The following is a 48,214-nucleotide window of genomic DNA, read 5'->3' on the forward strand; positions in this document are numbered from 1 at the left end:
GAGTCCCGTCCACTCCGCCACTTATACTAAGCCCTAGTCGAAAGACTAGGGCTTTTTTACATCTTCAAATATCACCTGAAAATCCTCCGGACTCTTTCGCGTCTCTTACGTACGATTTTAACCACTTATTATTTTTTGATGTCATGATTATTACTGCATCCTATAAGTAAATTAAGCCGGGAAAACATATTTTTCTTCGTAAATTTAATCTGCTTCATATTATTCTAAAATAATGAATATCGATCTTCGTCACCTGAGTTATGATACGAAAACATGTTAGGTATCCTATTCTGTAAAATTTGAGTGATAATATGAAGCTAAAAACGCAGACTTATTTATTGTCGGCAATTATCTTAAGTGCGATGATTGTAGTGACGGTAACAGGCTTGTGGGCGCTACGATTAGCGAGTGACAATGATAATAAAGCTCGTGTAACCGAGTTATTTACTAGTGCTTATTCAACGGTTGTTCAGCTTGAAATTCTGGCTGATGAGGGGGTTATAAGCGTTGATGACGCCAAGATGATTGCGACAAGAGTACTGAGAAACAATATCTATAAAGATAATGAATATGTTTATGTAGCGGATGAACACATGAAATTTATTGCGGCTCCTCTTGACCCACAATTACATGGAACTAGTTTCCACGATTTTACTGACAGTAGTGGGAATAGTGTCGGCAATATCATCATGACTGCCTTAGGGGGGCGTCAGGGCCATCTGGTTGAATATGAGTGGTCTCAGAAGCTTCCTGATGGCAGTGTTGAAAGTAAACTCTCTATTGCCGAGCGGACACCTAAGTGGCAATGGGTTGTCGGTACTGGAATTGGTTTCAATGAGGTCAATCAGCGCTTCTGGTCAACGGCACAGTGGCAATTAGGGTTATGTGCTTTCATATTGCTGGGGATATTTTCAATTCTTTGGATCTCTTTGCGAAGAATTATGTCGATTCTCGGCGGAGAGCCATCAGACGTATTACGTTCTGTGCAAAGTGTGGCGTCTGGAAGCATAGAAACGACGTTCTCCCAACAAGCAGTAAAGGGCAGTATTTATCACTCGATTCAGCAAATGAATTTCTCTTTGGCTGCGCTGTTATCGAGTATTGAAAAAGTGACGTATTCGATACGAAATCAGCTGACTGAAACTGATAAGCGTGCGTCTTCTATTGCAAATCTTACTCAGACTCAGCAGCAAAGCACTGAAATGATCGCAACAGCAATGACGGAGATGGCTTCATCAGCGAGTCATGTAGCTTTATCAGCCACTGATACAGCGTTGAGTACGGATGAAGCAGACAGGCAAAGCCAGCACGTAAACCAACTTATATCTTCAGCAGTATCTAATATTGAGGGATTGGCTTATCAACTCGAAGGGGCGAATACTGCGGTCTCAGATCTTGATCGTGACGTTCACAATATTGCACGCGTATTGGATGTAATCGGTGATATTGCAGAACAAACAAATCTGCTGGCTCTCAATGCGGCTATTGAGGCCGCTCGAGCAGGTGAGCAAGGACGAGGGTTTGCTGTTGTTGCTGATGAGGTGAGAAACTTAGCTGGACGCACTCAGACCAGTACGAAAGAGATTCAAGACATGATTGCTAACTTACAATCGGGTTCAATAAATGCAATCCAAAGTATTCAAAGTTGTACTGAAGCCAGTAAAGCAACGGTAGTTGAGTCCCAAGCGGCATCATTAGCACTTAAAGAGGTCGTTGTGAGTCTAGAGAAGATTACCGAAATGAGTCATCAAATTGCTACGGCAGCCGCTGAGCAGACGGAAGTGAGTGATGATATTTCTCATCGTATTAATTTTATTGAGCAAAGTGGAGGTGAACTCGGTGCCGTAGTCGAGCAGACTTGTCGTGCGACGCGCTCATTAGGGGAGCTTTCTGAAGAGCTTAATGAAAAAATGAAGCAATTTAATGTCAAACGTGCCTAATAATATTTCATCAATTACCAAAATAAGTGACTAATCGTCACTAAAAAACGGAAGTTTTATCGAACCTAACCATATAATGCTAAGGCCCTGTGCGCCCACAGGGCTTAATTTTAGGCGCTAAATGAGCAAAAACAGAACGCTAAGTATAGAAAATCAACAAACGATATTTTTTTTGCAATTTAGTGTTGACGTAAAGACCGAAAAGCCGTTTAATACACCTCGTTGCCCGGATAGCTCAGTCGGTAGAGCAGAGGATTGAAAATCCTCGTGTCGGTGGTTCGATTCCGCCTCCGGGCACCACGATTTAAATGTTGGTGCTTTATTTAAAGCGACAACAAGTAAAGAAAAGTGCGCCGACTTAGCTCAGTAGGTAGAGCAACTGACTTGTAATCAGTAGGTCACCAGTTCGACTCCGGTAGTCGGCACCATTCTTTACAAGGTAATATAGTAATTCCCCTTTAGTTCAGTTGGTAGAACGGCGGACTGTTAATCCGTATGTCGCAAGTTCAAGTCTTGCAAGGGGAGCCACTTTTAAAAAATAAGCATTGCTTGTTTTTATGTGCCGACTTAGCTCAGTAGGTAGAGCAACTGACTTGTAATCAGTAGGTCACCAGTTCGACTCCGGTAGTCGGCACCACTCTTTACTCGAGTATAACTAGTAATTCCCCTTTAGTTCAGTTGGTAGAACGGCGGACTGTTAATCCGTATGTCGCAAGTTCAAGTCTTGCAAGGGGAGCCACTTCTAAAAAGGCCTCATCGAAAGATGAGGCCTTTTTGCATTTCAAATAAATTGTTTTATGTTTGCTTTAACTCATGTCGATTTTTATGTCGGATAATGCGTTTGTCGATTCATAATTTTGATTGTTTAGCTTCAGCATTAAACGAAGGTTATTTGCAGAATCAGCATTGTGGATGGCATCTTCATAATTGATCTTGTCATTCGAAACGAGTTCAAATAGTGCCTGGTCGAAGGTTTGCATCCCTATCTCCCTTGATTTGGACATGGCGGCTTTTATTTCACCGAGTTCCCCCTTCCGTATCAGTTCCGAGATTCTGGGGCTATTGAGTAAAACCTCAAAAACGCCATGTCTGCCTCGACCGTTTTTATCTCGAATTAATTGCTGACCAAGGATACCTTTTAAATTTGAAGAAAGATCGAATAGGAGTTGCTCCCTTTGGTCTTTTGGTACTAGATGAATAATACGTTCAATGGCTTGGCTGGCATTATTCGCGTGCAGTGTTGCCATACAAAGGTGGCCTGTTTCAGCGAAGGCCACTGCATACTCCATGGCTTCTCTGGTACGAATCTCACCAATGAGTATCATGTCTGGGGCTTGTCGAAGTGAATTCTTTAGTGCAGCGCCATAACTTTCGGTATCGAGACCAACTTCGCGTTGAGTGATAATACATTTTTGATGTTCATGAACGAATTCAATAGGGTCTTCAACGGTGAGGATATGACCCGTTCTGTGCTGGTTTCGGTATCCCGTCATAGCAGCCATTGTTGTTGACTTGCCTGAGCCTGTGGCACCAACAATGAGTACGAGCCCGCGTTTTGCGATAGAAAGCGTCTGCAACGCATCAGGAAGCGCCAAGTCTTCAAAGCTAGGTATATTGGTTTCGATTCTTCTTATTACAGCACCAGGGAGCTCTCTTTGGAAAAATGCACTGACTCGAAAGCGTCCACTTGGCAAAATAATGGCGAAGTTTGCTTCTTTGGTTCGAGAGTAATCATTGTACTTGTCATTACTCATCATTGAATTAATCAACAATGACACGTCTTGTTCACTCAAGGGGTCACTCGTTGCTTTTAACTCGCCATCGACTCGATAGAGAACAGGCGCTCCGACCGTGATATAAAGATCGGATGCTTTAAATGCCCACATCTCATCGAGGATAATATTGATACTTTTCATGCTAATAGCTGTCCTATTGAAACATGGAGCCGTGCTGAGGTACTTTTTTATTCACTTCTTCCAACTGAACCACGCCTTGGGATAGTAATTGCTTGGAATGTTGTTCCATTGTTTGCATGCCATGTGCCGCACCTGTTTGTATCATGGAATACATTTGCGCGACTTTATCCTCTCTGATCAGGTTTCTAATCGCGGGTGTCATAATCATCATTTCATGACAAGCTACACGTCCCCCCTCTGTTCGCTTTAATAGTTGCTGGGCGATAACCGCCCGCAGTGACTCTGATAACATAGAGCGCACCATGTCTTTATCGCCAGCAGGAAAGACGTCAATGATTCGGTCTATACTTTTTGCTGCAGAGCTTGTGTGTAACGTACCAAAGACTAGATGCCCAGTTTCAGCCGCTGTGAGCGCAAGGCTAATCGTTTCTTGATCACGAAGTTCTCCAACTAAAATAATGTCAGGATCCTCACGAAGTGCTGAGCGAAGTGCATTCTGGAAACTATGCGTATCCCTATGAACTTCTCGTTGGCTAACTAAACATTTTTTATTGTTATGAACAAACTCTATGGGGTCTTCTATCGTCAAGATATGTTTGTTTTGATGTTGGTTTATATAATTAACGATTGCAGCAAGTGTTGTCGATTTGCCTGAGCCTGTCGGGCCGGTAATAAGAACGAGTCCTCGATCTAAATTGGCAATATCTGTAAATATATCTGGCGCTTCAAGTTGATCCAAAGAAGGCACCTTCATTGGTATGGAGCGAAATACGGCGGAACACCCGCGTGACTGTTTGAAAGCGTTGATTCGGAAGCGACCGAGATTAGGGAGCTCAAATGAGAAATCGATCTCGAGTCGAGATTCATACTCATTTCTTTGCTTGTCATTCATGATATCAAAGATTAACTTGTGTACTTCTGAGTGGCTGAGAGCAGGAATCCCCAGCTTTCTTACTTCGCCATCAATGCGTACCATAGGTGACACGCCAGCAGAAAGGTGTAGATCTGACGCGTTATGCTTTACACTGAAGTCTAGTAACTCGGTGATATCCATTCAATTTCCTTATGATTTGTAAGCTATGACAAGTATTCAACAAAATATAAAACGAATAACCTCTGAAATTACCCAAGTAGAGCAAGAATGCGGGAGACCGCAAGGAGACGTGCAATTGCTTGCGGTAAGCAAAACAAAACCTGTGAGTGCTATTCTCGATGCTGCATCTTTTGGACAAAAACAGTTCGGCGAAAACTATGTACAGGAAGGTGTATCTAAGGTGACCTTTTTTAAGGAGTCTCACCCAGAATTAGATCTTGAATGGCATTTTATTGGTCCGATTCAGTCCAATAAGACGCGTCTTGTCGCCGAACACTTTGATTGGGTCCACACCATTGATCGAGCTAAAACTGCACAGCGCTTAAACGATCAAAGGCCACAAGAGAAGTGTCCACTTCAAGTATTGATTCAGGTTAATATTAGTGAGGAAGACACGAAATCTGGCATTCAAAGTGAACAAGTGTTTGAGTTGGCTAAATTAATCGCATCGTTACCTAATCTGACTTTGCGAGGTGTCATGTCCATTCCTGCCAATGTTGCGGGCTATGATGCTCAACTTCGTGCTTTTACTGCTTTGCGAGACATCAATAAACAGCTCGCGATTCAATATCCAGGCATTGATACACTTTCAATGGGGATGAGTGGTGATATGAAAGCAGCGATAGAGGCTGGAAGTACCATGGTTCGTATCGGAACTGCCATTTTTGGTGCGCGAGATTACGGAACTCAGTAACTAATTTTAGAGGTTGCGTATAGCGCCCTCGGTTTTGGGAAGTGTTTAATGGAACAAAGAAAAATTGCTTTTATTGGCGCAGGGAATATGACTCGGTCAATTATTGCTGGACTTGTCGCCAGTGGCTACGAGCCTAATGATATTGTTGCGACAAACCCTAGCGAAGGGAAGCGTGTAGCGTTAACCAATGATTACGGTGTTAACACAACGGATAATAACATTGAAGCGGCAGCTTGGGCTGATGTTGTGGTTCTTGCGGTAAAACCTCAATTGATGACAACCGTTGCGAGTGGTTTAGCGGGCGTTGACCTGAGTGATAAGTTACTTGTATCGATAGCAGCCGGTATCTCAGTTCAGAGACTCGATGAGATGTTCAATACTGAGCTTAATCTTGTTCGTGTGATGCCAAACACCCCTTCGCTAATTGGTGAGGGAATGAGTGGCCTTTATGCTGAAGATAAAGTATTGGTTAAAGATAAGCAGTTTGCTACCGAGTTGATGGAAGCGGTTGGCAAGGTGTGTTGGGTATCGAGTGAGTCGGGCATTAATGATGTCATCGCGGCGGCAGGCAGCGCTCCAGCGTATTTCTTTTTATTTATGGAAGCAATGCAACAAGAAGCCGTGCGAAATGGAATGGATGAGGCCACAGCAAGGTTATTGGTTCAGCAAACGGCGTATGGTGCTGCAAAAATGGTATGTTGTAATCCAGAGGTTGACCTTGCTACATTAAGGCAGCAAGTGACGTCGAAGGGTGGAACTACTGCTGAAGCAATACGTACGTTTGAAGAGCAAGGTCTTCGCGATACGGTTTCTCAAGCCATGCAAGCCGCTATTTCTAGAGCGGAAGCAATGGAAAAACAGTTTTAATTTACCTATAAAATCGTAAAGGTTATTTATGAACGCAATGAGTTTTTTGGTGTCGACATTGTTCGATCTCTACATCATGGTTGTACTGCTGCGCATTTGGCTTCAGGCTTCGCGTGCGGATTTCTATAATCCATTCTCCCAGTTTATTATTAAAGCTACACAACCGGTGGTTGCACCTCTTCGCCGTGTGATTCCATCGATTGGTAGCCTAGATATGGCCACCTTACTATTTGCTTATGTACTGTGTGTTGGTAAATACGTGGCGTTAGTATTGATTGCAGCAGGCGCTAATTTTAGTTTTAGCCCTGACTTTTTCTTCTTAGGGTTACTGTCCTTATTGAAAGCCGCGGGAGGTTTACTTTTCTGGGTGCTATTGATCCGTGCAATTCTTAGCTGGGTCAGCCAAGGAAGAAGCCCGATTGAATTTGTATTCCACCAACTAACAGAGCCAATGCTTGCTCCAATCCGTCGTATTTTACCTGCTATGGGTGGTTTCGACTTGAGCGTATTAGTGCTGTTTATTGTTTTACAATTTGCCAATTTCTTGATGGGCGATTTTGTAGGGCCACTTTGGTATAAACTGTAGTGACTGCAGTCGCTTGGGATGGTGACGACCTGTTATTACATGTCTACATTCAACCTAAAGCCAGTCGTGATAAGCTCATCGGCCAACATGGTGATGAGTTCAAAATTGCGATTACTGCACCACCAGTCGATGGTAAAGCCAACGCGCATCTGATTAAGTACCTAGCAAAGCAGTGTAAGGTTGCTAAAGGGCTTGTGCAGATCGAAAAGGGTGAATTAGGACGGCATAAGCAGATCAGAATTATCTCACCGACGCTAATGCCAAATGAATTTCAAGCCCTCTTATGAGGGCTTTTTTATAGGGAAATTGTGATGAAAAATACGATATGGTTACTGTTTTTAATGATGGTTACAGGCGTCAGCCACGCAGGACAATTCAAGACTATCAAAGATGCAGAGGTGCATTATGTGGTGTTTAACTCAACGTTTATGACACCTCAAATTGCCCGTAGTTATGGTTTAAAGCGCAATGAATCCATTGCGACGGTTAATATCAGTGTATTAGACCGTTCGAGTGTCGGAAAACCAGCCATGCCAGCGGGCATTAAGGGCAATGCAAAGAATTTAATTGGGCAAATAAAAACACTCGACTTTAAAGAAATAAAAGAGGGAGATGCTATATACTACCTCGCCCAATTTTCAATAACGAATGAAGAGCGTTATCAGTTCACTATCGATGTAGATGCCGGAATGAAAGGTCGCGGCCCGATCTCATTCACTCAACAGCTTTACACTGAAAAGTAGTGATGTACACAGCGGATGAGCAATATGAGAGCAACGATATGAGTAAAAAAATAGTATTGGCGACAGGCAATCAAGGCAAAGTAAAAGAAATGGCAGATCTGCTGTCTGACTTTGGTTTTGATGTGCATGCACAAAGCGAATTTAATGTGTCAGAGGTCGCCGAAACTGGTACGACATTTATTGAAAACGCCATCATTAAAGCTCGACATGCCGCGAAAGAAACAGGTTTAGCTGCCATTGCGGATGATTCAGGGCTAGAGGTGGATTACCTTAATGGCGCCCCCGGTATTTATTCGGCTCGCTATTCAGGGGAAGGCGCAACAGACGCAACTAACATTGATAAGGTACTTGCCTTACTTGCTGATGTGCCGGAAGCTCAGCGCACGGCTCGATTCCACTGTGTGCTTGTCTTAATGCGTCATGCTGATGATCCCACCCCCATTGTTTGCCATGGTCAGTGGGAAGGACGAATTTTACCGGAACGAGCGGGAAGTCAAGGTTTTGGTTATGACCCTATCTTTTTTGTACCGGAAGATAACTGTGCATCAGCGGAGCTTGCCCCAGCGCGTAAGAAGCAGCTGTCACATCGTGGAAAAGCACTGAAAGAATTGTTCTCCATGATTCAGTCTAAAGGCCTATAAGCATGTTAATCCCACCACCACTTAGTCTTTATATTCATATTCCTTGGTGCGTACAAAAATGCCCGTATTGTGATTTCAATTCTCATGCATTAAAGGGAGGAATACCGCAACACGAGTATATTACGGCGCTGATCGAAGACTTAGATGCTGATATAGCCAAATATCAGCTAGAAACGGATACACGTCCGTTGCACTCTATTTTTATTGGTGGTGGTACGCCAAGCTTGATCGAACCTCAATATATAGCCACGTTGTTACAGCAGATTCAGCATCGTGTGCGATTCAGTGATGATATCGAAATTACGATGGAGGCAAACCCAGGTACGATTGAAGCGGCGCGTTTTGCTGAATATCGTCTTGCTGGTGTTACCCGGATATCGGTGGGCGTTCAGAGTTTTCAGCAAGAAAAATTAACACGCCTAGGGCGTATTCATGGTGCGAAAGAAGCGATCACTGCGGCCAAGCTTGCCCATGAGATTGGGCTTAATAGTTTTAACCTTGATCTTATGCATGGGTTACCGGATCAAACCGTCGATGATGCATTGCAAGATTTACAACAAGCGATTGATCTAGCGCCGCCGCATTTGTCTTGGTATCAGCTGACCATCGAACCTAATACCTTGTTTTATTCCAAGCCTCCGGTTCTACCTGATGATGATGCACTATGGGATATCTTTGAAAAAGGGCACCAGATGTTGGCCGCTGAAGGGTATGAGCAGTATGAGATTTCTGGATACAGTAAGCGAGGCTTCCAATGCCAACATAACCTAAACTATTGGCGTTTTGGTGACTATCTAGGGATTGGGTGTGGTGCGCACGGCAAACTCAGTTTTTCAGATGGTAAGATTATTCGGACAACCAAAGTAAAACACCCTAAAGGTTATTTAAACTTGTTGAAGCCTTACCTCGACTTGGAATCGAGTGTCGAAGAAAGTGACAGGCCATTTGAATTCTTTATGAATCGCTTTCGATTATTAGAGTCTTGTCCCAAGCATGAGTTTACGGAAAGAACGGGGCTTGATCTGAGTGCGATTCAAAAACCAATTAAAGAAGCACTTGAGCGTAAGTTTATTCTTGATGAAGGGGATAGCTGGCGACTGACTGAAAAAGGAAAGTTGTTTTTAAATGATTTACTGGAAATTTTTGAAATCTAGCGGTCGTATCGTCTAATGCATCAATTAAGTCAGCGGTATCGCTGACTTAATTGTTTTCGTATTGACTGGTGCATTTATACCGCAGGGCATGGAGTCATCAATTAGAAAATTGAGCGTCCAATCCGTGTTGATAGCATTTCTAACACTCGAGTGCCCACCAATGAGTTACCCGATGAATCCAACTCAGGCGACCAAACGGCTATGGTCATTTCCCCAGGTACGACAGCCACGATACCGCCGCCAACCCCCGACTTACCAGGCATTCCTACCCTGTAAGCAAACTCACCAGCACCGTCATACAAACCACACGTTGCCAGTAATGCATTGAGTTGTTTTGTTTGCGTTGGAGTCACAATGTGCTTTTTAGTGTGTACGGATTGACCCTTGTTGGCTAGGTAGCTAAAGGTTTTCGCTAAATCGACGCAGCTCATTTTCAATGCGCACGCATGAAAATAGTTGTTCAGAACAGGAATCACTTCGTTTTCAAAGTTACCAAATGAGCGCATTAGGTAGGCAATCGCTGCATTGCGGTCGCTGTGCATCATCTCAGACGCCGCTACGACCTTGTCGTAGACGATGTGATTATCTCCCGATAGCAACCTTACAAATTCCAGCATACGTTGCTTAGGCGCAGACAGGCGGCTTTGTAGCAAATCTGCTACGACAATTGCGCCGGCATTGATAAACGGATTGCGGGGAATGCCATGTTCCATCTCAAGTTGAATCAGCGAGTTAAAAGCTTGTCCTGATGGTTCTTTACCTACTCGCTGCCAAATTTCTTCAGGCTTATACAGCATCATCGCAAGCGTCAGGCTCAAGGCTTTCGAAATCGATTGTACTGAGAAGGCTTCTTCGGCATCGCCAGCCTTGATGATTTCGCCGTCATTCGTGCAGATGGCAATACCAATCTTGTCATTTGGTACTCGAGCGAGGGCAGGGATGTAATCGGCAACCTTGCCCTGGCCAATCAATGGTCGGACTTCGCTAACGATCTGAGACAATATTTGCAAGGTTGGTTTCATACGCACCTATGGGATAAACACTAGAGCCAAAAAAGCCAACATAATGTTGGCTTTCGAAATCGTTGAGAACTTACTTGGTACGGCGGTACTTGATGTCCCAAACTCCGTGACCTAAACGGTGCCCACGAGCCTCAAATTTGGTGAGGGGTCTGTCTTCTGGTCTCGGTATGAAATCACCATCTGTCGCTATATTGGCATAACCAGGTGCTTGATTCATGATTTCAATCATGTGTTCACCGTAGTTTTCCCAATCAGTTGCCATATGGAAGATACCCTCTTCGAGCTTCAACTTCTGACGCACCATTTCCGCAAAATCGAGTTGTACGATACGACGCTTATGGTGACGTTTTTTATGCCAAGGGTCAGGGAAGAACAGCTGCAGCGTAGTCAAACTGCTGTCTGGAATCATGTTTGCAAATACTTCAACGGCATCGTGACACATCACGCGTAAGTTTGTGACTTCTGCATCTCTTGCAGACGAAAGGCACGCGCCCACACCCGGACTGTGTACTTCGATACCAAAAAAGTTTTTCTCTGGGGCATTTTTTGCCATCTCAACGAGTGAGGCACCCATACCAAATCCAATCTCTAATACTACGGGATTGTCATTGCCAAAAACTTGATTCCAATCGAGAAAAGTGTCTTGGTAATCAATACCCATCGTTGGCCAGCATGCTTCCATCGCGGCTTCTTGCCCTTTAGTTAGGCGTCCTTCGCGACGAACAAAACTACGTATCTTGCGTACTAGCTTGCCATCTTCGGTGTATTCATTTGTTGTCACTTCACTCATTGGTCTGCCTGTTCAATCAATAATCAGAGCGGGAATTATCCAAAGAATTTGCCAAGGTGCAAGCGTTATTATTCATGAAATTCCCAGTGTTTTACTTCTTTCGATAAGTGTGGTGCAATTTCGCCCAAATTATAAGTAAAAAGAGAAGAAATGTGACGCCTTTTGCAAGCTCAATTCTAACCTGGTATGAAAAGTACGGGCGTAAAACATTACCATGGCAACAAAACAAAACCGCTTATAAGGTTTGGTTGTCGGAGATTATGCTGCAACAAACCCAAGTAACGACGGTTATTCCATACTTTGAACGCTTCTTAGATCACTTCCCGACAGTGGGTGATCTTGCCCAGGCCTCACAAGATGAGGTTCTGCATCTTTGGACTGGCCTTGGGTATTACGCGAGAGCACGCAATTTACACAAAGCGGCTCAAATCGTGATGAGTGAACATGGTGGGGAGTTTCCTCAAACATTAGAGGCGATGAATGCCCTGCCTGGTGTTGGTCGGTCGACGGCTGCAGCGATATTGTCATCGGTATATAAAATGCCTCATGCAATTTTGGACGGTAACGTAAAGCGAACGTTGGCACGAAGTTTTGCGATAGAAGGTTGGCCTGGTCAAAAGAAAGTGGAAAACAAGCTTTGGGAGATTGCAGACACACATACGCCAACTACTGATACGGATAAATACAATCAAGCCATGATGGATATGGGGGCGCTCGTGTGCACACGTAGCCGCCCAAAATGTACGTTATGCCCAATCTCAACATTATGCGTGGCGAATAAACAAGACAAGCAACTGGACTACCCCGGAAAAAAACCTAAAAAAATTAAACCCGAAAAAGAAACATGGTTTGTTATTCTGAAGCACAACGATGAAGTGTGGTTGGCTCAACGCCCACAAACAGGGATTTGGGGTGGGCTCTTTTGCTTCCCAGAAAGTCCTGTGGCGAATATTACAGAGACATTGGATCATTTAAAGATCAACGAAGAATGGATTCAGTCTTTAGAAACGGATATTGCATTTCGACATACATTTAGCCATTACCACCTAGATATTACCCCGATCATCGTGACGCTTAATCAGCTTCCAACAATGATAATGGAACAGTCTCAAGGTCTTTGGTATAACATGTCTAATCCAGAGAAGGTTGGCTTGGCTGCACCTGTAAAACAGCTAATTCTTGCCTTACAACGAATTTAATAAGGATAACAATATGAGCCGTATGGTTTTTTGTGCCCGACTACAAAAAGAAGCCGAAGGGTTAGACTTTCAACTTTACCCTGGCGAACTCGGAAAGCGTATCTTTGACAATGTGTCGAAAGAAGCGTGGGCGCAGTGGCAATCAAAGCAGACTATGTTGATCAATGAAAAAAAACTCAACATGATGGATCCGGAACATCGTAAGCTACTTGAAACAGAGATGGTCAACTTCCTGTTCGAAGGAAAAGACGTTGTTATTGATGGGTATACGCCCCCGTCTGAGTAAGAAACCAAGGACGCTCAAAAACACCACCTAATGTGGTGTTTTTATTACCTAATATGAAAAAATTGATTTACTTTTTTATTCCTATCTTGCTGGTGGGTTGCAGTCGTGAATTTATTGAAAAAATTTACGATGTGAATTACGAGCCAACCAACCGTTTTGCGAAAAATCTTGCCGAGCTTCCCGGACAGTATTTGAAAGATACCAAAGCGATGGATGCGCTGATTGGCAGCTTTAATGGCAATATTGAAAAGCGCTGGGGCAGCAGTGAAATCAAAGTGGCGGGTAAAAGCAACTACGTTAAATATATTGATAATTACTTGAGCCGAGCTGAGGTAGATTTTAGTAAAGGTATTATCACGATTGAGACTGTCTCTCCGACGGAGCCAGAAAAGCACCTTAAAAACGCAATAGTGACAACACTGCTCACCCCTGATGACCCTGCAAGTGTCGACTTATTTTCTTCTCGTAGCATCAAGCTAGAGGGGCAACCTTTTCTCTACAATCAAGTCGTAGATCAAGAACAAAAACCAATGCAGTGGTCGTGGCGTGCGAGTCGTTTTGCTGATTACCTTATTGCTAATAAGGTCAAAACAAAGAATGTCGATTACAAGAAGGCGTATTACGTTGAGATCCCAATGGTCAAAGATCATGCCGCTAAGCGGAGCTATCAATATGCCGATATTGTTCGGCGAGCCTCGCGTAAGTACGACATTCCAGAGGATTTAATCTATGCCATTATTAAAACAGAAAGTAGTTTTAACCCCTACGCAGTGAGCTGGGCCAATGCGTATGGCTTGATGCAGGTTGTTCCAAAGACCGCTGGGCGAGATGTATTTAACCTCGTTAAAAATAAATCAGGAGAACCGTCGCCAGAATATCTTTTTAACCCAGAACAGAACATTGATACAGGGACCGCGTACTTCTATATTCTAAAAAATCGTTATTTGAAAGCCGTTCGTCATCCTACTTCATTAGAGTACAGCATGATTTCGGCGTATAACGGAGGCACTGGTGGCGTATTAAACACATTCAGTAAAGATAGAAAAAGAGCCATGAATGATCTGAACTCACTACAACCTAACCAGGTTTATTGGGCATTAACAAAAAAACACCCAAATTCAGAATCACGACGTTACCTAGAAAAAGTAACGAAATATAAGAAAGATTTTAACGCGGGTAAAAAGTAATGATTACTTTTGCCGAAAAAAGCAGCGGTCGAGCGGTTTTTTAAAGTTTTTTTAAAAAACCTGTTGACGGGAGAACGGAAAATACGTTTAATAGCGCCCCGTTGCCCGGATAGCTCAGTCGGTAGAGCAGAGGATTGAAAATCCTCGTGTCGGTGGTTCGATTCCGCCTCCGGGCACCACAATTTGATTTGTTGGTGTCGATAGTTTTTTAGAAAGACATTTTTTAAAAAAGATTAGAAACACGAACAGAAGCATAAAGAATTTAGTGTGCCGACTTAGCTCAGTAGGTAGAGCAACTGACTTGTAATCAGTAGGTCACCAGTTCGACTCCGGTAGTCGGCACCATTCTTTTGCCTCGATAGCTCAGTCGGTAGAGCAGAGGATTGAAAATCCTCGTGTCGGTGGTTCGATTCCGCCTCGAGGCACCATTATTTGGTGCTTAACAAATAATGGTCTTAGGACCTGATGTTGACACAGATAATTCCCCTTTAGTTCAGTTGGTAGAACGGCGGACTGTTAATCCGTATGTCGCAAGTTCAAGTCTTGCAAGGGGAGCCACATTAGAAAAAGGCCTCATCGAAAGATGAGGCCTTTTTTGCATTTCAGCTTTGCACATATCATCTCCATTAGGCTATCACCCTTTGTTCCTCTCCCATTTGTATTCCTTTATCGTTTGCAGCGCATGCTGCGTGCTTAATTGGCTATTGCCTTTGTACAACTCACCGATTGTGCGGAACAGCCTTGTCATTCGCTACAGGTAGTTATTACTGAAAATACAAAGGCGCCATCCTCACTCAGTGTGGATGACGCCTTCAAGCATAAAAAGCGAATTATCAGCTTTTGGATTACTCTATTTTTTGACTGACAATACGTTACTTCGTTGAGTCTGAAGAGGTCGCAGATTCAGTTTCAGCTAGGTCCTCATTACGCATTTCTCTTTCCGCTCGCTTAGCTTTCTCAATCATTGGGGTAATGCTTGAGCCTTGGATAAGGATTGAGAAAACCACAACGGAATAGGTCATCACGAGGATGATTTCTTTGACGTCGATAAGTTTGTCTTCAATAACCCACACACCAGCAGGGATAGACAGTGCCATAGCAAGCGCTAAGCCGCCTCGTAAGCCTCCCCAAGTTAATATCCTCACCGACCATGGGTTATAACGACGAAAGCGCTTAAATCCGACGTAGGAGAGCGCCACGCTGAGGTAGCGAGAGCCTAAGACGAGTGGTATGGAAAATGCCATCAATATCCAATCTTCTTGATGGAATTGGAACAACAGCATCGACATCCCAATTAATAGGAATAGTACACCGTTTAGAAACTCATCAACCAGCTCCCAGAAGTGGTCGAGGTGCTTTTCTGATTCTTTGGAAAAGCCAATATATCGTGTCCAGTTCCCGATCATGATGCCCGATACCACCATTGAAAGCGGTCCAGAAACGTGTAAAACGTCAGCAAAGGCATAGCCTGCCGTTGGAATACCGATCGTGAGGAGTAGCTCCATTGAGTGGTCATCAGTGGCGCTAATTAAGTAATGGAATATTAAACCCAACACAAAACCGTAGAGGATCCCTCCAATAGCCTCTTGAAGAAACAACATGGTGACGCTGGATACGCTGGGCGCTTCTGACCCAAAAGCAATGGTGTATAGCGTGACAAAAATAACAAGGCCAAAACCGTCATTAAAGAGTGATTCGCCTTCTACTTGAGTTGAAATTCGCTCTGGTGCGTCCAGCTTTTTTACAATGGCCAAAACAGCGATGGGATCGGTCGGTGAAATCAGTGCACCAAACAGTAAGCAATAGATTAAATCGAACTGTATACCGATAAGATTGCAAAAACCGTACAGTACGGCGCCGATAAAAAATGTCGAAAATAATGTGGCCCCAAGCGCCAGTACGGTAATTTCCCATTTTTGATCTTTAAGGTGAGGCAGTTTGATATCGAGTCCGCCTGCGAACAGCAAGAATCCTAAGATCCCCTTCAACAAAAAGTCCTCAAAGTCGATGCTACTGACCATATCTGACGCTGCCTCTGACAAATCAAACCAGCCGTTTTGACCGCCGATGAGAATGAGCAAAGAAAGGATCATGGATCCTGCGGTTATCGCAATGGTGGTTTGCATCTTGCCTATTTTACTATTGATGAACGCAATCAACATGGCAGCGGCAGACAAAAAACAAAGAGTCTGATAAACGGACATTGAGGCTCCTTAATTGTAATAAATTGTGAATAGGATTCTGTTCTTGTCGTGAGTGAAGATCAATCACTAATTATAAAAACATGTTCTTTAGTTATAGAACGACTTTCTATTGCCCGTCTTTTGTTTTTGTTCAGCTGCGTATAAATGAAGTAACGAAATAGTTGCTACCGCGATCGGACTTGGTTAGTTTGGTGGTAAATAAAGCAGTCAAAAAGTAGTTTTAGACGTCTAGATTTCTAAAACTACTATGATAGGATGGCAACATCAGCAAGGAACGAGGCAGTATTGTGGTAAGCAGCATTAGACAACTGATTGAGAATCAATTGAAAAAACGAATCCTACTTATTGATGGTGGGATGGGGACGATGATTCAAGGCTATAAACTGGAAGAGGCCGATTATCGAGGTGAGCGCTTTGCTGATTGGGCATCAGATCTGAAGGGCAACAATGATCTGTTAGTTTTATCCCAACCCTCTCTTATCAAAGAGATCCATAGCGCTTACCTAGAAGCCGGTGCGGATATCCTCGAGACCAATACGTTTAATGCCACCACAATTGCGATGGCCGACTACGACATGGAATCGTTGAGCGATGAAATCAATTTTGAAGCGGCGAAGCTTGCGCGTGAAGTCGCCGATGAATGGACAGCAAAAACGCCAGATAAGCCTCGTTTTGTAGCAGGTGTACTGGGGCCAACCAACCGTACTTGTTCCTTATCTCCCGATGTGAATGATCCCGGTTACCGTAATGTTTCTTTTGATGAGCTTGTGATTGCTTACTCAGAGTCAACAAGAGCATTGATTAAGGGTGGATCCGATCTTATTTTGATCGAGACCATTTTTGATACTCTCAATGCGAAAGCATGTTCGTTTGCCGTTGAATCTGTTTTTGAAGAGATGGGCGTGGACTTGCCCGTTATGATCTCGGGCACCATTACCGATGCCTCTGGCCGTACCTTATCAGGCCAAACAACCGAAGCTTTTTATAACGCAATGCGTCACGTGAAGCCGATTGCGTTTGGTCTTAACTGTGCGTTAGGGCCAGATGAATTAAGGCAATACGTTGGAGAGTTGTCGCGTATATCAGAGACCTACGTTTCAGCCCACCCGAATGCAGGCTTGCCGAATGCATTTGGCGAATACGACTTGTCGCCAGAAGATATGGCTGAACATATTGGTGAATGGGCACAAAGCGGCTTTCTAAACCTTGTTGGCGGTTGTTGTGGGACCACACCAGAACATATTCGTCAGATGGCACAGGCCGTTGAAGGTGTGACCCCACGTCCTTTACCTGAGCTTCCTGTGGCCTGTCGATTATCAGGGCTTGAGCCTCTTACTATTGATAAAGAGAGTTTGTTTATCAACGTTGGTGAGCGCACCAACGTAACAGGGTCGGCACGCTTTAAACGTCTCATTAAAGAAGAGCTTTATGATGAAGCACTAGAAGTGGCTCGTCAGCAGGTTGAGAATGGTGCGCAAATCATCGACATCAACATGGATGAAGGCATGCTCGATGCCGAGGCCTGTATGGTGCGATTCCTGAATCTTTGTGCTTCTGAGCCTGAAATATCAAAAGTGCCAATTATGGTCGATTCCTCCAAATGGGAGGTGATCGAAGCAGGCTTGAAGTGCATTCAAGGTAAAGGCATCGTCAACTCGATCTCGTTAAAAGAAGGCAAAGAAAAGTTTGTCGCACAAGCCAAATTAATCCGCCGCTATGGTGCTGCGGTTATCGTTATGGCGTTTGATGAGGTTGGGCAAGCTGACACGCGTGAACGAAAAATTGAAATCTGTACGCAGGCTTACCGCGTGCTGGTGGATGAAGTAGGCTTCCCACCAGAAGATATTATTTTTGACCCGAATATCTTTGCCGTCGCCACCGGTATTGATGAGCATAACAACTACGCGGTGGACTTTATTGAAGCCGTCGCTGATATAAAACGTGACTTACCATATGCCATGATCTCTGGTGGTGTTTCTAACGTGTCATTCTCGTTCCGTGGTAATAACTACGTACGTGAAGCCATTCATGCTGTGTTCTTGTATCACTGTTTTAAAAACGGTATGGACATGGGCATTGTTAATGCTGGGCAACTGGAGATTTATGACAACGTACCAGATAAGCTGCGTGAAGCGGTTGAAGACGTAGTCTTAAACCGCCGAGATGATGGTACAGAGCGTCTGTTAGACATTGCGACAGAGTATGCCAACAAAGGTGTGGGTAAAGAAGAAGACGCCAGCGCATTAGAATGGCGAACATGGCCGGTTGAAAAACGCTTGGAGCACGCGCTCGTTAAGGGTATTACCGAATTTATTGTTGCTGATACCGAAGAAGCTCGATTGAACGCTGAAAAACCACTCCACGTCATTGAAGGCCCTTTGATGGATGGTATGAACGTGGTGGGCGATCTATTTGGTGAAGGTAAGATGTTCTTGCCGCAGGTAGTGAAATCTGCGCGAGTCATGAAACAAGCGGTGGCCCATTTAGAGCCGTTTATCGATGCATTGAAAGAGGTAGGCTCCAACAACGGTAAGATCTTGCTTGCCACTGTTAAAGGTGATGTACACGATATCGGTAAAAACATTGTAGGCGTTGTGCTGCAATGTAATAACTACGAGATTATAGACCTTGGCGTCATGGTGTCCTGTGAACAAATCCTCAAGGTCGCGAAGGAAGAAAACGTGGATATTATCGGTCTGTCAGGCCTGATCACCCCTTCACTGGATGAAATGGTGCATGTTGCCAAAGAAATGGAGCGACAAGGCTTTGATTTGCCATTGCTGATTGGTGGAGCGACGACATCAAAGGCTCATACAGCCGTAAAAATTGAGCAGAACTACAGCCAACCGGTTGTTTATGTAAACAACGCCTCAAGAGCGGTGGGCGTTTGTACGTCACTGTTGTCTGATGAGCTTAAGCCGGCGTTTGTCAGCAAATTAGATATTGATTATGAGCGGGTGCGTGACCAGCACAGCCGCAAAAAGCCTCGTACTCAGCCTGTGACTCTGGAACAAGCAAGAGAAAACAAAGTAGCGATTGACTGGGATGCCTACACACCGCCAGCACCGTTGAAACCGGGGATTCATATCTTCGATGATTTCGATGTCGCAACGTTGCGTGAATATATCGACTGGACGCCATTCTTTATGACTTGGACATTGATGGGTAAGTACCCGAAAATATTTGAGCACGAAGAAGTGGGCGAAGAGGCAAAACGACTCTATAAAGATGCGAATGACCTGCTCGATCGCGTTGAAAAAGAAGGGTTACTCAAAGCGAAAGGGATCTGTGGTTTGTTTCCTGCGGCTAGTGTGGACGATGATATTGAAGTGTATACCGATGAGTCTCGTACTGAGGTGAAGCAGTTGCTATGTAACCTTAGACAGCAAACCAAAAAGCCTAAGGGTTACAACTACTGCATTTCGGACTATATTGCCCCGAAAAGCAGCGGCAAACAGGACTGGATCGGGGCATTTGCGGTTACGGGTGGAATTGGTGAACGCGAACTCGCGGATGAATACAAAGCGAACGGTGATGATTACAACGCCATTATGATTCAAGCGGTGGCCGATCGATTAGCGGAAGCCTTTGCTGAATATCTACATGTTCGTGTTCGAAAAGATATTTGGGGTTATTCGCCAGATGAGGCCTTAGACAATGAAGACCTTATTCGTGAAAAGTATCAAGGTATTCGACCAGCACCGGGCTACCCTGCTTGTCCTGAACATACAGAGAAAGGACCGCTTTGGGATTTACTGAATGTCGAAGAAGCGATAAATATGTCTCTAACCACGAGTTATGCTATGTGGCCTGGGGCATCAGTATCAGGATGGTATTTCTCTCACCCTGACTCCCGTTATTTTGCGGTTGCTCAAATTCAAGAAGATCAGCTACTCAGTTATGCTGACCGAAAAGGTTGGGATCGACTCGAAGCCGAGAAGTGGTTAGGGCCAAATATTAACTAGTTGAAGCTTATCATTTTGGTAAGTTAAGAAATGACAACAATAAAAAACGGCACCGATGATAGGTGCCGTTTTTATTGCTGCTTTCTGCAGGCGTTATCCGCAGTGAAGGGGCTTTCCTTAGGAAACTTTTTTCGGAAAGACTTTGACCATCTTTATACGATTTTCTTCAAGTTCCACAATCTCCATCAGATGCTCTGCGACTTCGACGCTGAGGTGACTCTCTGGGATATCTTCAAGATACTCCAGCATCAGGCCGTTGAGAGTACGAGGACCATCAGTAGGAAGTGTCCATTTTAACCCCTTGTTGATATCTCTAATGTTGGCACTGCCTTCAATTAAAAAGCTTCCATCACCTTGTGGTGAGATTTCTTCTGCCAGTGTTGGTGCGATGGAGGTTGTAAACTCACCAACAATCTCTTCTAGAATATCCTCTAACGTTACCAAGCCATTGATGTCACCATACTCATCAACGATAAGACCGATCCGTTGCTTATTACGTTGAAACTTGAGCATTTGCACATTGAGTGGGGTTCCTTCGGGAATGAAGTAGACTTCATCAGCACTGCGCAGCAGTGTTTCTTTGGTAAACTCGTTCTTTTCTAACATCAAACGGTAGGATTCGCGCAGCCTGATCATGCCTACGACCTCATCGATTTGATCGCGATAAAGTACAATTCGGCCATGGGGTGAGTGGGTTAACTGGCGCACGATTGACTTCCAATCATCATTAATATTTATGCCAGTAATTTCATTGCGTGGAATCATAATGTCGTTAACGGTGACATGCTCAAGATCTAAGATCGATATCAACATATCTTGGTGACGTCGAGGAATCAGTGATCCAGCTTCGTTCACCACTGTACGTAATTCTTCAGAGCTTAAGTGGTCTTCATCGTTGTGGCTAGCATTGACACCGAGCAAACGAATAAAGCCATTGGTAATGAAATTGACCAAGATGACGAGTGGTGAAAGAACCTTCATCAAAATCGTCAACAAGATACTGCTCATGAATGACACTCGCTCAGGGTACAAAGAAGCGAGTGTTTTCGGTGTCACCTCGGCGAATACCAAAATAACCAGGGTTAACGCACCCGTTGCAATGGCAACACCGACATCGCCATACAAACGCAGGCCGATGACGGTAGCAATAGCGGAGGCGAGAATATTAACGAGGTTGTTACCGATAAGAATCAAGCCAATGAGGCGATCGGGACGGTTGAGAAGTTTCTCGACGCGTTTCGCGCCTTTATGCCCAGTTTTAGAAAGATGTTTGAGTCGATAGCGATTCAAAGACATCATCCCTGTCTCTGAACCCGAGAAGTAGCCGGAAATTACAATGAGACCCGCGAGAATGGCAAATAAAATACCGGTCGAGATGTCGTCCAAAACGTATCAGTTCCTTTAATAAATAATTGGTCAATTAATGGTCGAACTAGCGCTCGATGTCAATGCTCGTTTAAGATAACAGTGAGCCGAGTGCTAGATTGGGCTAGTTTAGAATGATTTCTTTAACGAAACGGCTACCAAAGTACGCGAGTGTTAGCAACATGGCACCAGCAATCGCGAACCACGTCACTTTTTTTCCTCGCCATCCTTTTTGGTAATGCCCCCACAAAAGAACGGTATAGATACACCAAGCCATGAGAGATAGTATGGCTTTGTGCGCTTTTCCTTGGGCGAACATGTCTTGAACAAAGATAAACCCTGTAAGTAATGTCACAGTGAGTAGCCCTGTTCCAATCAAAATGATCTTGAAAAGTTGCCTTTCCACCATCATTAATGGGGGAAGGTTAGGGTTGATGCCCAATGCCTTTTTATTTTTTAGCTTATGATCGAGCCACGCAAGTTGGATAGCATACAGCGCTCCAATGGAGAGGGTTGAGTATGAAAATAACGCTAAAGAAACATGGATTAATAGCTTAGGGTTATGCTCTAAATGAGTAATGAAAGCGGTGGGTACGAATGCTGCAATACTTAAATTGATAGCCGCAAAACTATAGACAACAGGTAACAAAAACCAGATGCGAGTCTTCATCATGGCAACGCTCATAAACAGCGAAATAATAAAGCCAATCAGTGACGCGACATTGAGGATACTTAAGTTTTGCCCTGAACCACTGAAGATGAGATCACTAAGCAGCCACGCATGACAAAGCAAGGCGAGTGAGGCACTGGTAAGAACAGTTTTCGTCCGGATCCCGACCTGATGAACAAGGCCTGGGATGATGGTAGCGATGGCGAGCACATAAAAAATGGCCGCGGAAGTTGCGATTAAACTGTCCATTTTGCCTAAATATCTATGGTTTAGAGCTTGAATTATACCTTGCATCGACTCAATGAGCTACGTCATATGTAAAAAGTATTGATTAGTATTTGATCTTGTTAAGTATGACTCTGATCGCTGGCTAAGGTATACTCACCATAATTGATCGCAATTTTTAAGCGAAGAGAAAAAAATGTTTGAGAATTTAACGGATCGTCTATCCAAAACGCTGAAGAACATCAGCGGTAAAGGTCGTTTGACCGAAGAGAATATTAAGGACACGCTACGCGAAGTCCGCATGGCACTTCTGGAAGCCGATGTTGCTTTACCAGTTATTCGCGAATTTGTGAAAGGTGTTAAAGAGCGTGCTGTTGGTGTTGAAGTTTCTAAATCACTGACGCCAGGTCAAGAATTCATCAAGATAGTTCAAGCAGAGCTTGAATCTGTTATGGGTGAATCTAACGAAGCGTTAGATCTCGCTGCACAGCCACCTGCCGTTATCTTGATGGCAGGCTTACAAGGTGCTGGTAAAACGACCAGTGTCGGTAAGCTTTCTAAAATGCTCCACGAGCGCGAAAAGAAGAAAGTTTTAGTCGTCTCTGCCGATGTCTACCGTCCAGCTGCGATTAAACAGCTAGAAACACTCGCGAGCGATGTTGGTGTGGACTTCTTCCCATCTTCCGCTGACCAAAAGCCGATTGATATTGCTAACAATGCAATTGAGCACGCGAAGAAGAAATTTTACGACGTATTGATTGTCGATACCGCGGGTCGTTTAGCCGTCGACCACGAGATGATGGAAGAGATTCGTGATCTTCACTCTGCCATCAATCCTGTAGAGACTTTATTCGTTGTTGATGCCATGACGGGTCAAGATGCGGCGAACACCGCGAAGGCATTTGGTGACATGCTGCCGTTAACCGGTGTCGTTCTGACTAAAGTCGACGGTGATGCGCGTGGTGGTGCTGCATTATCTGTGCGTCACATTACGGGAAAACCGATAAAATTCTTGGGTGTTGGTGAGAAAACCGACGCGTTAGAACCGTTTCACCCTGACCGTGTTGCGTCTCGTATTTTGGGCATGGGCGATGTGCTGTCTCTTATTGAAGATTTACAGCGCAATGTTGATACCGATAAAGCCGAAAAAATGGCGAAGAAATTCAAGGAAAAGAAAGGGTTTGACCTTGAAGATTTCCGTGAACAGCTTGGCCAGATGCAAAACATGGGTGGCATGATGGGAATGATGGACAAGCTGCCAGGTATGTCTAATGTTCCCGATAATGTGAAAGATAAAGTTGATGACAAGATGTTTAAGCAAATGGAAGCTATCATCAACTCTATGACCATGAAAGAGCGTCAGCGTCCAGAGCTTATCAAAGGCTCACGTAAAAAACGTATAGCAGCGGGTTCTGGTACTCAAGTCCAAGATGTGAATCGTCTACTGAAGCAGTTTACCCAAATGCAAAAAATGATGAAGAAAATGCAAAAAGGTGGCATGCGCGGCATGATGCGTAACATGCAAGGCATGATGGGTGGCGGCGGCGGTGGTGGCGGTTTTAATCCGTTCGGCCGTTAATTGGCATTTGGCTACCGCGTTTATGAAATGTTTGCTTGTTCGAGCAAGAAAATAACATAAGCATACCGAGTACAAATATAGGGTTACACGCCGTTTGGTGTTGTAACCCGTTTTTTATGCAAGGCAACGCGTTATTGCTTGAGTGTCGTTGAGCAAATCTGATGGCAGTAACGGCGTCTAATATTGTTCTTTTGTTTATTTTTTAATCAGTGCTGCTATGAGGTTTCACTACGTAGTGATGTTAGTTTTCAAACTGTTAACTCAATCACACCTCTCGTCGTCACTTTATGCTGGTGAAAAAATAGCTAAATATCTTGCATTGAATCCGAATAAGAGTAAAATTCCGGGGCTTTATTTGGCACGAGACCTCAGGTTTTTCATAAGAGAAACACTTCTGAGGTCATTTTTATTATTGAGAAAGCAAAGAGGACGATATGGTAACCATTCGTTTGGCACGTCACGGCGCGAAGAAGCGTCCATTCTATCAAATCGTAGTTGCGGATAGCCGCAATGCTGCAACTGGTCGTTTCATTGAGAAAGTAGGTTTCTTTAACCCAACTGCTCAAGGTCAAGAAGAAGGCCTACGTCTAGATCTAGAGCGCGTTAACCACTGGGTTAGCGAAGGCGCTACAGTTTCTGACCGCGTAGCTAAGCTAGTTAAAGACGCTCAAAAAGCGGCTTAATTATTAGCTCAGTAAGCAGTATGTCGATGAAAGGTAAAGACACGATGAGTAACCAAAGCGAAAGAATTGTTGTAGGTAAATTCGGTTCTACTTATGGCATTCGTGGATGGCTTAAAGTTTTTTCCTATACAGACGATCCTGAAAACCTTTTTGATTACAGCCCTTGGTATATTAACCAAAAGGGCAAATGGGTTGAGGTTAAGGTTGAAAGTTGGAAGCGTCATAACAAAGCTATGGTGTGTAAACTAGAAGGTTTAGAGGTTCGAGAAGAAGCTCACCTACTGACTAACTTTGAAATTGCAATCGACCCAGCGGTGCTGCCTGAGCTGTCAGAAGATGAATTCTACTGGCGTGAATTGTTTGGAATGAAAATGTTTACCACAAAAGGTTACGACTTAGGTGAAGTAATCGATATGTTGGAAACTGGTTCAAACGATGTTTTGGTAGTGAAAGCAAATCTTAAAGATGCTTTCGGGCAAAAGGAACGGTTGGTACCGTACCTTGAAGAGCAAGTGATCAAAAATGTTGATCGCGAAGCTCGACGGATCGAAGTTGACTGGGATCCTGGATTCTAATCCAGTAGCTGGTAACCAATAGAGCGAGAGAACAGATGTGGGTTGGCATAATTAGCCTGTTTCCAGACATGTTCCGCAGCGTTACTGACTACGGAGTAACAGGTCAAGCGGTTAAAAAAGGTCTGCTGTCTATTGAGACATGGAATCCTCGTGATTTCACTCAAGACAAACATCGCACTGTCGATGACAGACCTTACGGTGGTGGTCCTGGTATGTTAATGATGGTTCAGCCTTTGCGCGATGCCATTCAAACAGCCAAAGCTGCGTCACCGGGTAAGACGAAAGTGATCTATCTTTCTCCCCAAGGTCGAAAACTCGATCAGCAAGGGGTAGAGGAATTAGCGAAGAACGACAACCTTGTGTTGATATGTGGTCGCTATGAAGGGGTAGATGAGCGCATCATCCAAACTGAAGTTGACGAAGAATGGTCAATTGGAGATTTTGTGATGACGGGTGGGGAAATCCCAGCCATGACGCTAATTGATTCAGTGTCTCGGTTTATACCTGGGGTACTTGGAGATTTCGCGTCAGCAGAAGAAGATTCTTTTGCAAATGGCTTGCTGGATTGTCCGCATTATACGCGCCCTGAAGTGTTGGATGGACTAGAAATACCGAGTGTATTGAAGTCTGGAAATCACAAAGACATTCGTCGCTGGCGACTACAACAGTCGTTGGGCCGTACTTGGCTAAGAAGACCGGAGCTCCTGGAAAACCTAGCTCTGACTGACGAACAGGAACAATTACTGGCCGAATTTATTAAAGCGTATCGCTTAGATAAAAAGTAAGCAGTAACCTATTTATTTTAGTATCAGTTTATTCTAGGAATTTAAGAACATGAGTAACATCATCAAGGCTCTTGAAGAAGAGCAAATGAAATCAGGCCTACCTAAATTTGCACCAGGTGACACTGTTGTAGTTCAGGTTAAAGTAAAAGAAGGTGACCGTGAGCGTCTACAGGCATACGAAGGCGTTGTAATCGCTATTCGTAACCGTGGTCTTCACTCTGCATTCACAGTTCGTAAAATCTCGAACGGTGAAGGTGTTGAGCGTACGTTCCAAACTCACTCTCCAATGGTTGATAGCATCGAAGTTAAACGCCGTGGTGCAGTACGTCGTGCCAAGTTGTACTACCTACGTGAGCGTTCTGGTAAGTCAGCTCGTATCAAAGAGAAACTTGCTAAGAAGTAATGCTATTAAACTAGCGTTCTCAAATAGAAGCGGAGCCCCTAGGGCTCCGCTTTTTTTTATCTAAATATCGTTGATATAATATGTGTTGTGTAACGTCTGTAGATGCATAAGGCTAGCAACATAGGTGCGTTTTGCTGGTACCTTAAGTTAGCAGGATCGTTGCCAAGCCGAGAAAGACAGATAGACCGATAACATCAGTGATGGTGGTTAATGCCATTCCGCCAGCGAGTGCGGGGTCGATATTCATTTTCTTTAAGAATATCGGGATGGTAACACCAGCGATCCCGGCGACCAGCAAGTTGGTTAGCATGGCGGCAGAAATTATACCCCCTAACATCCAGTTGCCCTTCCAGGCGACGACGATGCCTCCGATGATCAGTGCCCAAAGAATACCATTCAAAAAGCCGATAGCGGCTTCTTTTAAGAGCAGCTCTCGCTTGTTACTGTCACCAATATGACCAAGTGCCAACCCACGGATGACCAAGGCCACCGTTTGATTTCCGGCGACGCCACCCATCGATGGGACAATCGTCATCAGCACGGCAATAGCGGCCATTTGCTCTAAGGTGGCTTCAAACATATTAGATACAGAAGCCGCAGCAAGTGCCGCTAGGACGTTGGCACCAAGCCATACGCTTCGACGCCTTGCTGATTTGACGACAGGTGCGAATGTATCTTCATCATCATCCATCCCTGCCATGCTCATCATTGAGTGCTCAGCGTCTTCTCGGATGATATCGACCACATCGTCGATAGTAATACGACCAACAAGGTGGTGGTCACTATCTACTACTGGTGCTGAGACCCAGTCTCGACGTTCAAACAAGGAGGCAACGTCAGAATCACTGGTTTCCACATGGATAGCCTCGTCTGCGTCATCCATGACATCGATAACCTTTACGTCAGGTTGAGTGGTCAAGATGGTGCTGAGAGATAAGTGTCCTATTAGCATGCTCTCTTCATCGATGACATAGAGGGCGTCAGTGGCTTCAGGAAGCTCACCACGCATGCGTAGATAACGAAGAACAACGTCTACATCGACATCACCACGGATCGTGATGACGTCGGTATTCATAATACCGCCGGCGCTGTCTTCTGGATAAGATAGGGCGGTTTCAACCCGCTGCCTATCGGCACTATCCATCTGAGAAAGAACTTCTCGTGAGACGTCATCAGGTAAGCTTCGCAAGACATAGGCAACATCGTCCGTGTCCATGCCTTCAGTGGCTTCTGCCAGCTTCTCTGGAGCCATCTTCGAGACGAGATTATCTTTGACGTCTTCATTTAATTCATCAAGAATTTCGCCATAATCTTCAGGATCGGTGAGTTGCCAAAGGACGTCGCGACTTTTACGAGGTGAGGCCTCGAGAAGGTGGGCAATGTCTTCAGGCTCCATATCCTGAAGCTGTCTGCGTACGTAAACAAAGCGACCATTTTCTAGGGCCTCGCTTACTTCTTGGAGAGTTTGGTGAGCTTGGTCGAATTCTATTTGCTCTGCCATGGCTGCCCCTTGAACTTAACTGCTTTAATTTATTGAATATTAGTTTAATTCTACACGTTAATTAGTAACAACGTATGAATGACTGTGTGATATTTTTACTCGTTAAGAATTTGGTTTATTCGTCTTCATCAAAACGGTGTTCAACCAGTTCACACACGGCTTGGAGTGCATCATTGGATTGAGGGCCATCCGCTTTAATCGTGATAAATTCACCCTGTGCGGATTCCAGCATCAGTAACCCCATGACGCTATCAGCCGTCGCTTCTTTATTTTCGTGATTACAAATGGTGACGATGGCGTTAAAACTTTGCGCAAGCTCTACCAGTTTAACGGCTGCCCGTGCATGGAGCCCTAAGCGGTTTTGAATCAAGACAGTTCGAGATGTAGACATGAGACTCCTATTGATGCTGCTCTAGTGACGCGTGTCTAATTTGGACTTGCTGGCCGCTGTGAGCAAAGTACTCACCGATTTGCTGTGCGATATAGACTGAGCGGTGTTTGCCGCCAGTGCAGCCTATAGCGACCGTCAGATAGCTGCGATTGTTTTTTTCTAACATTGGTAGCCAACGCTCGATAAAGTGCTGTATTTGCAGTTTTAGCTCAATCACTTCTGGGTGGGACTCTAGAAATGACTTAATGGGTGCATCGAGCCCTGTTAAAGGTCTCAATTCAGGTTGCCAATGGGGGTTAGGTAAGAACCTAACATCAAACACGTAATCCGCATCGTTTGGCATACCGTATTTGAATCCAAAAGATTGGAATACCATCACCAATTCTTTTTTCTCTTTTCCTTCGAGCTCAATGCGAATCGTTTCACTAAGGTCATGAATCGAGCGATGACTGGAGTCGATAAGGTAATCAGCTTGCTCTTTAATGGGCTTTAACAGCTTATGCTCAAGATCAATGGCTTGCTCGAGTGATAGCTTCTCTTTTTGTTGCGATAGAGGATGGATTCGCCTTGTCTCACTATAGCGAGTCAGTAGAACTGGCTTAGTTGCGTCAAGAAAGAGGACCTTAACATCATGACTCTTTGCGAGCTCATCGAGCTTGAGGCTGAGCTGTTTGAGATTGTCAGGAAGGTTACGAATATCGATGCTGACCGCCACATTTTGTTGGGAGTCTTTCGTGCTCTCAACAAAATGTTCGAGCAGATCGATGGGGAGGTTATCAACGCAGTAATAACCAGAATCTTCTAAAACTCGGAGCGCAACACTTTTACCGGCTCCAGAATGCCCACTTACAACGACCAATCTCATAATCTTGACTCAGTATGTTTAATTCGATTCAGTATATTTATTTCGATGCCGCACCGTTAGTGACTGACAATGATGTCGTAGAGCTCTTGATCACTTTGTGCTTTGCGCAATTGCTTAAGGACGGTTTTGTCGTTCAGGCGTTCTGCCATGCAAGACAAGGTTTTGAGGTGCTCTTTACATTGAGCATCTGGAACTAAAAGCGCAAACATGAGGTCAACAGGTCGATTATCGATAGAGTCGAACTCAACCGGTTCGTTACACTGCAAAAGGACCGCTATTGCCTTGTCACTATCTTGCATGCGCGCATGAGGGATGGCGATACCGTTACCGATACCCGTGCTGCCTACTTTCTCTCGGTTCAACATGCACTCAAACAACTCTGTAGAGTTCTGACCTGTCTTTTGTGCCGCGATTTCACTGATGATCTCGAGTGCGCGCTTTTTGCTGGTACAAGGGACTGCACTCTTGGTGCAGTCCAATGTTAATACTTCACTTATTTGCATTTTAGTGATTACTTATTTTTTCTTTGTGCTTATTCAATTGTCGGACGAGCTTATCGACGAGTGAGTCGATGGCCGCATACATACTCTCATCTTCTGCCGCCGCATGAATTTCACCGTGATTGATGTGGAGCGTAGCTTCAGCGATCTGGTTTAATTTTTCAACTCGTAATATCACTTGAATGGTATTTATATGATCAAAAAAGCGTTCTAGTTTATGAAATTTGTCATTAACGTAGTCTTGCATTGACTCAGTAAGATCAACATGGTGGCCTTGGATTTGAATTTGCATAGACTTTCCTTTTTGGTTATTGGCCTTAAAGTAGGCGTTTACGCTGACTAGAAGGGGCGATACCCAGCGACTCTCGATACTTAGCGATAGTGCGTCTAGCAACTTGAATACCCTGGTCAGCTAACTGAGCGGCGATTTTGCTATCGCTCAAAGGCTTGGCTGTATTTTCGACAGCGACAAGTTTTTTGATCAGTGCTCGAATGGCGGTTGACGAGCATTCACCGCCATTATCTGTCGAAACATGGCTTGAAAAGAAGTACTTCAATTCAAAAATACCACGAGGTGTATGCATATATTTCTGAGTGGTCACTCTTGAAATCGTTGATTCATGCATATCGACGGCTAATGCCACATCATTGAGTACCATAGGTTTCATCGCTTCTTCACCATATTCAAAGAAGTCATGTTGATGTTCAACAATGCATTTCGCAACCTTAAGAAGTGTCTCATTACGGCTTTCTAAGCTTTTAATCAACCATTTAGCTTCTTGAAGGTTAGAGCGAATATATTGGCTATCTGGGCTGTTTCCTGTCCCTAATTGTGCATACTGTTGATTGACTTTCAAGCGAGGTACGCTGTCGGGGTTTATTTGAACCACCCACTTGCCTCTGTCTTTAAAAACAGACACATCTGGAACGACATACTCAGTCTCATCTGGGGTGATTTTACTGCCAGGACGAGGGTCGAGCTGTTGAATCAGTGACAGTACTTCTCTCAGTTCTGTTTCTTTCAGTCTAGTCTCTTTAATGACGAGCTTGTAATCGCGATTGCCTAATTGATCGATGTGATGAGACAGGACTAATTTTGCTTCGGCTAACCAAGGCGTATCTTCTGGAAACGTCGCCAGTTGAAGTAAAAGGCAATCTTGTAAGTTAACCGAGGCGACACCGAGTGGGTCAAACTGTTGAATGCGTTTGCGTACCGCCTCGACTTCATCCAGTTCAAGATCGTCTATATCTACGCTTTCAAGTAGTTCTTCGCACGATTGAGTGAGGTAACCTTGGCTATCGATTGCATCAATCACGGCGAGTGCAATGGCTCGGTCTGTCTCTGAGAATGGGGTTAGGTCTAGCTGCCAAATAAGATAATCTTGCAGTGATTGTGTGGTTTCACCTTGATATATAGGAAGGTCATCGTCGACGCTGATACCCGTATTGCCGGTGTTTGCGCTGTAAACGTCATCCCATGTCGTGTCGATTTCGAGGTCGTTGGTAATCTCAGAAGACTCGATCAGTTCTGAGCTGTCTTTAGGTTCAGGCTCACTGCTGAGCTCTGGACTGGATTCCTCTTTACTCTCTAGGTTGTTTTTTTCTTCATTAGCAGGCGGCTCGTCGGTTGCTTCTTCAACATCAAGTAGTGGGTTGGAGTCCAAAGCCTCTTGAATTTCTTGTTGAAGGTCGAGCGTCGACAACTGCAATAAGCGAATTGCTTGTTGCAGTTGTGGTGTCATTGCTAACTGTTGACCTAGCTTAAGTTGTAATGAGGGTTTCATGCAGTCTTGTTGGCCTATTAATAAATATGATACCTGACTATTAAATCATAGTCGGAATTGTTCACCGAGATAAACCTGTTTTACATGTTCATTATTGAGAACATCTTCCGGTGTGCCTTCAGCAATCAAGTGACCTTGGCTGACGATGTAGGCTTTTTCACAGACATCCAGCGTCTCACGGACATTATGGTCGGTAATTAATACGCCAAGGCCTCTATCTCTTAGGTGTTCGATGATTTTTTTGATATCGATAACAGAGATGGGGTCAACCCCTGCAAAAGGCTCATCAAGTAGAATAAATTGCGGGTTCGCAGCTAAGGCTCGTGCAATTTCTACACGACGGCGCTCTCCACCAGAGAGTGCCATGCCCGCGCTTTTTCGGATATGTTGAATATTGAACTCATCAAGAAGATCCTCAAGGCGATCCTGTTGTTCTTCTTGGGTGAGCTCACTACGTGTTTCTAACACGGCTAGAATATTATGTTCCACGCTTAGCTTTCTAAAAATAGAGGCTTCTTGTGGCAGGTAACCGATCCCCATTTTTGCTCGACTGTGCATCGGTAAAATACTGATGTCTTCGTCATCAATGGTAATCGAACCTTCATCTCGAGCTACAAGGCCTACTATCATATAAAAAGATGTCGTTTTTCCCGCGCCATTAGGGCCCAGCAATCCAACAATCTGACCTGACTCTACAGACAAGCTCACATCGGTGACGACTTTTCTATTGTTATAACTTTTTGCTAAATGCGTTGCTTTTAATAGCGCCATATTCCGAAGTACTACTCTTGAGCTGGTTGAGGTTGAAGAACGGTCGACACACGTTCGTTAGGGCTACCATCTGCGATCAATTTTTGTGACGAAATTCTATAGCGAATTTTTGTTCCTTTGATAATGCTACCGTCTTGCGACAACATCGCTTGATTGGTCATCGTTAATTGGTCGTCTTTCAAGGCATAGTGAAGCTCTTTAGCTTCACCGTACAATGTCTTACCATCATCGGTGAGCTGAGAAAAGGTCGCAAGATCGCCGAACCCTTCAATAACCTGCAATGCGCCGGTCTTAGGTTCTCGCGTGACAATGATCGTGTCAGCATTAATATTGATGCTACCTTGTTTTAGTTTTACATCGCCAGCAAAGGTAACCTTGTTACTTTTCATATCAAGCTGTTGAGTATCGGAGTCGATATACACAGGTTGTTCCGTATCCGTCGAAAGTGCATAAGCGGCGACTGGTAAAAACAGGCAAAGCCCAAGACTAAGGTGTGAGAGTTTCATATTTACTATTCACTTTGTTGTAAAGCTCTGCGAGGTTATCTGCGAAGTTTCCTTTCATCGCATCACCACGCGTTTCAAACTGTGGGCCTAACATTAGAACGTTAGTATCAGCCCAAAAATCCCGATTGTCTAACTGAATGCTCATCTGGTCTGTTGATAAGGTATCGAAACCTGACTCATCAAGCAAATTTCTAGCAATTACATCGTCATACAGGGTTAATACGTCTTTTTTATCGAGAATGGCGGTCGCCGCTGAAATCTCCCACTCTTGGGTGGTTCCCTCGACATAAATCTTCAATACAGGTCGGTCGAATACGGTTTCGCCTTTTTTTGAAAAGTGCTCTAAATATGCTGAGTTAATACTGTAGCTTCGTACGCCGTTATCAGCGTAAGAAATATTGTGTAGATTCTTGCCGTTAAATGCAGGAAGTTCAACATTAGGGGTAACCTGAATGACATTACTATCCTCTTTGCTATAAAGATAGTAACCACACCCAAGGGATATCATTAACAATACGGCATATAGAGTACGAGGTAGACTCATATACTCAAACCTTTATGAAGCTCGAGTTGCCCTTTTGATTCAAGGATAATATCACACACCTCTCTGACTGCCCCTCGTCCTCCTTGGATCGATGTGACATAGTCAGCTTTATTGGCAAGAAGGGGGTGGCCGTCAGCCACGCACACACTCAGTCCAATCTGTTCCATAACAGGCCAATCAATTAAGTCATCACCAATATAGGCGGTCTGTTCTGCTGAAATATTGAGTTTTTCACAGATGTCTTTGTAAGCCACTATTTTATCATCTTGGCCTTGGTAGATTAACGATATCCCCAGCGCCGTCATTCGATTCTCGACAATCTTAGACGTGCGGCCTGTGATAATGGCGACTTCTATGCCGGCGCTCATGAGTGCTTTGACGCCGTATCCGTCTCTAGTGTGAAATGTCTTAAGCTCTTCGCCATCATTACCCATATAGACAAGCCCGTCAGAGAAAACACCATCAACGTCGCAAATGAGGAGTTTTATCTCAGATGCTCGCGCGAAGGCGGTTTTATCCATTGCACCATAGAGCGTTTCAATCGTTTGTGGCATTACATCACTCCCGCTTTGAGTAGGTCATGCATATTTAATGCACCAACAACCCGGTTCTCTTCTAGCAAAATTAGGCCGTTAATATTTTTAGATTGCATCAGATGTAATCCTTCTGCTGCAAGCATATTGGGGGTCGCGGTTGTTGGAGAGACCGTCATGACATCCCCAATACTCGTAGTGTGGATATCAATACGCTTGTCTAAGATTCGGCGTAAATCACCATCGGTAAAAATACCAAGCAAGTGTTGTGACTCATTGACGACTGCAGTCATCCCCAAGCCTTTATCCGTGATTTTTAGCAACGCGTCGCGAACCAAGGTATTCGGTGTGACGAGTGGTAACGCATCACCAGAATGCATGATGTCACTTAATTTTAGCAACAGCTTGCGACCCAAAGCACCTCCCGGATGAGACAATGCAAAATCCTCTTCACTAAACCCTCTTGCTTCCAGCAAGGCAATGGCTAACGCATCCCCCATCACGAGTGTAGCAGTTGAGCTAGAGGTTGGTGCTAGTCCTAATGGGCAGGCTTCTTTTGGAACCGTAATCTGTAAGTGGTGATCTGAAAGCTTAGCCATCGTAGACGCCGGCTTCCCTGTCATGCTAACGGTCGTAATACCAAGACGCTTGAATACCGGAAATAGGCTGATGATCTCATGAGATTCACCAGAGTTTGATATTGCAATAACGAGATCTTTCGCTTCAATCATGCCTAAGTCGCCGTGAGCTGCCTCGCCGGGGTGCACAAAAAATGCCGATGTTCCCGTACTAGCAAGCGTGGCAGCAATTTTTTTACCTATATGTCCAGATTTGCCCATACCCATTACGATAACTTTACCTTGATGGTTGAGGATGCTGTGACAAACGGCCGAGAAGTGGCCGTCGATATAGCGTTCCAAGTGCTGTAAAGCAAGAACCTCTGTGTCTAACACGCGCTTTGCTGCACTAATAAAATCAAATGAAGACATAATGTGACTCCTATGCAGCCATGTTGGTGAAGAGATAAACTTGGTAAATTAGGAAGCAGATAAATAAGATGAAGCCTTCGATTCGGTTAATGCTTTTCGACTTTCCGAGCGCCATCACGACGAGAAGCAAAGACACCCCAAGCATGACCCAAAAGTCACGACCCATCGCGTGTTCACTTAATATTGACGGATTTAAAACACCTGGAATTCCCATAACCGCCAAAATGTTAAATACGTTTGAGCCAATGATATTACCGACGGCCATATCATCTTCGCCCTTCATCACGCCAGCCAGAGAGGCGGCCAATTCAGGTAGGCTGGTACCAATCGCAATAATCGTTAGCCCTATCACAAGGTCACTCATACCAAAGTATTGAGCGATAGTGACGGCACTATCGACGAGGCGATCAGCGGCAATCGGCAGAATAATCAATCCGATAACCACCCACATAATGGCTTTTATGTTACTCACGCCTTCAGGGATTTCAGACTCTTGGCTATCGAGCATGACGTCACCGCCGCCGGCTTTTTCTGTCTTGCTAATCCGGATCATCGCAAGAATAAAGGCACCAAACAGCGCAAATAGTACAATACCTTCGTAAAAGCCCAGGTGGCCATCCCAAAGTATTACGCCTGCAATTAATGTGACCGCAATCATCAGAGGGAGTTCACGACGCAGAATACCTGAAGAAATAGATAGTGGCTTTATCATCGCGGTAATACCGAGAATTAAAGCGATGTTGGCAATATTAGAGCCGAGCACATTCCCGACGGCAGTATCTGTTTTTCCGTCAAGTGCTGCGGTGGCTGATACCATCATCTCGGGCGCAGAAGAGCCCATAGCCAGAATCGTCATACCAATGACTAGCGGTGAGATACCGTAGTTTCGCGCAAGCGCAGCGGAACCATAAACGAGTTTGTCTGCGCTCCACACTAGGAAAACAAGACCAATAATAAGAAACACCACTGCTTCAAGCATGCTTTAATTCCAGTTACTTTTTCTAAGATATTTGGTGGGTAATTTTGACGGTTTAGCACCTAAAATGGAAGCTAATCAACAAATAAAATAACAATCAGTTTCAGAACCATATACGCTAATAATAGTGTGAAATTAGTTTGTCGCCTGAATGTTACGGTCATTAGTGGCTCAAAATGTGATGAACTAATGACTGTGCAGACGATAGAAAGTAAATGCTATCTATTTTAAGGTTTTAATTATGGGCTGCTATCATTAGAATATAAGGCTTGAGGGACTTAGGCTTTTTAATAAGGAAATGTATGTCAAACAATGACTTGGTTTCCGTGAAGGGGTTGTCATTTTCTAGAGGCAAACACGTCATCTTTGATGATATTGAATTGCATGTACCGAAAGGGAAAGTGACAGCAATCATGGGGCCATCCGGAATTGGAAAAACAACGTTACTACGGCTTATCGGCGGGCAGCTATACCCTGATCAGGGAGAAATTTGGTTTGAGAGCGACAATATCCCGACGTTGTCGCGCAAGCGCTTATATCAAGTCCGAAAAAAAATGAGCATGTTGTTCCAATCTGGGGCGTTGTTTACGGACCTTACGGTTTTCGACAATGTTGCCTTTCCCCTTCGGGAGCACACGCAACTATCTGAAGCATTAATACGAACATTAGTTCTATTAAAACTCGAAGCTGTCGGCTTGAGAGGCGCTGCGCAGCTAATGCCAAGTGAGCTCTCTGGCGGAATGGCAAGGCGAGCAGCACTGGCACGTGCGATTGCCCTTGACCCCGATTTGATCATGTATGACGAACCATTTGTTGGGCAAGACCCTATTACTATGGGAGTGTTGGTTGAGTTGATTCGTTCATTAAACAACGCCCTTAACTTGACATCGATTGTCGTATCGCATGATGTCCCAGAGGTGATGTCGATTGCTGACTGGGTGTATTTACTCGCCGATGGGAAAATTGTTGCTAAAGGAACACCTGAAGCGCTTAGAAATAACCCAGACCCGAGGGTTCAGCAGTTTTTAGTGGGTGACGCTGATGGACCGGTACCGTTTCGATATCCAGCGGAGCCACTTGAACAGGACCTCTTTTAATATGTTGCAGTTTGTACAAAGAATCGGTCATCGCACACTGATGTCTTGTCAATCGTGGGGAAAGGCAACGTTTATGTTGCTTGGTGTGTTGTTATCTAGACCACAGCCAGTGAAGAACTTTCCTTTATTGATCAAGCAGCTCTACAGTGTGGGTGTTCAATCACTTGCTATTATTACCGTATCCGGCTTGTTTATTGGCATGGTGTTAAGCCTACAAGGTTATGTGGTGCTGGTGGATTACGGTGCGGAAGGAAGCCTAGGTCAAATGGTCTCTTTGTCTTTGTTGCGAGAGCTTGGGCCCGTGGTGACCGCTTTATTGTTTGCAGGACGCGCGGGATCGGCGCTAACAGCCGAAATAGGTTTGATGAAAGCAACAGAGCAGTTATCAAGTATGGAAATGATGGCCGTTGATCCGATAAAAAGAGTGGTTGCCCCTCGTTTTTGGGCCGGTGTTATTTCAATGCCGTTACTTGCCATGATCTTCATGTCGATTGGTATTTGGGGAGCGCAGCTCGTCGGCGTGGAATGGAAGGGCATTGATCATGGTAGTTTTTGGTCTGCGATGCAGTCATCGGTCGAACTGGGGCGAGATATCGGTAATAGCGCCTTGAAATGTATCGTATTTGCCATCACGGTGACCTGGATTGCTTTGTTTAATGGTTATGATGCCATTCCTACTTCCGAGGGGATTAGTCAAGCAACGACAAGAACGGTGGTTCATTCATCATTGGCCGTTTTAGGGTTGGACTTTGTTATGACTGCATTAATGTTTGGAAGTTGAGAATAAAGGATTTTTGAATGCAACAAACTCGAAAGTTAGAATTGTGGGTGGGCGGCTTTGTTCTGACAGGACTTTGCGCAATTTTGTTTATCATTTTTCAAGTGGCTGACGTTAAAGGTGTTGGCTCAAGTGATACTTACACCTTGCAAGCTCGGTTTGATAATATCGGTAGTTTAAAGGCTCGATCCCCTGTCAAGGTCGGTGGGGTCGTTATCGGGCGTGTCAGTGATATCCACCTTGATAAAGAGAGCTACTTACCTGTTGTAAACCTTGCTATCAATTCTGAATATCAATTCCCTGAGACGTCAAGTGCACAAATTCTCACGTCAGGACTCATAGGTGAGCAATACATCGGCCTAGTTCCTGGTTTTATTTTCGATGACGAGACGTATCTAGTTGATGGTGATCGCATTGAGGATACTAAGTCAGCGTTAGTACTCGAAGATATGATAGGGCAAGTGCTTTATAGCATCGGTGGAAAGTCTGATGATGCGAAACAGGAGTAATAAGATGAGCAGAATATGCATGATGTTGGCTTTAATTTTCAGTGTGTTTAGTGTTTCCGCTCAAGATATAGATAAGAGCAAGCCCTACGACATGATGAAACAAGTCGCCGACCGCACTTTTTCCAGATTGGCAGAAGAGCAATCATTAATCCAAGATGATCCTAATTACTTGAAGGTTGTTGTCGAAGAAGAGTTGATGCCATACGTTAATGATCGTTATGCGGCATTGAAACTGTTGGGGCCTAACTTAAAAGGGGCGAAACGAGAAGACGTCTTAGAATTTGCGAAAGCTTTTCGTGAGTACTTGGTGACCTCTTATGCACAAGTCCTGACCCAGTATACTGGGCAAGAGATACAATTTGGTCCAACGCCAGTGATTGATGAAAAAACAACGATTACAGGCATTCGAGTCACCATAATGGATTCACCAAGACCGAACATTAATCTTGAATTTAAATTGAGAAAAGATAAAAAAACAGGTGATTGGAAAGCGTTTGATATGATTGCTGAAGGCATCAGTTTACTGTCGAGTAAGCAATCAGAATGGAACACAAAAATACGCCGAGAGGGGATACTTTCGGTGGCGGAAGAATTAGAAGCATTGTCTCAGGTGTCAATTCAATTTGAAGGGAAGTCCGGACAGTGAATGCGAGTGTAGAGTTTAGCGAACCTGATACTATTCTACTCGTTGGCACCCTGACTCGGGACACGGTTCCGAAGCTCTGGAAGCAATTACAAGTATTTAATTATCCAGAATCTAACGTTAATGTGCCTCTTAACGAGGTAGAACGTATAGATTCTGCTGGTATGGTGATGCTAATTCACTTAATAGAGCATGCAAAAAATCGAAAGTGTCATATAATGCTCAGCTTCGTGCCCGACGAGCTGAAAATGTTGTTTCAGCTAAGTAATGTTGAATCGGTAATTGAGAAACACATTTAGGAGTATCTTGTGGATAGCACAAAAGTACAGGAACTATTGCAAAGTGAACTAAACCTAGAAGAGCTGCATGTTAAAGGTGAAGGTAGCCACTACGAAGTGATTGCAGTAGATGCTCAATTCGCAGGCATGAGCCGAGTAAAAAAACAGCAGATGATTTATAAGCCTCTGATGGAATACATTCAGCGTAACGACATCCACGCCGTCTCGATCAAGGCTTTCACTCCAGAAGAGTGGGCTCGAGATAAAAAGTTGATGTCACTTTAAGGTTAAGTAATGGATAAGTTTCAAATTATTGGGTCGACAACCCCGCTACAAGGCGAGGTTTCAATCTCAGGTGCTAAAAATGCAGCACTGCCTATTTTATTTGCTTCTATTTTGGCTGAAGGGCCGGTAGAAGTCTCCAATGTGCCTCGTCTACGTGATATCGATACCACGATGAAACTGCTGACGCGCCTCGGAGCAAAAGTCCATCGTAACGGTTCCGTGCACGTTGATGGCAGCGAAATTAATGAACTTTGTGCGCCCTATGATCTCGTGAAAACGATGCGTGCTTCAATTTGGGCTTTAGGACCATTGGTGGCTAGATTCGGTAAAGGGCAAGTATCCCTGCCGGGTGGCTGTGCTATTGGAGCGAGACCCGTCGATTTGCATATTCATGGCCTTGAACAACTAGGCGCAACGATCACGCTTGAAGATGGTTATGTGAAAGCAGAAGTTGATGGCCGCTTGAAAGGCGCGCATGTTGTGATGGACAAGGTGAGTGTGGGTGCCACTATCACAGTGATGTGCGCCGCGACACTGGCGGAAGGCAAAACCGTACTGGATAACGCCGCACGTGAACCTGAGATTGTCGATACTGCCAACTTCTTGAATGCATTAGGAGCTAAAGTCTCTGGTGCAGGTACTGATACTATCACTATCGAAGGCGTTGAGCGTTTGTCTGGTGGTAAGCACGCTGTGGTTGCAGACCGCATTGAAACAGGAACATTTTTAGTTGCCGCAGCGGTATCAGGGGGCAAGGTCGTTTGCCGTAACACCAGCGCACATCTTCTAGAGGCAGTTATTGCGAAACTAGAAGAAGCCGGTGCGAAGGTGGAAAGTGGTGAGGACTGGATCTCCCTTGATATGACCGGTCGTGACCTCAAGGCTGTGTCGATTCGTACTGCGCCACATCCTGGTTTCCCAACTGATATGCAAGCGCAATTCACGCTATTAAATATCATGGCGAAAGGCGGTGGTGTTATTACCGAAACCATCTTTGAGAACCGCTTCATGCACGTGCCTGAACTGATACGAATGGGCGCAAAAGCAGACATTGAAGGTAACACCGTTATCTGTGGCGATGTAGAATTGTTGAGCGGCGCTCAAGTGATGGCCACAGATTTGCGAGCCTCAGCGAGCTTAGTTATCGCGGGTTGTATTGCCAAAGGCGAAACCATTGTTGATCGTATTTACCACATTGATCGTGGTTACGACAGGATTGAAGATAAGCTATCTTTACTGGGCGCAAATATTACTCGCGTTCAAGCATCTGAATAGCACTTTAAGTGATATTGATGAGCCGAAATCGTTAGGTTTCGGTTTTTTTTTGAGATTTTTCGGAGCACAAAATGATTGCTTTTTTCCGCTGTATTGCAGTGGCTATTTTCGCTATCGTCATGTTCATTTTTGGTTGTGGGTATTGTTTATTAAGCCCAAGAAACCCAAAGCATGTATTTAGATTTGGACGTTATTTTGGCGCAATGTCTAAGGTGTTTGGCATCAAACTTGAACTTAGGCTACCTGAAGATGCGTATCACCGTGGCCAGCATGTCTATATTGCTAACCATCAAAATAACTGGGACCTGTTTACCGTTTCTTCGGCCGTCACTCCAAATGTGGTGACAGTAGGCAAAAAAAGCTTGGCGTGGATGCCATTCTTTGGGCAGCTCTACTATCTTACCGGAAACATTTTGATTGACCGTGCTAATCGCAGTAAGGCGAAAGGAACGATAGATCAAGTTGTCGATAGCATGAAAAAAAGCAACTTATCTGTCTGGATGTTTCCTGAAGGTACGCGTTCTAGAGGGCGAGGCATGTTGCCATTTAAGACCGGAGCATTTCATGCTGCGATTGGCGCTAATGTACCGATTATCCCGATTGTTTGTAGTAGCACGGCGCACTTAAAGTTCAACAAATGGGATAACGGGCATATCATTGTTGAGATGCTGCCTCCCGTTTCTGTTGAAGGGTGTGCAAAAGAGGACATTCGAGAACTTGCTAACCGTTGCCGCGAGCAAATGGTGCAGAAATTGGAACAACTTGACGCAGAAGTGATTGAGCTCAATAAGGGCAAGTAATCATCGCGGAAGGTCACCGAGAGTGAAAAAAAGGGTTGTGTGAACAACCCTTTTTGATATCGGATGAAACGTTTAGGTCGCCGTTACTTACGAACCGCAATAGCTTCGATCTCAATCTTCACGTCTTTTGGTAGTCGTGCGACTTCAACACATGAGCGAGCTGGGTAGTTAGCGACTTGGTGCTCATCAAAGAACTTACCATAGACTTCATTCACTGTGCCAAAGTCGTTCAAATCTTTAACAAAAACCGTCATCTTAACAATATCAGAGACAGTAAGACCTGATGACTCAACGACAGCCTTAACGTTATCTAGTGATTGACGTGCCTGCTCTGAAATATCGTCTGATACTTCCCCTGTTACTGGGTTTACTGGGATTTGACCAGAGGTTAGCACCATATTACCGAGGTCGACGCCTTGAACATAAGGGCCAATGGCAGCAGGAGCTGATTCTGTATGAAGTACTTTAGTCATTCTTAGTGTTCCATTGTGATAAAAGAATAAGAGGAACTAGACTGCCTCTAGCCCCAATAAAAATCAAGCCTACTTTTAGTCGGCTTGATTAATAACATAACGATGATTAGCGCTCGGTAAGAATTTCTCTCGCAAATACCTTTTCACAGTATTTGCACTTCAGGCGAATATCACTATGCTTCTCGAACACCTTAAAACTACTTTCTACCGGCTCATTATGCGTGATGCAATTGCTATTTGGGCACTCAAATATACCGTTAATATGCTCAGGCAGTGCTAAGGCCAACTTTTTACTAACCTCATAATTCTCGATTTGATTCACGGTCGCGTTAGGCGCGTACAGAGCCAGTTTGTTTGCTTGCTCTTCGCTGACAAAGACGTTTTCTATTTTGAGTAAGTCCTTACACCCAAGAGCCGACGATGGAAGGTTTAAACCAATCGTGACGCGCTGCTGGGATTGGTCCATAGCAAACAGTTTTAATACCTTGATACCGATGTTCGCTGGGATGTGGTCGATCACTGTGCCATTTTTAATGGCCTCGACTTGTAGTTGTGTTTCTCTTGTCATGCTATACCTGCCTTACAACGTTTCATTTAACACGAGAGCCAATAGTGCTTCACGCGCGTACACCCCATTTTCAGCTTGCTGGAAATAGTAGGCATAAGGCGTTTTATCGACATCAACGGTAATCTCATCAACACGAGGAAGTGGGTGCAACACCTTTAGGTTGTCACGTGCTTCTTTCAGCGTTTCAGCCGATAAGATGTAAGCCGATTTTATATGTGCATATTCTGATTCATCAAAGCGTTCTTTCTGTACGCGCGTCATGTAAAGGATATCGAGTTCCGGTACGACCTCTTCCATATCTTGATGCATACTAAAGGTGATGCCTGATTCTTCCAGTTCTTCACAGATGTAATCTGGCATTGCGAGCGCTTCTGGTGCGATGAAGTAAAAGCGAACGTTATTAAACTTTGCTAATGCTTGAGTGAGAGAGTGCACGGTACGACCATATTTTAGGTCACCAACAAAAGCCACATTGATGTTGTCTAAGCGACCCTGGGTTTCATAAATGCTGTACAGGTCAAGCAAGGTTTGCGTAGGGTGCTGGTTTGCGCCGTCACCCGCATTGATAACCGGTGTGCCGTTTGAAAACTCAGAAGCGAGGCGTGCGGCGCCTTCTTGTGGATGACGCATGACAAAGGCATCCACATACGAAGCGATAACTTGTACGGAATCCGCTAACGTTTCGCCTTTTTTCGCAAGGGACGTGTTACCGCCACTATCAAAGCCAATAACACTACCACCAATACGCTGGATTGCGGTTTCGAAAGATAAGCGAGTTCGGGTTGAAGGCTCAAAGAAACAGCTCGCAATGACTTTGTTTTTTATTAGCTCAGGTCGAGGGGTTGATTTAAGTTGCCCTGCGGTTTCTACGATGAGTTCGAGCTCATCACGAGACAGCTCAGGAATTGAGATAATGTGCTTTTGGTAGAGCGTATTCGCCATGTTTATCTTCCCTATAGTTAAAAACTAAACCAGAGTTAGCAGCCATAAAAAAGCCCCCCATAATGGGAGGCTTAGTCATCAAAAGAAGATAATACCGGTGCGTGATAAGCGAAGTACTTATCGCGAGTTAGCAATGCATCAAAGCTAATCAGCGTATGAAAGCCTAGCAATGTAATGAAACTCGGTTGCGCCATGTCCTATCCCCCTGACAAATTGCGGAGAATTATACCCTTAACAATTGTGAGCGCAAGCGATTACATCAAAGGTTTATGCGTTAATTCGCCACTTTTTATTAACTGCCAAGTGTTGCGACCATGACGGCTTTTATGGTGTGCATGCGATTTTCTGCTTCATCGAATACGATGGAATACTCGGACTCAAAGACATCGTTGCTGACTTCTAACCCATTAAGGTTAAACTTGTCAGCAATCTCTTTGCCGATAGTGGTTTGGTCATCATGGAAAGCGGGTAGGCAATGCATGAATTTTACATCGGGGTTCCCCGTCGCTTCAATCATCGCCATATTTACTTGGTATGGTTTCATGAGAGTAATACGCTCCTCCCAAGCTGAGGCCGGTTCACCCATGGAGACCCAAACGTCGGTATAAAGAAAGTCACAACCGTCTACACCTTGAGTGACGTCTTCTGTTAGGGTGATGGTCGCTCCTGTATTAAGAGCAATCTGTTGGCATTCCTCAACAAGTTCTGGTTCTGGCCAGAATGCCTTGGGGGCGACTAGGCGAATGTCCATCCCCATTTTAGCGGCCCCAACCATTAGAGAATTACCCATGTTGTTTCGTGCATCGCCTAGGTAAGCAAATGACATTTGATGCAGCTGTTTTCCTTTGCCGTGTTCAAACATGGTGAGGAAGTCGGCTAAAATTTGCGTAGGGTGGAATTCATCGGTTAGGCCATTCCAAACCGGTACGCCAGCGTGGGCACCTAACTCTTCAACGATCTCTTGCCCAAATCCTCGATATTCTATGCCGTCGTACATGCGACCTAGGACACGTGCGGTATCTTTCATTGATTCTTTATGACCAATTTGCGAGCCCGAAGGGCCTAGGTATGAGACCTGAGCGCCTTGATCAAAGGCGGCAACTTCAAATGCACATCGGGTACGGGTAGAGGCTTTTTCAAAGATCAGTGCAATATTTTTCCCGACGAGTTTCTTTTGTTCTGTCCCTGCATATTTTGCTGATTTTAAAGACAAAGAAAGATCGAGAAGAAATTGGATTTCTTTGGGCGTAAAATCTAAAAGCTTAAGGAAGTTCCTATTACGTAAGTTATAAGCCATGTTCCGTACCTAGTGAATAACAAGTAGTTCATTTATACATATAAATGCTTTTAAAGTGAATATTTATTTTTGGTGTGATGTAAAAAAACGCCTATATTAGACGTTTTTTTCGGTTTTTATTTAGATACCGTCTCGCTCTATTGGACAGCTCATACAACGAGCACCCCCACGCCCGCGTCCTAGTTCATTCCCAGGGATAGTCAAAACTTCGATGCCTGCTTTATCATATTTTTCATTGGTATAGACATTTCTTTCATAGCCAATGACCACTCCTGGTTTAACGGTGAGAACGTTATTTGCATCGTTCCACTGTTCACGCTCTGCTTCATAATTATCACCACCAGTGGTGATAATATTCAATTTATCTACGTCGAGTGCACTTTCCAGTGCTGTTAAATAGTTAGGCAGTTTTTCAACTTGTATCTGGCCTTTAGGCTCAGCCGTTAATCGCCAAGTATCCAGTTTATCAGTGATAATTTCAGGGTAGACAGAGAATGTATCAACATCCATATGAGTCATTACGGTATCAAGGTGCATACAAGAGCGATGCTTAGGCAGATCAATCGCGATGACTTGTGAGGCTTGCCCTGTTTTGAAAAGGCTTGCCGCTAAGTTCTCCACGCCTTGTGGCGTTGTGCGTTCGGAGATACCAATGAGAACCGCGCCTTTGCCAATAACAAGGACATCACCACCTTCTATATTGGCATTGTCGTAATGCAAGTCTTCATCGCCAAAGTATTTGATGAAATCTTGGCCTGCAAAGGTAGGGTGCCAGCGATATATGGCACGTAAGTGATTGGTTTCACGCTGTCGAGCTGGCTTCATCATTGGGTTTAATGAGACGCCGCCGTACACCCAGCAAGACGTGTCGCGCGTAAATAGGTGGTTGGGTAATGGCTCAATGACAAAGTCGAGGGGGCGGCTCATCTTTTGTAAGATGGATGAGGTTTTGATTGGTAACTCTGAATAGGCAAGCCCACCCAGTAGAATGGTGGCAAGGTGCTCATTATCCATGTCTGCAAGGTAGCGTTTCAGTTCATTAGCAAAGATAGGCCCATAACGAAAATCTGAGATTTGAGTCTCTAGTAACCATGATTTGGCGTCGGTGACCGCCAAGGTTTCAACTAAAAGATCATGGAGGAGCAAAACCTCAACTTCTTGGCTACGTAGCGTGTCAGCAAAGGCGTCATGTTCTACCCCTGCCGCTTCTACAGCAAGCACGTCATCAAAAAGAAGTTCGTGACAATTTGATGGTGTGAGGTGGGTAAGCGCTCTTTCTGGGCGGTTCAGCAAAACTCTGCGTAATTGACCCACTTCTGATCCGACGTGCAACGTACTCATTGTGATTCCTTTCAAATTTGAATGCGCTATTTATGACAAGCTTGTTATCAAGATGCAAGCTCAAAAACTGGCGTTTGTTGCTGTAAATGAACCATATTGCAGTGACTAATCGTGATAAATTGCCACGTAAGCAGACAAATTTTCTGGATTTTTGCAGGGTATATAAAAAGTAGAATGCTTGAATATTCATGATTACAGGGATAGAAAGGGCGCTAATCATCGATAATCTATGCATAAATAAACAAATTTGGGCCAATTTGTGGCTATTGAATGAGTAAAACGTAGCAGGAGAGTAGAGTTTCTGGTTGAGGTGATATGCAAAATACATTCATAAATTGTCGACATGACACTAAGTGTCATCATTGGGCTCGGCTTTTTTCTTCATAAGTGAGAGCGATGTAACGATGAAATGTTAAATTTGTGTATGTGTGATCTGGATCTTAATGGATAAATTGGCGAAGAATGAAAATATGTTGCGAAAGATCCTGCTTCGATCTTTCGATTTACACTGACATACCGTATTATTCGTCCCGTTAACCTAATTTTAGCTGGAGCACTTTTATGTCTCAACAAGATGAGTATGTCACCGTTGCAGAATTGATCGAAATTCAAAAGGAAGACACTCGCGATATCATTCAAGCTCTTATAGAAGATGGTAGTGATCCAGACTCTCTTTATGAGATTGAACACCATTTCTTCGCTGAAGACTTTGACCGCCTAGAAAAAGCGGTTGTTGAAGCTTTTAAGTTGGGTTTTGAAGTTCTCGAAGCAGAAGAAACTGAAGATGAAGATGGCAACAAACTGCTATGTTGCGATGCTACGATGGAATCAAAGTTGAACGCAGAACAAATTGATGCACAAGTAGAGAAGCTTGTGAATCTCGCAGAAAAATACGACATCATCTATGATGGGTGGGGTACGTATTATGAAGGCGAAGATGCTCTGTACACGGAAGAAGATGACGCAGAAGAAGAATAAACGTCATTTTTTGAAAAAGGTCAGTAATACTGGCCTTTTTTTGTGTCCGTTGATAACTATTAACAACTGTATCTTTATATAAACAATTTGACTATACTGCGAAAAATATGATGTAGGTCTCATTGTTATAATGCAAAAAAACATGTCTGGTTTCTGGCAGTTATCCCCACTGACGGATCTCTCTATTCCGCAAGGGGACCTACAATTTCCTGGTGCGATTAGCCAAATTCTTCCTAATGCGTTGTCTGAACAAGCGATCGCAGAGCAAGAGTGGCACTTGATGCACGATTTTGACCTTAATGAGCAAGAGTTATCGCATCCTGCGGTGGACCTAGTATTCGCTGGCGTCGACCATTTTGCTGAGATCAGAGTGAACGGCGTTGCGGTGATGGACTGCGATGGCAGTGAATTAGTGTATCGAAAAGACGTACGAGCGCATCTTCAAGAAGGTCGAAATAGGATTGAGGTTTTGTTTCTCGAGTATGATGAAGATGACCTGCTCATTGAATCCAATCCTCCCTTGAAACAATGCCCACTTGGCGAGTATGCGGCTGGAAATGATCCTCGAGTGGGGATATGGGCAATGCCTTATTTACAGTTTATTTCTCATGTTCGTTTAGAGTACGTGGCAACGGAACAAATTTGGCATCATGGCGGAGGGTGTGAGTTTAAGGTTGACCTGTATTACAAAACCTATCGCCCAGGCTTGTTATCGGCTTTGGTCAAGTTCAATGGAATGACGTATTCATTACCGATCGACGTAAGAAAACAACAAGCATCTGCACTGTTTCAAATCGAAGCCCCTCGTTACACTGATCTTGCGTCTCCTAATAGTGCTGATGCGTACCAGTTAACCGTCGAGCTGGATGGACAGGAACAAGTATTGGATGTGGTATTAAATAGAGAGCTGTGTGCGACGCATTGCCCGCTTTAACTGCCGTTATCACATTTTAATTGGCTACCCTTTATCGATAAAAATAAAAAACGACCCCTGAGGTTAATGCCGTTCACTTAAGAG

General features: G+C 44.3%; 52 protein-coding genes and 9 tRNA genes. 36 read left to right on the plus strand and 25 right to left on the minus strand.

Translation table 11 applies throughout. The annotated features are described in order from the left end of the window. Positions 1-311 precede the first annotated feature (311 nt). From AB4405_RS22250 to AB4405_RS22275, 6 genes are all read left to right on the plus strand, one after another. On the plus strand, positions 312-1,940 hold the full coding sequence (locus tag AB4405_RS22250; RefSeq protein ID WP_372062875.1) for a methyl-accepting chemotaxis protein: 1,629 nt from the start codon (positions 312-314) through the stop codon (positions 1,938-1,940). A gap of 224 nt (positions 1,941-2,164) precedes the next feature. Next, positions 2,165-2,240: transfer RNA gene (locus AB4405_RS22255), tRNA-Phe, on the plus strand. Between the two features lie 52 nt (positions 2,241-2,292). Next, positions 2,293-2,368: transfer RNA gene (locus AB4405_RS22260), tRNA-Thr, on the plus strand. 24 nt (positions 2,369-2,392) lie between these two features. Beyond that, a tRNA-Asn gene (locus AB4405_RS22265) sits at positions 2,393-2,468 on the plus strand. Between the two features lie 33 nt (positions 2,469-2,501). Continuing rightward, positions 2,502-2,577, plus strand: a tRNA-Thr gene (locus AB4405_RS22270). Positions 2,578-2,603: 26 nt separating this feature from the next. After that, a tRNA-Asn gene (locus AB4405_RS22275) sits at positions 2,604-2,679 on the plus strand. Positions 2,680-2,746: 67 nt separating this feature from the next. Here the strand turns inward: AB4405_RS22275 and AB4405_RS22280 are convergent. Together AB4405_RS22280 and AB4405_RS22285 are read right to left on the minus strand one after the other, a co-directional pair. Next, positions 2,747-3,856, minus strand: a complete 1,110-nt coding sequence (locus AB4405_RS22280; protein WP_372062876.1) for a PilT/PilU family type 4a pilus ATPase — start codon at positions 3,854-3,856, stop codon at positions 2,747-2,749. A gap of 13 nt (positions 3,857-3,869) precedes the next feature. Continuing rightward, positions 3,870-4,910 (minus strand): type IV pilus twitching motility protein PilT, encoded by a 1,041-nt coding sequence (locus AB4405_RS22285; RefSeq protein WP_372062877.1) that lies wholly within the window; start codon positions 4,908-4,910, stop codon positions 3,870-3,872. 25 nt (positions 4,911-4,935) lie between these two features. Here AB4405_RS22285 and AB4405_RS22290 point away from each other — a divergent pair, with 25 nt between their 5' ends. From AB4405_RS22290 to hemW, 7 genes are read left to right on the plus strand one after another with little or no spacing between them, the layout of a single operon-like run. Further along, a complete protein-coding gene (locus tag AB4405_RS22290; RefSeq protein ID WP_372062878.1) occupies positions 4,936-5,643 on the plus strand; it encodes a YggS family pyridoxal phosphate-dependent enzyme in 708 nt (235 codons plus the stop codon). A 48-nt stretch (positions 5,644-5,691) separates the two neighbouring features. Next, the gene (gene proC, locus AB4405_RS22295; protein ID WP_372062879.1) at positions 5,692-6,510 is read left to right on the plus strand and encodes a pyrroline-5-carboxylate reductase; all 819 of its coding nucleotides are present in this window, start codon (positions 5,692-5,694) and stop codon (positions 6,508-6,510) included. 28 nt (positions 6,511-6,538) lie between these two features. Continuing rightward, the gene (locus AB4405_RS22300) at positions 6,539-7,096 is read left to right on the plus strand and encodes a YggT family protein (RefSeq protein ID WP_372062880.1); all 558 of its coding nucleotides are present in this window, start codon (positions 6,539-6,541) and stop codon (positions 7,094-7,096) included. Further along, entirely contained in the window at positions 7,096-7,383 is a 288-nt protein-coding gene (gene yggU / locus AB4405_RS22305) for a DUF167 family protein YggU (protein ID WP_372062881.1), read from the plus strand. The genes AB4405_RS22300 and yggU overlap by 1 nt, the downstream gene beginning before the upstream one ends. Positions 7,384-7,407: 24 nt before the next feature. Beyond that, entirely contained in the window at positions 7,408-7,839 is a 432-nt protein-coding gene (locus AB4405_RS22310; RefSeq protein ID WP_372062882.1) for a DUF4426 domain-containing protein, read from the plus strand. 38 nt (positions 7,840-7,877) lie between these two features. After that, positions 7,878-8,480, plus strand: coding sequence for an XTP/dITP diphosphatase (locus AB4405_RS22315; protein ID WP_372062883.1), 603 nt, complete (start codon positions 7,878-7,880; stop codon positions 8,478-8,480). A gap of 2 nt (positions 8,481-8,482) precedes the next feature. Next, positions 8,483-9,634: a radical SAM family heme chaperone HemW gene (gene hemW / locus AB4405_RS22320; RefSeq protein ID WP_372062884.1), complete on the plus strand. Its 1,152-nt coding sequence runs from the start codon at positions 8,483-8,485 to the stop codon at positions 9,632-9,634. Between the two features lie 101 nt (positions 9,635-9,735). On the opposite strand, the gene glsB is transcribed toward hemW, so the two are convergent. Both glsB and trmB read right to left on the minus strand, forming a co-directional pair. After that, positions 9,736-10,656 carry a glutaminase B gene (glsB, locus tag AB4405_RS22325; RefSeq protein WP_102468170.1) on the minus strand — a complete coding sequence of 307 codons (921 nt, stop codon included), beginning with the start codon at positions 10,654-10,656 and terminating at the stop codon, positions 9,736-9,738. 70 nt (positions 10,657-10,726) lie between these two features. Then, the gene (gene trmB / locus AB4405_RS22330; RefSeq protein WP_102468171.1) at positions 10,727-11,446 is read right to left on the minus strand and encodes a tRNA (guanosine(46)-N7)-methyltransferase TrmB; all 720 of its coding nucleotides are present in this window, start codon (positions 11,444-11,446) and stop codon (positions 10,727-10,729) included. Positions 11,447-11,598: 152 nt separating this feature from the next. On the opposite strand from trmB, the gene mutY reads away from it, so the two are divergent. From mutY to AB4405_RS22365, 7 genes are all read left to right on the plus strand, one after another. Beyond that, on the plus strand, positions 11,599-12,645 hold the full coding sequence (gene mutY, locus AB4405_RS22335; protein ID WP_372062885.1) for an A/G-specific adenine glycosylase: 1,047 nt from the start codon (positions 11,599-11,601) through the stop codon (positions 12,643-12,645). 13 nt (positions 12,646-12,658) lie between these two features. Further along, complete coding sequence (locus tag AB4405_RS22340; protein WP_102468173.1) at positions 12,659-12,931, plus strand: oxidative damage protection protein; 273 nt, start codon at positions 12,659-12,661, stop codon at positions 12,929-12,931. Positions 12,932-12,984: 53 nt separating this feature from the next. Next, a complete protein-coding gene (gene mltC / locus AB4405_RS22345; RefSeq protein ID WP_372062886.1) occupies positions 12,985-14,118 on the plus strand; it encodes a membrane-bound lytic murein transglycosylase MltC in 1,134 nt (377 codons plus the stop codon). Positions 14,119-14,221: 103 nt separating this feature from the next. Beyond that, positions 14,222-14,297, plus strand: a tRNA-Phe gene (locus AB4405_RS22350). Positions 14,298-14,387: 90 nt separating this feature from the next. After that, positions 14,388-14,463 (plus strand) — tRNA-Thr (locus tag AB4405_RS22355). 7 nt (positions 14,464-14,470) lie between these two features. Continuing rightward, positions 14,471-14,546 (plus strand) — tRNA-Phe (locus tag AB4405_RS22360). 54 nt (positions 14,547-14,600) lie between these two features. Beyond that, positions 14,601-14,676: transfer RNA gene (locus AB4405_RS22365), tRNA-Asn, on the plus strand. A gap of 314 nt (positions 14,677-14,990) precedes the next feature. Here AB4405_RS22365 and AB4405_RS22370 read toward each other — a convergent pair. Further along, positions 14,991-16,322 (minus strand): cation:proton antiporter, encoded by a 1,332-nt coding sequence (locus tag AB4405_RS22370; protein ID WP_372062887.1) that lies wholly within the window; start codon positions 16,320-16,322, stop codon positions 14,991-14,993. Positions 16,323-16,609: 287 nt separating this feature from the next. On the opposite strand from AB4405_RS22370, the gene metH reads away from it, so the two are divergent. Continuing rightward, complete coding sequence (gene metH, locus AB4405_RS22375; protein ID WP_372062888.1) at positions 16,610-20,287, plus strand: methionine synthase; 3,678 nt, start codon at positions 16,610-16,612, stop codon at positions 20,285-20,287. 117 nt (positions 20,288-20,404) lie between these two features. Here metH and AB4405_RS22380 read toward each other — a convergent pair whose 3' ends face one another. Together AB4405_RS22380 and AB4405_RS22385 are read right to left on the minus strand one after the other, a co-directional pair. Further along, on the minus strand, positions 20,405-21,673 hold the full coding sequence (locus AB4405_RS22380; protein ID WP_102468176.1) for an HlyC/CorC family transporter: 1,269 nt from the start codon (positions 21,671-21,673) through the stop codon (positions 20,405-20,407). 103 nt (positions 21,674-21,776) lie between these two features. After that, positions 21,777-22,571 carry an inner membrane protein YpjD gene (locus AB4405_RS22385; protein ID WP_372062889.1) on the minus strand — a complete coding sequence of 265 codons (795 nt, stop codon included), beginning with the start codon at positions 22,569-22,571 and terminating at the stop codon, positions 21,777-21,779. A gap of 172 nt (positions 22,572-22,743) precedes the next feature. On the opposite strand from AB4405_RS22385, the gene ffh reads away from it, so the two are divergent. The 5 genes from ffh (at position 22,744) to rplS (ending at position 26,572) form a co-directional block, all read left to right on the plus strand. After that, a complete protein-coding gene (ffh, locus tag AB4405_RS22390; RefSeq protein WP_372062890.1) occupies positions 22,744-24,126 on the plus strand; it encodes a signal recognition particle protein in 1,383 nt (460 codons plus the stop codon). A 434-nt stretch (positions 24,127-24,560) separates the two neighbouring features. Continuing rightward, positions 24,561-24,809, plus strand: coding sequence for a 30S ribosomal protein S16 (rpsP, locus tag AB4405_RS22395; protein ID WP_102468178.1), 249 nt, complete (start codon positions 24,561-24,563; stop codon positions 24,807-24,809). A gap of 20 nt (positions 24,810-24,829) precedes the next feature. After that, positions 24,830-25,384, plus strand: a complete 555-nt coding sequence (gene rimM / locus AB4405_RS22400) for a ribosome maturation factor RimM (RefSeq protein WP_102468179.1) — start codon at positions 24,830-24,832, stop codon at positions 25,382-25,384. A 35-nt stretch (positions 25,385-25,419) separates the two neighbouring features. Continuing rightward, positions 25,420-26,169: a tRNA (guanosine(37)-N1)-methyltransferase TrmD gene (trmD, locus tag AB4405_RS22405; RefSeq protein WP_102468180.1), complete on the plus strand. Its 750-nt coding sequence runs from the start codon at positions 25,420-25,422 to the stop codon at positions 26,167-26,169. A gap of 49 nt (positions 26,170-26,218) precedes the next feature. Further along, complete coding sequence (gene rplS, locus AB4405_RS22410; RefSeq protein WP_006074418.1) at positions 26,219-26,572, plus strand: 50S ribosomal protein L19; 354 nt, start codon at positions 26,219-26,221, stop codon at positions 26,570-26,572. A gap of 142 nt (positions 26,573-26,714) precedes the next feature. Here rplS and mgtE read toward each other — a convergent pair whose 3' ends face one another. The 12 genes from mgtE to AB4405_RS22470 all read right to left on the minus strand — a co-directional run bounded on the left by mgtE (position 26,715) and on the right by AB4405_RS22470 (position 35,935). Further along, complete coding sequence (gene mgtE / locus AB4405_RS22415; protein ID WP_102468181.1) at positions 26,715-28,073, minus strand: magnesium transporter; 1,359 nt, start codon at positions 28,071-28,073, stop codon at positions 26,715-26,717. Between the two features lie 115 nt (positions 28,074-28,188). Further along, entirely contained in the window at positions 28,189-28,464 is a 276-nt protein-coding gene (locus AB4405_RS22420) for an HPr family phosphocarrier protein (protein WP_372062891.1), read from the minus strand. A 7-nt stretch (positions 28,465-28,471) separates the two neighbouring features. Then, a complete protein-coding gene (gene rapZ / locus AB4405_RS22425; RefSeq protein WP_102468183.1) occupies positions 28,472-29,329 on the minus strand; it encodes an RNase adapter RapZ in 858 nt (285 codons plus the stop codon). A 56-nt stretch (positions 29,330-29,385) separates the two neighbouring features. Beyond that, positions 29,386-29,832: a PTS IIA-like nitrogen regulatory protein PtsN gene (gene ptsN / locus AB4405_RS22430; RefSeq protein WP_102468184.1), complete on the minus strand. Its 447-nt coding sequence runs from the start codon at positions 29,830-29,832 to the stop codon at positions 29,386-29,388. A gap of 1 nt (position 29,833) precedes the next feature. Next, positions 29,834-30,121 carry a ribosome hibernation promoting factor gene (hpf, locus tag AB4405_RS22435; protein ID WP_102468185.1) on the minus strand — a complete coding sequence of 96 codons (288 nt, stop codon included), beginning with the start codon at positions 30,119-30,121 and terminating at the stop codon, positions 29,834-29,836. 25 nt (positions 30,122-30,146) lie between these two features. Beyond that, positions 30,147-31,613: an RNA polymerase factor sigma-54 gene (locus tag AB4405_RS22440; protein ID WP_372062892.1), complete on the minus strand. Its 1,467-nt coding sequence runs from the start codon at positions 31,611-31,613 to the stop codon at positions 30,147-30,149. A 45-nt stretch (positions 31,614-31,658) separates the two neighbouring features. Next, entirely contained in the window at positions 31,659-32,384 is a 726-nt protein-coding gene (gene lptB / locus AB4405_RS22445; RefSeq protein ID WP_372062893.1) for an LPS export ABC transporter ATP-binding protein, read from the minus strand. Positions 32,385-32,395: 11 nt separating this feature from the next. Continuing rightward, positions 32,396-32,890: a lipopolysaccharide transport periplasmic protein LptA gene (gene lptA, locus AB4405_RS22450; RefSeq protein WP_102468188.1), complete on the minus strand. Its 495-nt coding sequence runs from the start codon at positions 32,888-32,890 to the stop codon at positions 32,396-32,398. Further along, complete coding sequence (lptC, locus tag AB4405_RS22455) at positions 32,871-33,434, minus strand: LPS export ABC transporter periplasmic protein LptC (RefSeq protein ID WP_372062894.1); 564 nt, start codon at positions 33,432-33,434, stop codon at positions 32,871-32,873. Before lptC ends, lptA begins: the two co-directional genes overlap by 20 nt. After that, positions 33,431-33,988: a 3-deoxy-manno-octulosonate-8-phosphatase KdsC gene (kdsC, locus tag AB4405_RS22460; RefSeq protein ID WP_102468190.1), complete on the minus strand. Its 558-nt coding sequence runs from the start codon at positions 33,986-33,988 to the stop codon at positions 33,431-33,433. The genes lptC and kdsC overlap by 4 nt, the downstream gene beginning before the upstream one ends. Further along, entirely contained in the window at positions 33,988-34,959 is a 972-nt protein-coding gene (locus AB4405_RS22465; RefSeq protein ID WP_372062904.1) for a KpsF/GutQ family sugar-phosphate isomerase, read from the minus strand. Before AB4405_RS22465 ends, kdsC begins: the two co-directional genes overlap by 1 nt. 7 nt (positions 34,960-34,966) lie before the next feature. Beyond that, positions 34,967-35,935, minus strand: coding sequence for a calcium/sodium antiporter (locus AB4405_RS22470; RefSeq protein ID WP_372062895.1), 969 nt, complete (start codon positions 35,933-35,935; stop codon positions 34,967-34,969). A gap of 299 nt (positions 35,936-36,234) precedes the next feature. Here AB4405_RS22470 and mlaF point away from each other — a divergent pair, with 299 nt between their 5' ends. The 8 genes from mlaF to AB4405_RS22510 all read left to right on the plus strand — a co-directional run bounded on the left by mlaF (position 36,235) and on the right by AB4405_RS22510 (position 41,597). Next, a complete protein-coding gene (gene mlaF / locus AB4405_RS22475) occupies positions 36,235-37,029 on the plus strand; it encodes a phospholipid ABC transporter ATP-binding protein MlaF (protein WP_102468193.1) in 795 nt (264 codons plus the stop codon). A 1-nt stretch (position 37,030) separates the two neighbouring features. Continuing rightward, on the plus strand, positions 37,031-37,810 hold the full coding sequence (gene mlaE, locus AB4405_RS22480; protein ID WP_102468194.1) for a lipid asymmetry maintenance ABC transporter permease subunit MlaE: 780 nt from the start codon (positions 37,031-37,033) through the stop codon (positions 37,808-37,810). A 17-nt stretch (positions 37,811-37,827) separates the two neighbouring features. After that, on the plus strand, positions 37,828-38,316 hold the full coding sequence (mlaD, locus tag AB4405_RS22485; protein WP_372062896.1) for an outer membrane lipid asymmetry maintenance protein MlaD: 489 nt from the start codon (positions 37,828-37,830) through the stop codon (positions 38,314-38,316). A gap of 4 nt (positions 38,317-38,320) precedes the next feature. Further along, the gene (mlaC, locus tag AB4405_RS22490) at positions 38,321-38,962 is read left to right on the plus strand and encodes a phospholipid-binding protein MlaC (RefSeq protein WP_372062897.1); all 642 of its coding nucleotides are present in this window, start codon (positions 38,321-38,323) and stop codon (positions 38,960-38,962) included. After that, complete coding sequence (locus AB4405_RS22495) at positions 38,959-39,258, plus strand: lipid asymmetry maintenance protein MlaB (protein WP_372062898.1); 300 nt, start codon at positions 38,959-38,961, stop codon at positions 39,256-39,258. Before mlaC ends, AB4405_RS22495 begins: the two co-directional genes overlap by 4 nt. Positions 39,259-39,267: 9 nt before the next feature. Beyond that, positions 39,268-39,522 (plus strand): BolA family iron metabolism protein IbaG, encoded by a 255-nt coding sequence (gene ibaG, locus AB4405_RS22500; protein WP_102468198.1) that lies wholly within the window; start codon positions 39,268-39,270, stop codon positions 39,520-39,522. Positions 39,523-39,531: 9 nt separating this feature from the next. Then, positions 39,532-40,797, plus strand: coding sequence for a UDP-N-acetylglucosamine 1-carboxyvinyltransferase (gene murA, locus AB4405_RS22505; protein ID WP_102468199.1), 1,266 nt, complete (start codon positions 39,532-39,534; stop codon positions 40,795-40,797). A 71-nt stretch (positions 40,798-40,868) separates the two neighbouring features. Beyond that, on the plus strand, positions 40,869-41,597 hold the full coding sequence (locus tag AB4405_RS22510; RefSeq protein WP_372062899.1) for a 1-acylglycerol-3-phosphate O-acyltransferase: 729 nt from the start codon (positions 40,869-40,871) through the stop codon (positions 41,595-41,597). An 83-nt stretch (positions 41,598-41,680) separates the two neighbouring features. Here AB4405_RS22510 and AB4405_RS22515 read toward each other — a convergent pair whose 3' ends face one another. The 6 genes from AB4405_RS22515 to arcA all read right to left on the minus strand — a co-directional run bounded on the left by AB4405_RS22515 (position 41,681) and on the right by arcA (position 46,218). After that, positions 41,681-42,070 carry a RidA family protein gene (locus AB4405_RS22515; protein WP_372062900.1) on the minus strand — a complete coding sequence of 130 codons (390 nt, stop codon included), beginning with the start codon at positions 42,068-42,070 and terminating at the stop codon, positions 41,681-41,683. 106 nt (positions 42,071-42,176) lie between these two features. Continuing rightward, a complete protein-coding gene (gene pyrI / locus AB4405_RS22520; protein ID WP_102468202.1) occupies positions 42,177-42,638 on the minus strand; it encodes an aspartate carbamoyltransferase regulatory subunit in 462 nt (153 codons plus the stop codon). Positions 42,639-42,650: 12 nt separating this feature from the next. After that, positions 42,651-43,580, minus strand: coding sequence for an aspartate carbamoyltransferase (pyrB, locus tag AB4405_RS22525; RefSeq protein WP_102468203.1), 930 nt, complete (start codon positions 43,578-43,580; stop codon positions 42,651-42,653). Between the two features lie 71 nt (positions 43,581-43,651). Beyond that, entirely contained in the window at positions 43,652-43,774 is a 123-nt protein-coding gene (locus tag AB4405_RS22530; RefSeq protein ID WP_277869442.1) for a hypothetical protein, read from the minus strand. Between the two features lie 98 nt (positions 43,775-43,872). Beyond that, entirely contained in the window at positions 43,873-44,877 is a 1,005-nt protein-coding gene (gene argF, locus AB4405_RS22535) for an ornithine carbamoyltransferase (RefSeq protein WP_102468204.1), read from the minus strand. 120 nt (positions 44,878-44,997) lie between these two features. Beyond that, entirely contained in the window at positions 44,998-46,218 is a 1,221-nt protein-coding gene (gene arcA, locus AB4405_RS22540; RefSeq protein ID WP_372062901.1) for an arginine deiminase, read from the minus strand. A gap of 561 nt (positions 46,219-46,779) precedes the next feature. On the opposite strand from arcA, the gene rraB reads away from it, so the two are divergent. Both rraB and AB4405_RS22550 read left to right on the plus strand, forming a co-directional pair. Then, the gene (gene rraB, locus AB4405_RS22545; protein WP_372062902.1) at positions 46,780-47,196 is read left to right on the plus strand and encodes a ribonuclease E inhibitor RraB; all 417 of its coding nucleotides are present in this window, start codon (positions 46,780-46,782) and stop codon (positions 47,194-47,196) included. 130 nt (positions 47,197-47,326) lie between these two features. Next, positions 47,327-48,130 carry a glycosyl hydrolase 2 galactose-binding domain-containing protein gene (locus AB4405_RS22550; RefSeq protein WP_372062903.1) on the plus strand — a complete coding sequence of 268 codons (804 nt, stop codon included), beginning with the start codon at positions 47,327-47,329 and terminating at the stop codon, positions 48,128-48,130. Positions 48,131-48,214: the final 84 nt, after the last annotated feature.

This window comes from Vibrio sp. 10N.261.51.F12 (assembly GCF_041471725.1).
GTDB lineage: Bacteria > Pseudomonadota > Gammaproteobacteria > Enterobacterales > Vibrionaceae > Vibrio.

Bases quoted from the DNA above. Each gene is read 5' to 3' on its own strand.
- mgtE (WP_102468181.1), bottom strand. From the start codon at position 28,073: ATGGCAGAGCAAATAGAATTCGACCAAGCTCACCAAACTCTCCAAGAA.
- rapZ (WP_102468183.1), bottom strand. From the start codon at position 29,329: ATGAGATTGGTCGTTGTAAGTGGGCATTCTGGAGCCGGTAAAAGTGTT.
- hpf (WP_102468185.1), bottom strand. From the start codon at position 30,121: ATGCAAATTCAAATCCAAGGCCACCATGTTGATCTTACTGAGTCAATG.
- mlaD (WP_372062896.1), top strand. From the start codon at position 37,828: ATGCAACAAACTCGAAAGTTAGAATTGTGGGTGGGCGGCTTTGTTCTG.
- AB4405_RS22530 (WP_277869442.1), bottom strand. From the start codon at position 43,774: ATGGCGCAACCGAGTTTCATTACATTGCTAGGCTTTCATACGCTGATT.
- murA (WP_102468199.1), top strand. From the start codon at position 39,532: ATGGATAAGTTTCAAATTATTGGGTCGACAACCCCGCTACAAGGCGAG.
- AB4405_RS22550 (WP_372062903.1), top strand. From the start codon at position 47,327: ATGCAAAAAAACATGTCTGGTTTCTGGCAGTTATCCCCACTGACGGAT.
- rplS (WP_006074418.1), top strand. From the start codon at position 26,219: ATGAGTAACATCATCAAGGCTCTTGAAGAAGAGCAAATGAAATCAGGC.
- mlaC (WP_372062897.1), top strand. From the start codon at position 38,321: ATGAGCAGAATATGCATGATGTTGGCTTTAATTTTCAGTGTGTTTAGT.
- AB4405_RS22280 (WP_372062876.1), bottom strand. From the start codon at position 3,856: ATGAAAAGTATCAATATTATCCTCGATGAGATGTGGGCATTTAAAGCA.
- pyrB (WP_102468203.1), bottom strand. From the start codon at position 43,580: ATGGCGAATACGCTCTACCAAAAGCACATTATCTCAATTCCTGAGCTG.
- AB4405_RS22515 (WP_372062900.1), bottom strand. From the start codon at position 42,070: ATGACTAAAGTACTTCATACAGAATCAGCTCCTGCTGCCATTGGCCCT.
- lptC (WP_372062894.1), bottom strand. From the start codon at position 33,434: ATGAGTCTACCTCGTACTCTATATGCCGTATTGTTAATGATATCCCTT.
- AB4405_RS22470 (WP_372062895.1), bottom strand. From the start codon at position 35,935: ATGCTTGAAGCAGTGGTGTTTCTTATTATTGGTCTTGTTTTCCTAGTG.
- rpsP (WP_102468178.1), top strand. From the start codon at position 24,561: ATGGTAACCATTCGTTTGGCACGTCACGGCGCGAAGAAGCGTCCATTC.
- kdsC (WP_102468190.1), bottom strand. From the start codon at position 33,988: ATGCCACAAACGATTGAAACGCTCTATGGTGCAATGGATAAAACCGCC.
- mlaF (WP_102468193.1), top strand. From the start codon at position 36,235: ATGTCAAACAATGACTTGGTTTCCGTGAAGGGGTTGTCATTTTCTAGA.
- lptB (WP_372062893.1), bottom strand. From the start codon at position 32,384: ATGGCGCTATTAAAAGCAACGCATTTAGCAAAAAGTTATAACAATAGA.
- glsB (WP_102468170.1), bottom strand. From the start codon at position 10,656: ATGAAACCAACCTTGCAAATATTGTCTCAGATCGTTAGCGAAGTCCGA.
- AB4405_RS22510 (WP_372062899.1), top strand. From the start codon at position 40,869: ATGATTGCTTTTTTCCGCTGTATTGCAGTGGCTATTTTCGCTATCGTC.
- AB4405_RS22440 (WP_372062892.1), bottom strand. From the start codon at position 31,613: ATGAAACCCTCATTACAACTTAAGCTAGGTCAACAGTTAGCAATGACA.
- AB4405_RS22300 (WP_372062880.1), top strand. From the start codon at position 6,539: ATGAACGCAATGAGTTTTTTGGTGTCGACATTGTTCGATCTCTACATC.
- AB4405_RS22385 (WP_372062889.1), bottom strand. From the start codon at position 22,571: ATGGACAGTTTAATCGCAACTTCCGCGGCCATTTTTTATGTGCTCGCC.
- AB4405_RS22290 (WP_372062878.1), top strand. From the start codon at position 4,936: ATGACAAGTATTCAACAAAATATAAAACGAATAACCTCTGAAATTACC.
- hemW (WP_372062884.1), top strand. From the start codon at position 8,483: ATGTTAATCCCACCACCACTTAGTCTTTATATTCATATTCCTTGGTGC.
- AB4405_RS22315 (WP_372062883.1), top strand. From the start codon at position 7,878: ATGAGTAAAAAAATAGTATTGGCGACAGGCAATCAAGGCAAAGTAAAA.
- trmB (WP_102468171.1), bottom strand. From the start codon at position 11,446: ATGAGTGAAGTGACAACAAATGAATACACCGAAGATGGCAAGCTAGTA.
- lptA (WP_102468188.1), bottom strand. From the start codon at position 32,890: ATGAAACTCTCACACCTTAGTCTTGGGCTTTGCCTGTTTTTACCAGTC.
- AB4405_RS22370 (WP_372062887.1), bottom strand. From the start codon at position 16,322: ATGTCCGTTTATCAGACTCTTTGTTTTTTGTCTGCCGCTGCCATGTTG.
- argF (WP_102468204.1), bottom strand. From the start codon at position 44,877: ATGGCTTATAACTTACGTAATAGGAACTTCCTTAAGCTTTTAGATTTT.
- trmD (WP_102468180.1), top strand. From the start codon at position 25,420: ATGTGGGTTGGCATAATTAGCCTGTTTCCAGACATGTTCCGCAGCGTT.
- rraB (WP_372062902.1), top strand. From the start codon at position 46,780: ATGTCTCAACAAGATGAGTATGTCACCGTTGCAGAATTGATCGAAATT.
- rimM (WP_102468179.1), top strand. From the start codon at position 24,830: ATGTCGATGAAAGGTAAAGACACGATGAGTAACCAAAGCGAAAGAATT.
- mlaE (WP_102468194.1), top strand. From the start codon at position 37,031: ATGTTGCAGTTTGTACAAAGAATCGGTCATCGCACACTGATGTCTTGT.
- AB4405_RS22285 (WP_372062877.1), bottom strand. From the start codon at position 4,910: ATGGATATCACCGAGTTACTAGACTTCAGTGTAAAGCATAACGCGTCA.
- ffh (WP_372062890.1), top strand. From the start codon at position 22,744: ATGTTTGAGAATTTAACGGATCGTCTATCCAAAACGCTGAAGAACATC.
- AB4405_RS22420 (WP_372062891.1), bottom strand. From the start codon at position 28,464: ATGTCTACATCTCGAACTGTCTTGATTCAAAACCGCTTAGGGCTCCAT.
- ptsN (WP_102468184.1), bottom strand. From the start codon at position 29,832: ATGCAAATAAGTGAAGTATTAACATTGGACTGCACCAAGAGTGCAGTC.
- proC (WP_372062879.1), top strand. From the start codon at position 5,692: ATGGAACAAAGAAAAATTGCTTTTATTGGCGCAGGGAATATGACTCGG.
- pyrI (WP_102468202.1), bottom strand. From the start codon at position 42,638: ATGACAAGAGAAACACAACTACAAGTCGAGGCCATTAAAAATGGCACA.
- AB4405_RS22250 (WP_372062875.1), top strand. From the start codon at position 312: ATGAAGCTAAAAACGCAGACTTATTTATTGTCGGCAATTATCTTAAGT.
- mltC (WP_372062886.1), top strand. From the start codon at position 12,985: ATGAAAAAATTGATTTACTTTTTTATTCCTATCTTGCTGGTGGGTTGC.
- arcA (WP_372062901.1), bottom strand. From the start codon at position 46,218: ATGAGTACGTTGCACGTCGGATCAGAAGTGGGTCAATTACGCAGAGTT.
- AB4405_RS22340 (WP_102468173.1), top strand. From the start codon at position 12,659: ATGAGCCGTATGGTTTTTTGTGCCCGACTACAAAAAGAAGCCGAAGGG.
- AB4405_RS22310 (WP_372062882.1), top strand. From the start codon at position 7,408: ATGAAAAATACGATATGGTTACTGTTTTTAATGATGGTTACAGGCGTC.